Source organism: Micromonospora sp. NPDC050695 (assembly GCF_040654415.1).
GTDB lineage: Bacteria > Actinomycetota > Actinomycetes > Mycobacteriales > Micromonosporaceae > Micromonospora.
This window is the reverse complement of the sequence record NZ_JBFAHZ010000013.1, coordinates 57672-113187: the sequence shown is the minus strand read 5'-3', so window position 1 is coordinate 113187 and position 55516 is coordinate 57672. Positions and strand designations below refer to the sequence as shown.

The following is a 55516-nucleotide window of genomic DNA, read 5'->3' as shown; positions in this document are numbered from 1 at the left end:
CTCGACCACATCGCGCGGGGCACCCTGCGTCTCGGTGGCCTGGCCACGGTGGTGCTCGACGAGGCCGACGAGATGCTCGACATGGGCTTCGCCGAGGACATCGAGGCGATCCTGGAGCACGCCCCGGCGCAGCGCCAGACGGTGCTCTTCTCGGCCACCATGCCGTCGCGGATCGACGGGATGGCCCGCCAGCACCTGCGCGAGCCGGTCCGGATCGAGATCGGCCGGGAGCAGACGGTCGCCGGTGAGGCGCCCCGGGTGCGGCAGAGCGCGTACATCGTGACGCGGGCGCACAAACCGGCCGCGCTGGGCCGGGTTCTGGACGTCGAGTCGCCGACCGCCGCGATCATCTTCTGCCGCAGCCGGGAGGAGGTGGACCGGCTGACCGAGACGATGAACGGCCGGGGCTACCGTTCCGAGGCGCTGCACGGCGGGATGAGCCAGGAGCAGCGCGACCGGGTGATGGGCCGGCTGCGCGCCGGCACCGCCGACCTGCTGGTGGCCACCGACGTTGCGGCCCGTGGGCTGGACGTCGAGCAGCTCACCCACGTGGTCAACTACGACGTGCCGTCGGCCCCGGAGTCGTACGTGCACCGCATCGGCCGGGTGGGCCGGGCCGGGCGGGAGGGTGTGGCGATCACCCTCGCCGAGCCGCGCGAACACCGGATGCTCAAGACCATCGAGCGGGTGACCGGCCAGCGGATCACCATCGACAAGATTCCCACCGTGGCGGACATGCGTACCCGTCGGCTGGAGCTGACCCAGGCGGCGCTGCGGGAGAGCCTGCTGGAGGACGACCTGGACCCGTTCCGGGTGATCGTGGAGACGCTGACCGACGAGTTCGACCTGATGGAGGTCGCGCTCGCCGCCGTGAAGCTGGCACACGAGGTGACGTCGCCGGGCTCCGACGACGAGGAGGAGATCCCGCAGGCGCCGGTGCGCGGGCCGCGCGAGGGTCGACCGGAGACCGGCGGCCGGGGCGGCGACCGGCGCGGCGCAGGGCGGCCGCGGTCGGCCGGCGGCAACACCGTCCAGGTCTTCGTCGGCCTGGGCCGACGTGCCGGCGTACGCCCGCAGGACCTGGTCGGCGCCATCACCGGGGAGACCGGGATCCGCGGCCGGGACATCGGCTCGATCGAGATCGCCGACCGGTTCTCGCTGGTGGAGGTGCCGCAGGGGGTGGCCGACGAGGTGATCTCCGGGTTGCGCTCCAGCACGATCAAGGGCCGCAAGGCCACGGTGCGTCGCGACCGCGGTGGCGACCAGCGCTGAGCACGCCGCCGGCGACCGCCGGGGTACGACGGTCGCCGGCGCTGTCGATCAGAAGGAGTACGGGCCGAAGCGGCCCCACGCCACCACCGCGGCGAGGACGAGCAGGACCGCGCAGGTGATCGCGCCCTGGATCTCCATCCGACGCTCCGCCGCCGTGTCGCGCTTCTTCCGGTCGCGCAGGTGCACCAGGATGCCCCCGACCATGACGATGACCAGCCCGACGGCGGCGAAGATGACGGCGAGCAGGATCTGGATGACCCAGAGCACGACGTTCACGGGGGTTTCCTCCAGGGGGACCGCCTCGCGGCGGAGGCAGCTGAGCGTTCACGCGAGACAGTAGCCCCCATGCGCGTACATCGATGACCCCCGCCGTCGGAAGACGGCGGGGGTCATCGGGTTCGGAGCGTCAGACCGTGAAGAGCGCCGGACCGTCCAGTGCCTGGACGTCGGCCGGGTGCAGCGCCAGGGCGAGCACGTCGGCCACGTCGGCCAGGGTGTGCACGGTCAGCGCCTCGCGCACCTCGGCCGGCAGGTCGTCCAGGTCCGGCTCGTTGCGCGCCGGGATGATGACCTCGGTGAGGCCGGCCCGGTGCGCGGCGAGCAGCTTCTGCTTCACCCCACCGATCGGCAGCACCCGACCGGAGAGCGTCACCTCACCGGTCATCCCGAACTCGGGGCGGACCGGGCGGCCGGTGACCAGCGACGCCAGTGCCGTCACCATGGTGATGCCGGCGCTCGGGCCGTCCTTGGGCACCGCGCCCGCCGGGACGTGCAGGTGGATCCGGCGTCCCGCCAGGGCGTTCGGGTCGATGCCGAGCCGGCGCCCGTTGGAGCGCAGGTACGACAGGGCGATGTGCGCCGACTCCTTCATCACGTCGCCGAGCTGGCCGGTCAGGGTCAGCCCCGGCTCGCCCTCCATGCTCGTCGCCTCGATGAAGAGCACGTCCCCGCCGGCGCCGGTGACGGCGAGGCCGGTGGCCACGCCGGGCACCGCGGTCCGCTCGGCCGACTCCGGGGTGAACTTCGGTCGACCCAGGTAGCCGGTGAGGTTGTCGGTGTCGACGCGTACCGGCGTCGGGTCGGTCGCCAACGTCACCGTCACCTTGCGCAGGATCTTCGCGAGGGCACGTTCGAGCTGCCGGACACCGGCCTCGCGGGTGTACTCCCCCGCGATCAGCGCCAACGCCTCGTCGGCGACGGTCACCTCGTCGGCGGTCAGCCCGGCCCGCTCCCGCTGCCGGGGCAGCAGGTGGTCCCGGGCGATGGCGACCTTCTCGTCCTCCGTGTACCCGTCCAGCATGACCAGCTCCATCCGGTCCAGCAGCGGGCCGGGGATCGACTCCACCACGTTCGCGGTGGCCAGGAAGAGCACGTCGGACAGGTCCAGGTCGACCTCCAGGTAGTGGTCCCGGAAGGTGTGGTTCTGGGCCGGGTCGAGCACCTCCAGCAGGGCGGCGGCCGGGTCACCGGCGTAGCCCGCGGACACCTTGTCCACCTCGTCGAGGAGCACGACCGGGTTCATCGAGCCGGCCTCGCGCAGCGCGCGGACGATCCGGCCGGGCAGCGCGCCGACGTAGGTGCGCCGGTGACCGCGGATCTCCGCCTCGTCGCGGACACCGCCCAGGGAGACCCGGACGAAGTTGCGCCCGAGCGCCCGGGCGACGGACTCGCCGAGGCTCGTCTTGCCCACTCCGGGAGGACCGGCGAGGGCGAGCACCGCACCGGAGCCGCGACCGCCGACCACGCCGAGGTTGCGCTCGGCGCGACGGTTGCGCACCGCCAGGTACTCCAGGATGCGGTCCTTCACGTCGGCCAGGCCGGCGTGGTCGGCGTCGAGCACCGCCCGGGCCGCGGCCAGGTCGGTGTTGTCCTCGGTACGCGTGCCCCACGGCATCTCGAGGACGGTGTCCAGCCAGGTGCGGATCCAGCCCGCCTCCGGGGAGGCGTCACTGGCCCGCTCCAGCTTGCCGACCTCACGCATGGCCGCCTCGCGGACCTTGTCCGGCAGCTCGGCGCTCTCCACCCGGCTGCGGTAGTCCGCCGAGCCGTCCGGCTCGTCCTCGCCCAGCTCCTTACGGATCGCGGCGAGCTGCTGGCGCAGCAGGAACTCCCGCTGGGACTTCTCCAGCCCCTCGCGGACGTCACTGTTGATCTGCTCGGTGACCTCCTGCTCGGCCAGGTAGTCCTTGACCCAGCCGACCAGCAGCTCCAGCCGGGCGGTGACGTCCGGCGCGGCGAGCAGCTCGGTCTTCTGGTCCAGGGTCAGCCAGGGCGCGTAGCCGGCCGAGTCGGCCAGCTCGGACAGGTCGGTCATCCGCTCCACCGCGTCGATGACCTGCCAGGCGCCCCGCTGCTGGAGCACGGAGGTCACCAGGGCGCGGTACTCGCGGGCGAGTTCGCGGGCCTTGCCGGCGGGGGCGGGTTCGTCGAGTTCGGTCGCCTCGACCCAGAGTGCGGCGCCGGGGCCGGGCACGCCGGAGCCGATCCGGGCCCGGGACAGGCCACGGATGACGGCGGCGGGCTCACCCTCGGGCAGCCGGCCGACCTTCTCGATGGTGGCGACCACGCCGACCGGGCCGTACTCGCCGTCGATACGCGGCACGGCCAGCAGCTTGCGGTCGCCGGTCGCCCGTGCCGCGTCGATGGCGGCCTGGGTGGTCGGGTCGAGGGTCACCGGGATGACCATGCCGGGCAGCAGCACGGCGTCGGTCAGGGGAAGTACCGGAAGAGTTGCCATCGAACACCTGCTATCGCGTTGAGTTGAGCGTGTCTCACTCAAGTAACAAAGCGTTCCCCTTGTTCCGGGCTGTGACCCAGACCACTCTCCAGCCCGTCGGATCGGCACACCGGGCAGGCGTCGCAACCGGCCCCGTTCCACCCATCGGGGCGTCGCGGCATGATCGGCACCCGTCGGGGAACGGCGCAGACATGCCGGACGGCACCACCATTCGACTCGCGGTCGTGGACGACCAACCCCTCTTCGTCCGCGGCCTGGAACTGCTGCTCCCGGTGACCACCGACGGCCGCGTCGAGGTGGTCGGCTCGACCCGCGACGCCACCGCCGCGGCGGGCCTGGTCAGCCGCTGCCACCCGGACCTCGTCCTGGTCGACCTGCACCTGCCACCACCCGGTGGCGTCGGGGCGGTGGCGGCGATCCGGCGCACCACCCCACGGGTACGGGTGGTCGCGATGTCCCGATCCGCCGATTCGGCACCGACACTCGACGCGCTGCGGGCCGGCGCCGAGGGATATCTGCCCAAGACCAGCGAGCCGGAGGAACTGCTGCCTCCGCTGCTGGCCATCCTCGACGGGTGGGCGGTGCTGCCGGCGGAACTGCTGCGCGTCCTGCTGGGCCCCTCGCGCGCCACACCGGTCGACCTGGACGGCGGGGAGCGCCGGCTGCTGCGCGCGATAGCCGCCGGCCGCAACACCGTCGATATCGGCGAGGAACTGCACGTCTCGGAGCGGACGGTGAAACGGATGACCGCCGCGCTACTGCGCAAGCTGCGGGTGTCCAACCGGGCGGAGGCGGCCGCCGTGGCCGGTCGGGCCGGCCTGCTCGGCGAATGAGCCACCGCCACCCCGCGATTCGGCGCCGATTCCGGTTTTCCCCCGACGTGCCGAATCACGACTCGCCGAAATGAAAGCGACGCATATTGTTGCGGTTTCCCCGGGTAGTAGGTCAGACTTTGGACACATCCCGCCACACACAGGGAGTAATCGGCAATGGCGAGAAAAGTAATCACGGTCCTGACCGACGACCTCGACGGCGGGAAGGCCGACCGGACGGTCGAGTTCAGTCTCGACGGCGTGGCCTACACGATCGACGTCTCGGACGAGAATGCCGGCGTCCTACGCAAGGCGCTGGATCCGTACATCAATGCGGGACGGCGCATCGGGCGAGGTGCCGTGGAGAACACCCGGACCGTTCGGCGGCCGGGCCGGCCCAGCGGCGCGGGAATGGATCGGGAGCAGAACCGGGCCATCCGGGAGTGGGCCGTCAAGAACGGCTACAAGATTTCCGAACGGGGCCGGATCCCGGTTGAGGTCGTTGAGGCGTACAAGAACCGCTGACTGGACGACACGCGGACGGGGTCCCGCCGGAAACGGCGTGGCCCCGTCAGATTGTCGGAGCACCGATACGACGGGCGGCGGCCGGTCACCCCGGGCTGTCGCCCCGGGTGACCGGCCGCCGCCCGTCGTCCTGCGACTCAGTTGACCGCGATACGCACCGAGTCGAACGCCGGCGTCTGGTTGGCCCGCTCCATCATCGGCAGGCGGTGCGAACCGTCACCGGCCCAGACCGAACACTGCGCGGTGCCCGACTCCGGCAGACCCGGGATCTGGATGGTCACCTCGTCCGGCTGGGCGCCACCACGACCGTCCTCGGTGGCCACGAAGAACGCGGGCACCTCCTGCGGCTCCGGCGGGGTGGTCAGGCTGTCCAGCATCCGGCACGCGGTGTGGAAGTGGCCCCGGACCAGGCCCTGGTCGTTGAGCAGCGAGCTCTCCACGTAGTACCCGCCCTGGCCGGCGGCCAGGAAGCGGTCCCGGACCAGGTTGCGGGTGCTGACCCGGAGGGTGAACGCCTGGTTGCGGCCCACCTGCTGGGGGAACTGGGTGATCAGCAGGGAGGGGTTGTTGGCGGCCGCGCCGACCTCACCGAACTCGGTGCTCACGCAGCGGTTGCCGTTCTGGAAGCCGTCGTGCGGCTGAAGCTGGCTCTCGTCACAGTCGTTGGCCAGCACACCGAGCCCGGCACCGGGGGCGTTGCCACCGGTGTTCCCGCCGCCGTTGTTGTTCCCACCGCCGTTGTTGCCACCGTTGTTGTTGCCGCCGTTGTTGTTGCCGCCGCCGGTGTTCCCGCCGCCGGTGTTCCCGCCGTTGCTGCCGGTCGGCTGCACCTGACACTCGGCGAGCTGCGACAGACCCTGCGGGCGGGGCCCGACCCGGTCGATGGCGGTCGTGATGCGGTCCAGCACCGCGCGGCGCTTGCCGGCCAGCGGTTGGAGGATCGCACTGCGGATGAACGCCTCACCCTTGCTGCCCTCGGCGGCGAGCCGGCGGTCGGCCTCGGCGATCTGGGTCGTCAACTGGGCGAGGTTGCGGTCCACCTCGCCCCGCGCCCGCTCCGGCACCTGCGGCAGCTTCGACGCCACGTCCGGGCAGGCGACGGCGGAACCGGTGCCGACCGTGCCGTCCTTGCCGTCCTCGCACTCGGGGACCGACTGCTGCCCGTCACCCCAGTGATTGCGCACCCACCGGCCGTTCTGCCAGGTCCGGCTGGTCGAACCGTTTCCACTCGGCGCGGTCGCGCCCGGACTCGGTTCCACGCACTGCCCGGCAGCCGGGCGGGGCTTGTTAGTCCGCCGATCCTGGGCCGAGGAAATCTGGGTCACGGCGACAACTCCGCCGAAGACCACCAGCGTGCCGACAACGGCCAGCAGACGCTTGCTCCGCGCGTTGCCGGAAGACCGGCGCGCCCGTGTGGACCTGCGCATCGAATTGCTCTCCTTCTCGATCCGGTACTGGATTCCTGCCCTCGGCGGACCGACGGATTTGAGATGGCACGCGTCAACGGCGGCCACCACGACCTACCCGGTGATGTGTCGACGGCCGACGATGCCCTTTCCGCACCGTCCTCCGCGTCAGGTCGACGCGGATGGGGAGATCCTCTTCATTCGCGCAGGAGTACGGGACCGCGACGGGGATGGTTCAACCACCGCACAGGAAAATTGTCGCGAGCCAGCGCGGAGCCGGATCAGCTGGGAAAACGGACGCCGGTCAGTCGGCGCACAGGTGGTCGAAGGCGAACCCGCCGACCAGTTCGTCGCGGCGCCGGCTCAGGTCGGCGATCCGCGCCGTGAGTTCGGCGCGCGGCACCAGCTCCGCGCCGTCGGCCCCGGCGGTGCGCAGCCGCTCACCGACAGCGACCGTGGCGAGGTCCTCGGCCAGCCGGGCCGCGCCGATACCGCAGGAGAACCGGTGCTCGATCACCGAGACCCGCTCGACGAGGCACACGTCCGGGCGCACCTGCACCCAGCTCCACCCCTGCGCCGGCCCGTCCGCCCAGCGCACGTGCAGCCCACGCACGATCGGGTCGGCCAGCCGCCCGGCCACGTACGCCTCGACCGCGGCCGCCCGGGTCAGCGCGCCGAGGTCGTTCACCGGCCCGGTACGGCCGTCCGGCAGCCGGCCGAGGATGTCCCGGAAGCCCACCGGGGCTGGCTCGTCCGCGCCGGCGCTCGACCCGGTGGCGCCCGCCGCGTAGTCCCGCGCGTCGATCACGTACTCCACCAGGCGTCGGCCGTGCTCGCCGGCCCGCAACGTCGGCGACCCGATCCGCAGCACCGGCAGCCCCACCGCCGCGCTCACCGCATCCTTCAGCCGCTCGGCGCGCTGCTCCGCCGAACCCGCGGGCGGCACCGGGCCGATCTCCACGGCGACGACCGGGCACCCGGTGTCGGCGGCGCAGACCACGAAGTCGAACGCGGCCCGGCTCGCCGAACTCCACTGGCTGCCGGTGACACCCGGCGGGCGTCCCTGGACGAGGTCGCTGAGTCGACGCGCCGGATACACCCGGTGGCCGGCACGGCTGAGCAGCGTCCCCCCGCCGTCGGCGGGCGCCGCCCGCAGCCAGCCGCGGTCGTCGCTGCCGGTGCTCGTCATCTGCCTGATCCATCCGCCGGTCGGTCGGGCCGGGCCGAGTCTAGGTGGTCGATCATGGCGCTTCGCGCCGCGCTGTGACCGGGATCACAGTCGCGCGACGTTCCGGGGGTGGCCGTCGGGTATCCAGCGGCATCGCCGGTACCGCACCGGCCGGGAGGTGACGCCATGTCGCGACAACAGTTCGGCTTCCTCGCCGGGTTCCTCGTGGTGTCGGTCTGGGCGCTCGCCGGCCCGGGCACCGCCGGCCTCGCCGTGCTCGCCGGCCTGCTCGGCTGGCTGGTCGTCCGGGTGCTCGACGGCGACGTCGCGGTCACCGGGCTGGGCGACCGCGTCGGCCCTCGGCGGCACCGATGACCGCCCGCCCGACGACCGGGACCGCGAGCGGCCTCGTCCCGACCGACTCGGCGAAGGTCACCCGCATCGCGGTCGAGGCCGCCGGCCGGGTGCCCGGGGTGTGCGGCGTCCGCCCGGCCATGGTCCGCCTGGACGACCGGTCCGTGGGCCTCGACCTGCACCTCATCACCTGGTACGGCCACAGCGTCCCGGCGGTCGCCGAGGCGGTCCGGGCGGCGGTCGCCGACCGCGTGCACGCCGACACCGGCCTCACCGTGGCGGCGGTGACGGTCACGGTCGACGACCTGCTCGTCCCCGGGGTCGACGGCGCCGGATCGACCGGCCAGAGAGCCGGCGGCTGAGATGCGCGCCGCCAACCGCGTCGCCTCCCTGCTGCTGGCCGTCGTCCTGCTGGCCGGCGGGGTCCTGCTCGCCGCGCAGGCGCTGCTGACCACCCTGGACCGCCCGCTGCTCGACCACGACGCCTGGTACGCCACGCTGTCCGGCACCCGATGGCGTGACCCGTCGGTGCGGGCGGTGGCCGGCGCGGCGCTGCTGCTCGGCCTGTTCATCCTCGTCGCCCAGGTGCGCCGGTGGACGCCGGTACGACTGAGCGCCGACGAGCCCGACGGCTGGCACCTGCACCGCCGCTGCCTGGAACGACGGCTGGCCGACGCGGCGGCCGCCGTCGCCGGCGTCCACCGGGCCCGGGTCCGGATTCGCCGCCACGGCGGCCAGTGGCGGCCCCGGGTGCGGGCCAGCGGCGACCCGGCCGCCCGCGGCGAGGTCGAGTACGCGGTCCGTCAGGAACTGCGCCGACTCGCCGCGCCGAGGACCGGCCGGATCGACGTGCGGCTGCTCCAGCGCGGACGACCGGCGTGAGCAACGCCGCACACCGACTCCTGTGGACGGTCATCGCGCTGCTGCTGGTGGCCGGCGGCGCGGTGGCACTGGCGGCCAGCTTCGGCGACCTGCCCGGCGGTGACCCTGGCGCGCCGCTGCTCCCCGCCGGTCTGCGGGACCGGTGGCACCTGGCCGCGCCGTTCAGCACCCTGGCCGTGGTGGTCGCGGGCACACTGCTCGCCCTCGCCGGACAGCGCCTGTTGGCCCGGGAACTGCGCGGGCAGGCGCTGCGCGGCACCCTGAGCCGCCCCGGCCGCCGCCCCGGCCGCACCCGGCTGGCCGCCGACCTCCTCACCCAGGCGCTGGAACGCGACCTGACCGGCGACCCCGCCGTACGAGCGGCCCGCGTGGTGCTCACCGGCGCGCCACCCCACCCCGACGTGTGGATCCGGGTGGACCTGACCGCCGACGCCAGGGCGGCCGGCGTACGCGAGCACGTCCACGCCGCGGTCCGCCGGTTCGCCGCGACCGCCGGCTGCCAACCCGCGCACCTCGACGTGACCGCCCGGATCGAGACCGGACGACCCTGACCGGCGCCACGCCGACCCGCCGGGCATGATCGGTGCACGGGCGGCGGACGGAGGTACGCGGGGTGCGGGTGGTGTCGCTGGTGCCGTCACTGACCGAGGCCGTCGCGCTGACCCTCCCCGGGACACTGGTCGGCGCCACGGACTGGTGCAGCCACCCGGCCGATCTGGACGTCGCCCGCGTCGGCGGCAGCAAATACCCCGACCTGGACCGGGTCCGCGCCCTACGACCCGACCTGGTGCTGCTCAACGTGGAGGAGAACCGGCGGGCCGACGCCGACGCCCTGCGCGCGGCCGGCGTGCCGGTACGCGTCACCTATCCGCGCACCGTCCCCGGGGCGTTGACCGAGCTGGGCGAGCTGCTGACCGAACTCGGCGCGCCGGCCGAACCGGCCTGGCTGACGGCCGCGAGACAGGCCTGGGCCGACCCGCCCCGGCTCGCACCTGCCCGCCGGGCGGTGGTGCCGGTCTGGCGGCGGCCGTGGGTGGTGCTCGGCGGCGACACGTTCGCCGGCGACGTGCTGCGCCGGCTCGGCGTGATCAACGCCTACGACGAGCATCCCGAACGCTATCCCCGCCCCAGCCTCGACGATCTGCGCGACCGATCACCGGAGCTGGTGGTGCTGCCCGACGAGCCGTACCTCTTCACCGCCGACGACGGGCCGGAGGCGTTCCCCGACGTACCCTGCGCTCTGGTCTCCGGCCGGCACCTCACCTGGTACGGCCCGTCCCTGGCCGAGGCGCCCGCGCTGCTGGCCGACCAGCTGTCCCGGCCGGTCCGCGCCCACTGACCCGGCGCTCCTCGGCCGGCGGCGCGGGCACTGACCCGGCGTTCCTCAGCCGGCGGCGCGGGCGCGTCTGGCGGCCACGACGCTGGCGCCGATGGACGCGGCCAGGCTCAGCACCACCACCGCGAGGGTCAGCCAGATCGGCAGCTTGCCCACCGGCGTCTCGGCCAGGATCAGCTTCGCCCCCGCGAACGCGAGCACCAGGGCCAGCCCGTAACGCAGGTAGGCGAAGTGCCGCAACAGACCGGCCAGGCAGAAGTACAGGCTGCGCAGCCCCAGCACGGCGAACGCGGTGGCCGTCCAGAGCAGGAACGTGTTGGTGGTGATGGCCAGGATCGCCGCCACCGAGTCGATCGCGAAGACGATGTCGGTGGCCTCGATCGCGACCAGCGTCACCAGCAGCAGCGTCGCCACCCGTCGCCCGTCGACCCGGGCGGTGAAACGGTCGCCGTGGTATCGGGCGTCGGTGGGCACCACCCGCCGGAACAGCCGCACGACCGGGTTGCGGTCCGGGGCGACGTCCGGCTCCCCGCGTACGGCCAGCCGCCAACCGGTCCAGATCAGAAACGCCCCCAGCACGACCCCCGCCCAGGTGAGCCGCTCCAACAACTCGGCACCGGCGAAGATGAACAGCAGTCGGAAGCCGAGCGCCCCCACGACGCCCCAGAACAACACCTTGTGCTGATAGCCGTCGGGCACCCGGAAGTAGCCGAACAGCAGCGCGAAGACGAAGACGTTGTCCACCGACAGCGCCTTCTCCAGCAGGTAGCCGGAGTAATACGCGATGGCCGGGTCGCCACCCAGGCCGAACCAGACGACCAGCCCGAACAGCAGGCCCGCCCCCACCCAGACGGCGCTCCACAGCAGCGCCTCACGCAGCCCGATGACGTGGTTGTCCCGATGCGACAGCACGTCGACCGCGAGCATCACCGCGATCACCGCGCCGACGGCCGCCCACGCCCACAGGGGCACCGCGACCGTCGCCTCACCCACCCGGCGCCCCCCGGCATCGACCACCGCGCGCCGCCCCGCGACCATGCCGGCCGGCCGCTCCCGAGCCTAGGCGAGCGACCCGCCCGACGTCGGCGCTCCGAGCAACTCGACCTGTGCATCCCCGCCCCCGGCCCCGGGCGGGCGGGTCGCCGGGCCGGCGGGCGCTCACGCGACCGGCATCACCTGGCCGGGGTCCGTGACCGTGTCGTCGGTGTCGTACGCGATCGCGTTGGTCACCCGGACGACGCCACTGACCTGGGCCGCGAGCCGGCCGGCGAGGTCGACGGCGGAGCGGTGGTCCACCCGACCGGCGAGGGTGACCTCACCATGGCTAACCTCCACGGTGACCAGGCCGTCCCGCACCGCGAGCACCCGACGCAGCACCTCCTGCACCACGTCCTCCCGGATCTCGGCGTCCGAGCGCAGATGCACCCGCAGCAGGTCGGCGCGGCTCACGATGCCGACCAGCCGGCCGAGGTCGTCGAGCACCGGCAACCTCTTGACCTGCTCGCGGTCCATCAGCCGGGCGGCCGCCGACAGCGTCGCCTCCGGGTACGTGGTGACCGCCGGCGCCGTCATCAGGTCACCGGCCAGCAGCGCCGCACCCTTGCCCCGGGCACCCCGCCGGCGGCGGCTCTCGAAGACGCGCCGCTGCGCTGGCTCCCCGGCATGTTCGATGCGATGCAGAAGGTCAGCCTCGGACACCAGACCCAGCACCCTGCGGAACCCGTCGATCACCGGCGCCGCGCTGACGCCACGGCGCAGCAACACGTCGACGATCTCCCGGTACGGAGTGTCGGCCACCACGGTCGTGACCTCCCGCGTCATCACGTCACCCACCTGCCAGGTCCTCATCACGACCTCCCTCTCGTCATCCACCTCGGACGCTACGGCCGTACGACGGTCGCGGTCAGAGGCACCGGACCAGGCCGGACCGGGTCCAAGGTCCCGGATCGACGCGGTCCGGTCGGCCCTGCCGCGCACGGCGCGGCGGGAGTGCGCTGAAGGTGCCACCGGGAAGCGCGGTGCGAGGCAGAGAAGGGACGTGGACACCATGACCGCGACGATCGAGCGGGTCACCGCCAACACTCCGGCAGCCGGCACCCGGGAGAGGGCCGTCCGGTACGTCCTGGCCGGCACCCGGCTGGCGCTCGGCTGGATCTTCCTCTGGGCGTTCATCGACAAGCTGTTCGGCCTCGGACTGGCCACCGAGTCGAAGAACGCCTGGATCAACGGCGGCAGCCCCACCAAGGGCTTCCTCACCTTCGGCGTCGCTGGTCCGTTCCAGGACCTCTACGCCGGGATCGCCGGGGCCGCCTGGGCGGACTGGCTGTTCATGATCGGTCTGGCCGGGATCGGCGTCGCCCTCCTGCTGGGCATCGGCATGCGGGTCGCCGCGGTGGCCGGTGGGCTGCTGCTGGTCCTCATGTGGACCGCCGTGCTGCCCCCGGAGAACAACCCCTTCATGGACGACCACCTGATCTACGCCGCGGTGCTCGCGGTGCTGGCACTGGTCAACGCCGGCGACACGTGGGGCCTCGGGCGACTCTGGGCGAAGCTGCCGATCGTGCACCGCCTCCCCTGGCTTCGCTGACCCACCACTACACGGCGGGCGTCCCCATCCGGGCGACGCCCGCCAAACCGCGCACCGCGCACCGCGCACCGCGCACCGCGCACCGCGCCCCGCGCCCCGCGCCCCGCGCCCCGCGCCCCGCGCCCCGCGCCCCGCGCCCCGCGCCAAGATCGTGCTCGATCCTGGATGTAGTGGCATCGTCGACGCGCGGACGCCACTACATCCAGGATGTTGCGCGATCTTGGCGGGCCGACCGGGCTTCATCAGGGCGGGAGCGGCGGGGTGGTGGGTCCGCTGCACATTGGCGGGGTGTGATCCGGCAGGATCGACGGTGACCGGACACATCACCCAACACGGCAGGAGATCCCCGCATGAACCAGGCAGCAGGCGCCCGTTCGGGCAAGCCCGAGGTGGGTCCGATCGAGGGTGCGCCGCCGGCCGACCTCGTGATCGAGGACATCGCCGTGGGCGAGGGCCCGCAGGCGCAGCCGGGTCAGCTCGCCAGCGTGCACTACGTCGGCGTGTCGCACTCCAGCGGCAACGAGTTTGACTCGTCGTGGAACCGTGGCGAGGCGTTCGAGTTTCCGCTCGGCGGCGGCCAGGTCATCGCCGGCTGGGACCAGGGCGTGGTGGGCATGCGTGTCGGCGGCCGGCGTCGCCTCACCATTCCGCCGCACCTCGGGTACGGCGACCGCGGCGCGGGCGGCGTCATCAAGCCGGGCGAGACCCTGGTCTTCGTCGTCGACCTGCTCGACGTGCGCTGACCGACTCTCCAGAGGGGGTCGCCGGCCGACGCCGGCGGCCCCCGCACCGCCTCACGGACAGACGTGCGAGGAGCCGCGGTCAGGCGGCCAGCATCAGGTCTGCGGTCGGGGTGGCCGGAAGACGGGCGGCCTCGACGACGCGGGTCGGCTCCAGCACCGTCATGACCCGGTGCAGGCCGGTGGCGCGCAGCACCCGGGCGACCACCGGCGTCGGGTCGACGAGGATCAGCTCCCCGCCACAGGCCCGGACGCGCAGGTGCGCGGCGAGCAGCGTGCGCACACCGGCGGCGGAGAGCAGCCGAAGGCCGGACATGTCGAGCTGAAGCACCGAGCCCGCCGGAGCGGACCACAGCGCGGATCGGAACGCGGCCACGGTGGCGATGTCGACCTCGCCGGCCACTCGCACCTGGACCACCCGGTCACCCACGTTGACCTGCACGTCCAACCGGTCGCTGCGCTCTCCCATGCCCAGAAACCTATCCCCCACCACCGACACTTTCGCCCCTCGCCGGAGTGATTCCGGGTACGTCCAGGGTCATCCCCGGAGGCACCCCGGGTCCCTCTCGGGGTGGAGGCCCGGGGTGCGGTGCGCTGGGTCACCCGCCCTGGCCGATCGCCCCGGCGGGCGCCCCGACTCCCTCGGAGTCGACCATGGCGGCGGCGCGCGGCGGGTGCGGAGATGCGGGAACGGCTGACATCGGCGGGTGACAATGGACCGATGGTGATCCCCCGGCCCCGGCCGCCCCGGCTGATCCGGCCCGTACGCGAGCCCGCCACCGTGCCTCCCCCGCTCACCGGGGCGTGGGCCGCCACCGACAGCCGCCTCGACCGGGCCGACCTGCTGCCGCTGCCCGACGGCGCGGTCGGCCCGGAGGACGTGCTGGTCGACCCGGCTGGGCGGGTGATCAGCGGTGACGAGGACGGCCGGCTCTGGTGGTGGCCGGCCGACGCGCCCGCCGGCACCGAGCCCCGGCTGCTGGCCGAGACCGGCGGCCGGCCGCTCGGCATCGAGTCGGACCCGTCCGGGGAGGCGCTGATCGTCTGCGACGCGTACCGGGGGGTGCTGCGGGTCACGCCGGACGGGGCGGTACGCGAGCTGACCGGGACGGCGCCGCCGGTGCACCTGGCCAACAACGCGGCGGTGGCCCGCGACGGCACCATCTACTTCACCGACTCCTCGGACCGGTTCCCGGTCTCGCACTGGAAGCGGGACCTGCTGGAGCACCGCCCCAACGGCCGGGTGCTGGCGTACCACCCGGGCAGCGGACGCACCGACGTGGTGGCCGACGGGTTGTACTTCCCGAACGGGATCGCGCTGACTCCCGACGAGTCGGCGTTGATGCTGGTGGAGACCACCACCCACCGGCTGCTGCGCGTCGAGTTGGGCGGTGGGGTGCGGGTGCTGGCCGACCTGCCCGCATACCCGGACAATCTCTCCGCGGTGGGCGACGGGACGTACTGGATCGCGTTGCCCAGCCCCCGGGTGCCGATCGCCGAGCGGTTGCTGCCGCATCCGCGACTGCGTCAGATCGCCGCGCTGCTGCCCGACGCGATGCAGCCGCAACCGCGCCGCTACGGGCTGGTCGCGCTGGTCGACGGAGACGGAACGGTCCGCCGGACGCTGCACGGTCCGGCCGGGCACTACTGGATGATCACCGGGGTACGCCAGCACGGCGCCCACCTCTGGTTGGGCAGCCTGATCGGGCCGGGTGTGGCCCGCGTACCCCTGAACTGATGACGCGGGGTCGGCCCGCCGCGTTGGCGGGCCGACCCCGACGGCCGTCGGCGGTGTCTCAGCGACCGCTGACCGAGGGTGCCGGGGCGGGTGATCCCCCGGCCACCGCGCCCGGGTGCGCCGGTGCGGGCGGCGCGGGCTTCAGCCCGGACGGCACGGGCAGGGCGCTGCCCCGGACGAACTCGTCCCAGCTCACGTTCCACGCGGTCCAGCCGTTGCCCGGCTGCAACTCCACCTCGGTGCCCTTGACGGTGATCAGGTCACCGACCTGGGTCATACCCATCAGCCAGTCGGCCGCGGTGGCGGAGACGTTGGCGCAGCCGTGGGAGACGTTGGTGTTGCCCTGGTCCCCCTCCGACCACGGGGCCGAGTGGATGAACTCGCCACCCCAGGTGTAGCGCTGGGCGTCGTCGACGTCGACCACGTAGCCGCCGTTGGGTTCACCTCGGGTGTCGAAGGTGGTCCGCTCGTGCTTCTCCATGATCACCATCTTGCCGCTGGAGCTGGGTGTGCTCGGCTTGCCGAGGCTGACCGGGATCTGCCGGAGTTGCTTGCCGTCGCGCAGCACGGTCATCTGCTTGGTCGCGTTGTCGATCTCCAGCGCGAGTTGCCGGCCGATCTTCGAGGTCGCGGTGCGCTCGGCGTCGCCGACCCGGTCCTTGCCGATGGGCAGGCCCTCCAGGCCGGCCCGCACGCTGATGGTCGTCCCCGGCTTCCAGAAATCGGGGGCTCGGTAATAGACCTGCGATCCGTCGTCGAGCCACGACCACGTACCCGGTTGCGGCGGATTCGTCTTTACGAACAACCGCCGTTGGACATCTGCTCTGGCCTCTTTCGGAATTCCCGGGTCGAACGCCACGGTTACCGGCATCGCCGTGCCGTACGTCCGGTTGCCGACGAAATAGAGGGTGCTGGTGATCTGCGGCTTGGTGGACTTGGCCATCGTGGTGAACGTGGTGGTGCGCGTGGTGGTGGCGCCCGAGTCGCCGGTCGCGGTCACCTCGGCGGTGTACGTCCGCTTGGGCGCCAGCGGCACGCTCGGCACCCAGCCCGAGCCGTCCTCGCGCGGTTCGGCCTTGACCTGCGCGCCCTTGTCATCGGTGAGCCGCACGCCGGTGACCCGGCCACCCTTGACCGTGGTGCCCACCTCCGCGCTGACCGGGACCTCCCGGGCCTTGTCCCCCGGCGTCACGGTGAGTTCCGGTGGGGCGGCGTGCCCCTTGGCCGACCCGGTCGCCGCGTCCCGGTCGGCGGTACACCCACCCAGGACGAGTGGTGCGGCTGCGATGGTTACCGCCAACAGCGTCAGTCGCCGCCTCGACGTCATGTTCTGTCCCCCCGTTTTTGGCTTCCCTCTGTCACATTCTTGCCGCCTCGCCGGGAGCGTCCACGCCATTCACGAATAATCGGCGGCGCATTTATCGGCGCATTTTCCGGCGCTGCGCCAGTTGGCGGAGCAAAGGCCCGCCCGACCGTCGTGGCGTCCTTTGCTCCGCTTCAGCGGGCGCGGCACCGGGTGTCCGGATAGCCGGCGGGCCGTCCCGGCCGGGGCGGGGCGGGGCGGGGCGGGGCGGGGCGGGGCGGGGCGGGGCGGGGCGGGGCGGGGCGGGGCGGGGCGACCGGATGATCGCCCGGACGCGTACCGGCGGGAGGTCGGGGCCGGTGGCGCACCCCGGGCGCGGACTTTTGTCAGTTGGAGCGAAACTTCTGCCGAACGCGACGAAGCTTTGCCTTCGTCCGGAGGCAAGGGTAGGGTCCGGATCTAGATAGAGGGTTGCCCATTCGTCGATCAGCCTGCCGCCACCCTGCCGGGTCGCCGCGTCCCGCCCGATGGGTCCGGGTCGTGCCCCGCGCGCCGTCCCTCACCGTTCCGCCGGAGCCCGTCTCCGGCCGGTTCGGCGCGCCCGGGCGGCGGCAGCCGGTCGACCGCCGTCGACGGCGTGCCCCGCCGTCAGGAAGGGACCACCACCATGGATCAACAGACCAACCCTACGGAGCCGACACCGGCGTTCGAGGCGGTCAGCCGACGCGGCCTGCTTCGCGCGGCGACGGTATCCGCCGCCGCCGTCGGCACCGCCGGCCTGCTCGCGGGCCCGGCCGCCGCGGCACCCAGCGGGCAGAGCGGGCAGAGCGGGCAGTCCGGCGGACGTCGCCGGGTGCCGGTGGACCGGATCAGCATCCAGCTGTACACCCTGCGCGACCAACTGGCCGCCGACCTGCCCGGCACCCTGGACGCGCTGCGGCGGATCGGCTACCGGCGGGTGGAGCACGCCGGCTTCGTCGGACGCACCGCCGCGCAGTTCCGCGCCGCGCTCGACGCGGCGGGGCTGCGCGCCACCTCCGGGCACACCGGCATCCCGCAACCGTTCGACGACGCCACCTGGCAGCGTTCCCTTGAGGACGCGAACGTCGTCGGCAGCAAGAAGATCGTGCACCCGTACTTCGGTCGGGACGCCAACGGCCAGGCGATCCGGGATCCCGCCATCTACCGCGCCCTGGCACGGGACCTGAACCGCGCCGGCCGGCTCGCCGAGCGCGCAGGGCTCGACTTCGGCTACCACAACCACCAACTGGAGTTCGTGCCGCTGACCGACGGCTCGACCGGCTTCGAGATCCTCACCGGGCAGACCGACCCACGGCTGGTCCACTTCGAACTCGACCTCTACTGGACCTGGCGGGGCGCGCACGACCCGGTCGACGTGATCCGGGCCAACCGTGGCCGGATCCGCCAGGTGCACGTCAAGGACCTCGACGTCGAGGGCGGTTTCGCCGACCTCGGTGACGGTGTCATCGACTTCGGTCGGATCTTCGCCCACGAGCGGGAAGCGGGCATCGAGGAGTACATCGTGGAGCGCGACGACGCGGGCACCACGCCGCGCGCCCCCGCCGACGCCCTGGACACCGCCCGGGTCGGCTTCGACTATCTCGCCTCACTCCGGTACTGAAAACCACTTCGGGGGACGACCTGATGAACAGGACCGCATTCGCGTCCGCGCTGCTGCTGGTGACGGCCGGCCTGGCCGTGCCGCCGGCGGCCGCGGCCGCCGCCCCGGCCGCCGCGCCGCCGGACAGCAGCTTCCAGAAAGTGACACTGAACGACTTCCCCGGCGAGCCGATGAGCCTCGCCGTCCTGCCCGACCTTCGGGTGCTGCACACCTCCCGCACCGGTGAGGTCCGCATCCACGACCCGCGCACCGGGCTGAACACCCTCGCCGCCGACATCCCGGTGTACGAGCACGACGAGGAGGGGTTGCAGGGGGTCGCCATCGACCCGAACTTCGCCCAGAACAAGTGGGTCTACCTCTACTACTCGCCGCCGCTGAACACGCCCGTGGACGACCCCGCCACCCCCGGCGTCAACGAGGGGGACGCGCCGGAGACCGGCACCGAGGCGGACTGGCAGCGGTTCAAGGGCGCGCTGCGGCTGTCCCGGTTCAAGCTGGACGGGATGAAGCTGAACCTCGCCAGCGAGCAGCAGATCATCGACGTGCCCACCGACCGGGGCATCTGCTGCCACGTCGGCGGGCAGATCGACTTCGACAGCAAGGGCAACCTGTACCTGTCGACCGGTGACGACACCAACCCGTTCGCCTCCGACGGCTACGTCCCGATCGACGAGCGGGCCGACCGGAACCCGGCGTACGACGCCCAACGCACCTCGGCCAACACCAACGACCTGCGCGGCAAGCTGCTGCGCATCAAGGTGAAGGCCGGCGGTGGTTACACGGTTCCCGCCGGCAACCTGTTCAAACCGGGGACGGCGCAGACCCGTCCGGAGATCTACGCGATGGGGCTGCGCAACGCGTTCCGGTTCGCCGTGGACCGGCGGACCGACAACGTGTACCTGGCCGACTACTCCCCGGATGCCTCGGCGGCGAACCCCGAGCGCGGGCCCGCCGGTCACGGCCGGTGGATGCTGATCGACAAGCCGGCGAACTACGGCTGGCCGTACTGCGTGACGCCGACGATCGCCTACCGCGACTACGACTTCGCCACCGGTGCGTCCGGCGCCAGGTTCAACTGCAAACGCCCGGTGAACGAGTCACCGCACAACACTGGTAAGCGGCAGCTGCCGGCGGTCGAGCAGCCGCAGGTCTGGTATCCCGCCGCCGCGTCGGGTGAGTTCCCGCAGTTGGGCACCGGCGGCATCGGCCCGATGGGCGGCCCGGCGTACGACTACGACGGGACCAGCACGTCGCGGACCCGGTGGCCGGCCTACTACGACGGGGTGCCGCTGTTCTACGAGTGGACCCGGGACTACATCAAGGAGTTCCGCCTCGACTCCGACGGCGACGTGACCGACATCCGGCCGGTGGTGCCGTCACTGGTGGTGGACAACCCGATGGACCTGGAGTTCGGCCCGGACGGCGCGCTCTATGTCCTGGAGTACGGCGACGGCTACTTCGCCGAGAACCCGGACGCCCAGCTGTCCCGGATCGACTTCGTCCGGGGCAACCGGACGCCGATCCCGAAGATCAGCGGCACTCCGACCGTCGGGCAGGCGCCGTTGACCGTCGCGTTCTCCAGCGCCGGCACCACCGACCCGGACGGTGACAAGCTGAGCTACGCGTGGGACTTCAACGCGGACGGCTCGGTGGACAGCACCGACGCCAACCCGAGCTGGACGTTCCAGGAGAACGGCTCGTACACCCCGACGGTGAAGGTGACCGACCGCACCGGACGGTCGGCGTCGGCGACCCTGCCGCTGGTGGTCGGGCCGACCGCGCCGATCGTCGAGTTCGTCGCCCCGGTGGCCGGGCAGCCCTTCCAGTTCGGGCAGACGGTCGCGTACGAGGTGAAGGTCACCGACGATCTGCCGGTGGACTGCTCCCGGGTGAAGGTCACCTACGTGCTCGGGCACGACGAGCACGGGCACCCGCTCTCCACCGCGACGGGTTGCTCCGGGACCATCCCCACCTTCGTCGACAGTGGGCACAGCGGCGCGGACAATCTGACCGCGGTCTTCGTGGCGGAGTACACCGACGCGGGCGTTCCGCCGCAGTCCGGCTCGGCCACGGTGGTGCTGGACCCGACCCCGGTGGCCGGCCTGGCCGGCTGACCAGCGCACGCTGAGGGCGGCGGTGGCCGGATCACCCCGGCCACCGCCGCACGTCGTTCAGCCCTGGCCGTTCAGCCCGCGGCCGCTCAACTCCAACCGCTCAGCCGCTCAGCTGCTCAACTCCAGTCGCTGTCGACGTGGTTGTCACGCCAGCGTCCGCCGACCGGCGGGGTGTCCAGCCGCAGCCCGTCCTCGGCGTTGCCGGCGAGGTCGTTGTCCTCGACCCGGCAGTCCACGCAACTGCCGCGCTCGGTGATCCACAGCCCGTGGGTCTGGGTCCGGGTGTCGTGGTTGTCCCAGATCCGGTTGCCCCGGATGGTGGCCGAATCGAACGGCGCGTCGATGGTGATACCGGCCCGCCGCGCTGGTGCGGCGGACAGCTCGTAGGCACATCCCGGTGGCGGCACGTCCCCGCTCCAGGCGCTGATCCCGTCCGGGCGGACCGGGGCGAGGGTGAGTTCGTCGCCGGTGTTGGACGCCACCATGGCGACGGCGCGGCCGACCCGCAGGACCTTGCCCCGGTGGCCGTCGTGCGGCCAGTTCGCCGACCGGTCGACCAGGCACCGCTCGCCGTAGCGGACGGCTTCGCCCGTACCGCCGGCGCCCTGGGCGTACTGTCGCCCGTTGTTGCGGATCCGGTTGTTGAGCAGCACGGTGTCGGTCATCTGATGGTCGATCCGGACCGCGTCCAGCCCGTTGCCCCAGAACTCGTTGCTCTCGACGACCACGTCGCGGATCGAGCCCTGGTAACCGCGCCCGAGGTCGTGCGCGTGATAGCCGTGCCGACCGTTGCCGCTGATCCGGTTGCCCCGGACGGTGTACGGGCCGGGGCTGTTGCCGATGCTGACCCCGTCGCGCATGTTGCCGTCGATGACGCAGTCGGTGAGCAGCCCACCCCGGCCGGCCACGGACGAGGTGCCCTGCGCCGACACGTCGAAGCCGGTTTCCAGGTTGCCGGTCATCGTGCAGGCGGAGACGATCAGTCCGTCGGCCCCCCAGTCGGAGATGCCGAACCGGTTGCCCTGACTGTGGCAGCCGATGATGCGGATGCCGCGCGGTGGTGGCCAGTAGTCCTTCTGCAGCTCCAGGAAGATGCCGTTGGTGCCGTTGGCCAGGGCGGTGCAGTTGGCGATGGTCAGCCGCTCCACCGTTCCCCAGCCGCCGATGCCGACCCCGATGCCGGCGCCACCCAACTGTTCGCCGTTGTCGAGGCGGCCGCAGCCGACGACCACCACGCCGTCGATGAGGGAGTCCTGCAGGAAGTCGCAGCCGAGCCCGGTGGCGGCGGTGTGGTGGATGTAGAGGTTGCGGAACACCCCGCGCACCACGTACTGCAGGCCGAGGCCCTTGGCCAGGTAGTTGTACTCGGCCATCGCCACACCCGAGCCGTCGATCTGGAAGTCGGCGAACGTGCAGTCGGCGATGTGCCGGTCCCGGTCGGCGCCGTGCTGCACGGTGGTCCAGAAGGCCAGCGGGGTCGGGTCGGCGCGGTTGCCCTCGTTGCTGAGCATGAACCGGGTCGCCGCCGGACCAGCCCCGATCAGTGAGACCCCGCTGCGCCACACCGTGCCGGCGTCGCGGATCGAGTAGATGCCCGGCGGACAGTAGATGACCCGGGCCCGTCCGTCCGAGGCGTACCCGGCGCCGAGGCGGTCGACGAGGGCGGCCAGCGCCGGCTGGTCGTTGGTCGCGCCGTCGCCGGTCAGCCCGTACTCCAGCGCGTCGCAGTACAGCGGCGCGCCGGCCGCGGCGGGTCGTCGTACCCGGACGGAGTTGAGTAGCAGCTCGTTCGCCACGGGCCGGCTCCCTTCGACGCGTCTGGTGCGCTCCGGCGGGGCCGACTTCCCGATGACACCGCCGGGAAACCCCGGCCCGATGACGCGCCGGCCCCGGCGCCGCACGGGCGACGCCAGGGCCGGGGGGTACGCGCCTCAGACGGCGGCGATCAGCAGCGCCGGGCGTTCCACGCAGTCGGCGACGTGCCGCAGGAAGCCACCGGCCACCCCGCCGTCGCAGACCCGGTGGTCGAACGTGAGGCTGAGCTGCGTCACCTTGCGGACCGCGAGCTGCCCGTCAACCACCCACGGCTTGTCCACGATCCGCCCGACCCCGAGCAGCGCCGCCTCCGGGTGGTTGATGATCGGCGTGGAGCCGTCGACGCCGAACACGCCGTAGTTGTTCAGCGTGAACGTGCCGCCGGTCAGCCGGGCCGGCGGCAGGGCGCCCGCCCGCGCCGCGGTGGTGGTCGCCGCCAGTTCGGCGGCCAGCTCGGCGGTGGTGAGCCGCTGGGCGTCGCGCAGCACCGGCACCAGCAGGCCCCGGTCGGTCTGCGCGGCGATGCCCAGGTGCACCCCGGCGGACTGGACGATCCGCTGCGCCTCGGTGTCGACGCGGGAGTTGAGCTGGGGGAACCTGCGCAGGCCGCTGAGGCAGATCCGGGCCAGCAGGGCCAGGATGCTGACCGGCGCGTCGGGGGTGGCCGCGTTGATCGCCGCGCGGGTCTCCAGCAGCCCGGTGGCGTCCACGTCCACCCAGATGGTCACCTCGGGGATCTCCCGCCGGCTGCGGGAGAGCTTGTCGGCGATCACCTTGCGCACACCGGTGAGCGGGATGATCACGTCGCCGTCCCCGGCCGGGGCCGGGGTGACGTGCGGGTCCGGCACGGCGGCGAGCCGGGCGACGGGCACGGCCAGCACGGCCTCCACGTCCGCGCGGCGGATCACGCCGCCGGGCCCGGTGCCCCGGACCGTGCCCAGGTCGACGCCGCGCTCGCGGGCCAGCCGGCGCACGATCGGCGAGATGACCAGGGCCGCCGGCCCAGGGGTCGTCGCGCTCCCGACCAGGCCAACGGCGGCGGTCGCACCAGCCCCGCTGGGCCGGCCGGCATCCGACGGTGCGGGGTCGGTCGGTTCGGGGTCCACCGCCAGGCGGCTCCGGCGCCGTCGGCGGGTGGCGCCGCCGTGGCCGGTGCCGTAGCCGATCAGCACGTTGCCGGAGCCGGCCCGCTCCTCCTCGCGGTAGGTGGCGTGCCCGGCGGGCTCGTCGCCGCCGTCCAGCGGCGCGATGGTGATCAACGGCTGGCCGACCGGGCGGACCTCACCCGCCGCGCCGTGCAGGGTGACGACCCGTCCGGCGTACGGGCAGGGCACGTCGACGACCGCCTTGGCGGTCTCCACCTCGACGACACTCTGGTCGACCGTGACGATGTCGCCCACGGCGACCCGCCACTCGACGATCTCGGCCTCGCTCAGCCCTTCGCCCAGGTCGGGCAGGAGGAAGACCTGGGTCCGCTCGACGGTGGTCATGCCGCCGCCCAACGCGCGTCCGGCTGGTCGTCCCACTGCAGGCGGGCCACCGCGTCGAGGACCCGGTCCACCCCGGGCAGGTGGGTGTGCTCCAGCATCGGCGCCGGGTACGGGATGTCCAGCCCGGCGACCCGCAGCACCGGCGCGTGCAGCGCGTGGAAGCAGCGCTCCTGCACGCGGGCGGCGATCTCCGCGCCGACGCCGGCGAAGCCGGGTGCCTCCTGGATCACCACGCACCGGCCGGTGCGCCGCACCGAGGCGGTGATGGTGGCGTCGTCGAACGGCACGATGGTGCGCACGTCCACCACCTCCAGGTCCCAGCCCTCCTCGCGGGCGGCCTCGGCGGCCTCCAGTGCCACCGGCACCGCCGGCCCGTACGCCACCAGGGTGGCGTCGCGCCCCGGCCGGCGCACGACGGCCCGGCCGAACGGTTCGGCACGCGCCGGCAGCGACGCGTCGGCGCTGGCGAAGTAGAGCTTCTTGGGCTCCATGAAGACCACCGGGTCGGGGTCGTCGATCGCCTCGCGCAGCAGCGAGTACGCGTCCTCGACGGTCGCCGGGGTGACCACCTTCAGGCCCGGGGTGTGTGCGTAGTACGCCTCGGACGAGTCGCAGTGGTGCTCCACCCCGCCGATCCCACCGGCGTACGGCACGCGGATGACGATGGGCACGCTCAGCGCGCCCCGGGTGCGGTTGCGCAGCTTGGCGACGTGCGAGGCGATCTGCTCGAACGCCGGGTACGCGAACGCGTCGAACTGCATCTCGACCACCGGCCGCAGCCCGGACATGGCGAGACCGACGGCGAAGCCGACGATGCCGGCCTCGGCGAGGGGGGTGTCGAAGCAGCGCTTCTCGCCGAAGCGGGCCTGCAGGCCGTCGGTGATCCGGAAGACGCCGCCGAGCGCACCGACGTCCTCGCCGAAGACGACGACCCGCTCGTCGGCGGCGAGGGCGTCGGCCAGCGCGGTGTTGAGCGCCTTCGCCATGGTGGTGGCCATCAGGCGGCACCGTCCTCGTCACTCGCCGCGGCCAGCTCGGCGCGGACCTGTTCCCGCTGCTCGATCAGCTGCGGGGTGGGTTCGGCGTACACGTGGTCGAAGAGGCTCAGCGGGTCGACCGTGGGCTGCTCGTTCATCCGGGTCCGCAGGTCCGCCGCGTACGCCTCGGCCTGCTCGGCGATCTCGGCGACCGCCGCGTCGTCGAGGACGCCGCGCGCCCGCAGGTAGGTCTCCAGGCGGGCGAGGGGGTCGCGGTCGCGCCAGGCGTCGACCTCGGCGCCGTCGCGGTAGCGGCTGGCGTCGTCGGCGTTGGTGTGCGGCTCCATCCGGTAGGTGTGCGCCTCGACGAGGAACGGCCCGTTGCCGGCGCGGGCGTGCGCGACCGCGCGGGTGAGCACGGCGAGCACCGCGACGGGGTCGTTGCCGTCGACCTGCTCGCTGGGTACGCCGTAGCCGACGCCCTTGTACGCGAGCGACGGCGCGGCGGTCTGCCGGGACAGCGGGACGCTGATGGCGTACCTGTTGTTCTGCACGAAGTAGACGACCGGCGCCTTGAACACGGCGGCGAAGTTGATCCCCTCGTGGAAGTCGCCCTCGCTGGTCGCGCCGTCGCCGATGAAGGCCAGCGCCACCGTGTCACGGCCCTGGTACGCCTCGCCGTGGGCGAGGCCGGCGGCGTGCACGCACTGGGTGGCCAGGGGCGTGCACTGCGGCGCGGTGTGCACGGCGGTCGGGTCGTAGCCGCAGTGCCAGTCGCCGCGCAGCAGGGTGAGCACCTCGACCGGGTCGATGCCCCGGGCGACCAGCGCCATCGACTCGCGGTAGGTGGGGAACACCCAGTCGGTGTCGCGGACCGCGAGCACCGCGGCGACCTGGCACGCCTCCTGACCCCGCGAGGACGGGTAGACGGCGAGCCGACCCTGTTTGGTCAGCGCGGTCGCCTGGGTGTCGAAGCGGCGGCCGAGCACCATCCGGCGGTACAGCTCGCGCAGGGCCTCGACGGGCGGCTCCGGGTAGTCGGTGCGGGCGGGCAGCGGCGTGCCGGTCGGGTCGAGCAGGCGGACCGGTTCGGCGTCCGGGAGCAGCGGGCGCGCCGGGTCGGGCGGGGTGACCGCCCGACGGGGACGCGGGGATGCCCTGCGGACCGCCTGGGGAGTGGTCGTCACGGCGGAACCTCCTGGGACGTGTGGTGAGCCTATGCTTCCGCCTGTCGGATGATTGACTCAAGATCCATCAGAAAGGCGGGACGATTGGCATGCTGAGGGAGCTTCGGTGAGCCAGGAGGCCGCGGACGAGGTGAGCCGGGCGAGCGGATCGGGACGATCGGTTCGGCACCTCGACGAGGTGGACCGGCGGATCCTCGACGAGCTGGTCCGCGACGGTCGGACCTCGGTGCGCACCCTGGCCGAGCGGATCCACATCTCCCGCACCAACGCGTACGCCCGGGTGGAGCGGCTGCTGCGCGACGGCGTGATCACCGGCTTCCACGCCCAGGTGGCACCCGAGGCGGCCGGGCTGGGCACCTCGGCGTACATCGCGTTGACGATCGAGCAGAACACCTGGCGGGAGGTCTCCGCGGAGCTGGCCCGGGTGCGCTACATCGAGCACGCCGCGCTGCTCGGCGGCGACCACGACGTCCTCGCGTTGGTCCGCGCGCCGGACAACGCCGCGCTGCGGGACGTGGTGCTGGGTCGGGTGCAGAGCATCCCGGGGGTGCTGTCCACCCGCACCTGGCTGGTCTTCGAGGAGTTCGACGGGGCGGGCAGCCCCTGGGTGTGACCGGCTCAGCGCTCCGGTGGAGCCTCCAGCCCCTCGGAGTCGGCCAGCTCCAGCAGCGGCTCCAGCAAGTGCCGGTCGCCGTCGAGGCCGGCGTGCGGGTCGCCGCGTTCGGCGAAGCGGGCCGGCATGGACAGCACGTCGAAGTCCTCCGGCCGGGCGTCGTCCAGCTCCGCCCAGTCCAGCGGCGCCGACACCAGCGCCCGCGGCGTCGGCCGGATGGAGTACGCCGAGGCCATCGTGTGGTCCCGCGACATCTGGTTGTAGTCGACGAAGACCGGCCGGTCCCGTTGGTCACGCCACCAGGTCGTGGTGACCAGCTCCGGCAGCCGCCGCTGCATCTCCCGACCCAACGCGAGCACCGCCCGGCGGCACTCGCCGAAGCTCCACCGGGGCTCGATCGACAGGTAGACGTGCAGGCCACGGCCGCCGGTGGTCTTCGGGTAGCCGGTCAGACCCAGCTCGGCGAGGAACGCCCGCACCTCCCGGGCCACCGGCACCACCTGCTCGAACCCGACACCGGGCATCGGATCCAGGTCGATGCGCAGTTGGTCCGGGCGTTCCACGTCGGCGGCGCTGACCGGCCACGGGTGGAAACGCAGGGTGCCCAGGTTGGCCGCCCAGATCACCACGGCCAGCTCGCTCGGCGCGACCTCGTCGGCCGTACGGCCACTGGGGAAGGTGATGTGCGCGGTCCGCACCCACTCGGGCGCGCCCGCCGGCAGCCGCTTCTGGTAGAAGGCGTCGCCCCGGTTGGTCTGCCGGGTGGCGATCGTCGCACCCTCGAACACGCCGCGCGGCCAACGTTCCAGCATCGTGGGCCGGTCCCGCAACGCGCGCAGGATGCCGTCGCCCACCGACAGGAAGTAGCGCACCACGTCCAGCTTGGTCAGCCCGCGCTCCGGGAAGTACGGCTTGTCGGGGCTGGAGACGCGGACCAGCCGCTCCCCCACCCGGATCTCCTCCGCTGCCGTGGCCACGCCCCTGAGGGTACGACGCGTGGAAGCGACGACGCGGCAGGCTCGGTCAGCTGATCAGCAGGACGCCGGCGAGGATCAGGGGCAGTCCGACGAAGAGGAAGATGCCGACCCCGGTCAGCACCCGCCCGCCGCCGGCCTCCTCGCGCTCCGGCGCGACACCGAAGGTCGCGCGCGGGCCGAGCATGCCCATCCGGCTCAGCGTCAGGTCGCCGGTCACACCGAACAGCGCGCCGACCACCATCAACGCGATGCCCAGCCGGGCGGTGTAGTCGCCGCCGGCCACCGCCACCCACACCGCCGCCGCGACCGCGACCAGCACCGCGGCGACCACGAACAACACCAGCGCTTCCCGTAGACCGCGCACGACCGTCATCGACGACCACCTCCCACCGGCGGACATTGTTCCCCATCGACCCGTGGCGGCGCTGCCCCGAACCCGACGACGGCGCCCGGCGTCGCTCCCGCCGGTCGGCGGGCCCGCACGGCGGCCGGGGTGGGCGGTTACCGCCGGCGGCGCCCGGGTAGGGGGTCGGCATGGCGGAACTGGCAACGCTGTGGATCATCCGACACGGGGAGAGCACCGCGAACGTGGCGGCGAGCCGGGCCGAGGCGTCCGGGGAAGAGCTGATCGGGCTCAGCCACCGTGACGCGGACGTGCCGCTCTCCCCCACCGGCGAGGACCAGGCCCGGGCCACCGGACGGTGGCTGGCCGGGCTGCCACCGGACCGCCGACCGGACGTGGCGGTGGTGTCGCCGTACCTGCGGGCGGTCTCCACGGCCGAGCTGGCGCTGCACGGCACCGGGGTGCCGGTGAGCCGTGACGAGCGGCTACGCGACCGGGAGCTGGGCATCCTCGACGGTCTGACCGGGCACGGGGTGCGACGGCGGTTCCCGGACGAGGCCGAACGCCGGACCCGGCTCGGCAAGTTCTACTACCGGCCGCCGGGCGGCGAGTCCTGGACCGACGTGGCGCTGCGGCTGCGGACGCTGCTGGGTGACCTGCGCCGTGACCACGAGGGCCAGCGGGTGCTGCTCTTCGGCCACGACGCGCTGGTCTTCCTGCTGCGGTACCTGGTGGAGGGGCTGACCGAGGCGCAGCTGATGGCGTTGACCCGGGAACACGTGATCGCCAACTGCTCGATCACCGACTGGTCCGCAGACGCGCGGGACCGGCTGACGCTGGGCGGATTCAACGAGGTCGGCCACCTGCACCGGCAGGGCGCCGAGGCGACCAGGGAGGACGAGATCCATGCCGAGCCGGTCTGAGGTGAAGGTGATCACGGCGGGACTGCTGCGGGACTGGGCGCTGCCGGTACCGGTCGGCGGCAAGGAGAGCCGGGGCACCGTGCTGGTGGTCGGCGGTTCCCGCTTCACCCCCGGCGCGGTGCTGCTCGCCGGGGTGGCCGCGCTGCGCGCCGGCGCCGGGGTGCTCCAGCTCGCCGCCGCCGAGTCGACCGCCGCCACGCTGAGCATCCAGGTGCCCGAGGCGCTGGTGGTCGGGCTGCCGGAGACACCCGACGGCGCGGTCGCCGCCGACCCCGACGGCCAACTCTGCGAGCTGGTCGGGCAGGCCGACGTGGTGGCCCTCGGCCCCGGACTGAAGGCGATCGACGAGACGAACCGCCTGCTGGGCCTCGTCCTCGACGCGGCCCGACCGCAGACCGCGCTGGTGCTCGACGCGTACGCCCTCGGCGCCCTGAGCCACGACCCCGGCCTGCTGGTCGGCTCGGGCCGGCCCGTGGTGCTCACCCCCAACGTCACCGAGGCGGGTCACCTGCTCGGCCGCGATCCGGGCGACGACCTGGACGCCGAGGCGGCGGAGCTGGCCGCCCGCTACGAGGCGGTCGTGTCGCTGTACGGGCACGTGGCCGCACCGGACGGGCGGGGATGGCGGGAGGAGAGCGGCGACGCCGGTCTGGGCACCTCCGGCAGCGGTGACGTGCTCGCCGGGCTGCTGGCGGGGCTGCTCTCCCGGGGTGCGGACCCGGCGCAGGCGGCCTGCTGGGGTTCGTTCGCGCACGCGGTGAGCGGCCAGCGGTTGATTCCCCGCTACGGCCGGATCGGCTTCCTGGCCCGGGAACTGCTCGACGAGATCCCCCGGACGCTGGCCATGGTCTGAGGCGATTTCACCTTGTTTCCGCTGTCGGCGTGGGGGTACCGGAACCACACCAGACGAGATTTCAGGGAGGTCATGCCGGTGTCGACCGATGCCATCGTCCTGCTCAAAGAGGACCACAAGGAGATGCGCCGCCTGTTCAAGGCCTTCCAGGACGCCGAGGAGGGGCCGGCGAGCCAGCGGCAGAAGCTGGTGGACCAGATCCTGGAGGCCCTCACGGTGCACACCTATCTGGAGAACGAGGTGATGTACCCGGAGGTCCGTCGGCTGCTGCCGGACCTGGAGGACGACATCCTCGAGTCGTACGAGGAACACCACGTCGCCGATGTGCTCTGCGCCGAGCTGGCCAGCATGGACGCCGGCGACGAGCGCTTCAACGCCAAGACGACCGTGCTGATCGAGAACGTTCTGCACCACGTCGAGGAGGAAGAGGAGGAGTGGTTCCCCAAGGTGCGCGACGCGCTGGGTCGTAAGCAGCTCCAGGAGATCGGCGAGAAGATGATCGCGCTGCGCGCGGACGCGCCGCGTACCCCCACCGCCCCGAAGGCGATCAAGAAGGCGCTCGATGCGGTGACCGCCTGAGTCACCCCGCGCACACCGAGGGCCCGGCGACCCGCCGGGCCCTTCGGCGTCCCCCGGCGGGTCGCGTCCGGAGGTCGGCCGGGACCGCCGTGGCCGGCCCGGTAGGATCGGCACGGGCCGTTACTGGCGCGTGGGGATGGACAACCATCGGGGAGCGGCCCCGTCACGAGGACGTTTGCCGAGCGCCTGGGCCTTCCCGCACGTCTGTTGGAGGTCGCATGTCGCGCAACGCCGAGTCCACCGCATTCCGGAGCGCCCTCGAGGTGATCCGTGCTGTCGAACCGCGGGTGGCCGATGCCATCGGCGCCGAGCTGACCGACCAGCGGGAGTCGCTCAAGCTCATCGCGAGCGAGAACTACGCGTCCCCGGCGACGCTGCTGGCGATGGGCAACTGGTTCAGCGACAAGTACGCCGAGGGCACCGTCGGGCGTCGCTTCTACGCCGGCTGCCAGAACGTGGACACCGTCGAGGCGCTCGCCGCCGAGCACGCCCGCGAGCTGTTCGGCGCCGCGCACGCGTACGTGCAGCCGCACTCGGGCATCGACGCCAACCTGGTCGCGTTCTGGGCGATCCTCGCCGACCGGGTGGAGTCTCCCGCGCTGAAGAAGGCGCAGGTGCGCCAGGTCAACGACCTCACCGAGGCGGACTGGTTCGCGCTGCGCCGTGAGCTGGGCAACCAGCGGATGCTCGGCATGTCGCTGGACGCCGGCGGTCACCTCACCCACGGCTTCCGGCCGAACATCTCCGGCAAGATGTTCGACCAGCGCAGCTACGGCACCGACCCCGCGACCGGCCTGATCGACTATGACCGGGTGGCCGAGGCGGCCCGCGAGTTCAAGCCGCTGATCCTGGTCGGCGGTTACTCGGCGTACCCGCGGAAGGTGAACTTCCGGATCCTGCGGGAGATCGCCGACTCGGTCGGCGCCACCTTCATGGTCGACATGGCGCACTTCGCCGGCCTGGTCGCGGGCAAGGTGTTCACCGGCGACTTCGACCCGGTGCCGCACGCGCACATCGTCACCACCACCACCCACAAGTCGCTGCGCGGCCCGCGTGGTGGCATGGTGCTCTGCCAGCCGGAGCTGGCCGACCAGGTGGACCGGGGCTGCCCGATGGTGCTCGGTGGTCCGCTGCCGCACGTGATGGCCGCGAAGGCGGTCGCGCTCGCGGAGGCCCGCCGCCCCGACTTCGCCGACTACGCCCAGCGGATCGTGGACAACGCGCAGGCCCTCGCCGAGGGGCTGCTGCGCCGGGGCGCGACGCTGGTCACCGGCGGCACCGACAACCACCTGGTGCTCATCGACGTGTCCGGCTACGGGCTCACCGGACGGCAGGCCGAGCAGGCGCTCCTGGACTCGGGCATCGTCACCAACCGCAACTCGGTACCGCAGGACCCGAACGGGGCCTGGTACACCTCCGGCATCCGGATCGGCACGCCGGCGCTGACCACCCGGGGGCTGGGCACCACCGAGATGGACCAGACCGCGGAGCTGATCCACACCGTGCTCACCCAGACCACCGCCGCCGCCAACACCGACGGCACCCCGTCCAAGGCCAAGTACGCGCTGGACCCGGCCCTGGCCGACAAGATCGCCCGCCAGGCCACCGACCTGCTGGCCCCCCACCCGCTCTACCCCGGCATCGACCTGGCCTGACCCCGACCACTCCCGTCGATCATGGAGTTGTGGTGCCCGGTACGGGCGGGTAGGCGGCTTTCGTCCACCACTACAACTCCATGATCGACGCGGTCAGGCCGGTCGGGGTCAGGCCGGTCGGGGCGGTCGGGGCGGGGCGGGGCGGGTCAGGTCAGGGGGCGCTTGAGGTGGTAGCGGTGGACCTCGGTGCTGCCCTGGACGTTGTTCACGTCCTCGGCGGCGGAGACCAGCTCCCAGCCCTCCCGGCCGGCGCGGTTGAGGTGCGCGATGGCGGTGTCGCCGAAGGCGGTGATGTCCTTGCGAGAGCCGTCTGGGGCGTACCAGACGAACGAGACGTGGAAATTGCGGCCCTGTCCCTGATAGCGGCGGACGAGCAAGGCGTACTCCCAGGCAACCATGCGGCCCATTATGACCGTCCACAAGTGAGATCAGGCGGTTGGCGGGCCAGCTCGTCGATGATCAGGGCGGACAGCCGGTCCAGCCCGACGTCGATCTGCTCCGGCGTCACCGCGCTCACCGACAGCCGCAGCGCGCACACCGGCGCCGCGTCGTCGTAGAAGTGCGCCATCGGCGTCCACAGCACCCCGTAGTCGCGCGCCGAGCGGTCCAGCAACGCGTCGTCGACCGGGAAGGGCACGGCCACCACCACGAAGAACCCGCCGGCGGGCACCGTCCACCGGACCGGCGCCGGCCCGTCGCCGCGATCCGGGAACCGCCGGGCCAGCCCGGCCACCAGGTGGCGCAGATTCCGGGAGTACGCCGCCCGCTCGCGGGTGTTCGCCGGGACGAGGCTGCACCCGTGCTCCAGCAGCCGGCCGCCGATCACCGCCTGCGCGATCGGTGACGTGTTCACCGTGACCATGCTCTTGATCATGGCGAGCTGGTCGGCGAGCGGGCCGATCCGGCCGTCCGCGTCGGCCACCCGCTGGTCGGCGACCACGTAGCCGACCCGCGCGCCGGGCAGCACGGTCTTGGCGAACGAGCCCAGGTAGATCACCCGCCGCTCGGTGTCCAACGCCTTGAGGGTGGGCGGGCGGGCGCCGTCGTCGAGGTGGAACAGCCCGTACGGGTTGTCCTCCAGCAGCAGCAGGTCCTCCTCGGCCGCCAGTGCCAGCAGACGTCGCCGCTCGGTGGTGTCGATGCTGACGCCGGACGGGTTGGCGAAGTCCGGCATCACGTAGCAGGCGCGCGGCCGGAGCCCCGCGGCCCGGGCCCGACCCACCTGCGCCCGCAGGTCCGCCAGGTCCACCCCGGACGGCCCACCGGCGACCGGCCACACCGGCAGATCCACCAGCCGGGCCGCCCCGGTCAGCCCCACGTAGGTCGGTGCGACCGCGAGCAGCACATCCGTCGGTCCGGCCCGCAGTGCCCGCAGCACCAGGAACATCGCCTCCTGGCAACCGACGGTGACGACGACGGCCTCCGGGTCGACCGTGATCCCCTCGTCGACCGCGAGGTGACGGGCGATCAGGTGGTGCACGACGCCCTTGGTCCGGCCGTACTGCAACAGCAGCCGCCGGGCCTGCTCGGGTGAATACGCCAGCTCGTCGACGAGATGCCGGTGGAACGTGTCCAGGTGCCGGTGCACCGACGCGACGTCGAAGAACTCCTCGTACGGGCGGCCGGCGGCCAGGGACACCGCCGCCGGATAGCGCTCGGACACCTCGTTGAGAAAGTTCATCGAGGTCAGCGCCGGATCACCGAGCGCGGGGTGCAGGTCGACGAGGCGCAGATCGACCGGGTCGGTGACGGTCACCGCTCAGCCCGCCCCGAGCGTCCGCAGCTCGGCCGCCGCCGTCGGGTCGGCACAACCGGCCAGGGTGAGCGCGTCGGTCAGCTCGGCGGCGAGCAGCGCCAACGCGTCCCGGGCCGCCGACCGACCACCGACGGCCAGCGCCCACAGCAGCGGCCGGCCCACGAGCACACCGGCCGCGCCCAGCGCCAGCGCCCGCAGCACGTCCGTTCCGCCGCGGATGCCGCTGTCCAGCAGCACCTGACAGCCGTCGCCGACCGCGTCGACGACCTCCGGCAGCATGGTGACGCTGGCCGGCGCGCCGTCGAGCTGCCGGCCGCCGTGGTTGGACACGACCACCGCGTCCGCGCCGACCCGTACCGCCTCGACCGCGTCACGCGGATCCAGCACCCCCTTGACCACCAGCGGCAGGTCGACCTGCGCCCGCAGCCAGGCCAGGTCCGCCCAGCGCAGCGCCGGGGCGAACGACGCGGCGGTGTGCGCGGCGATCGCGGACCCGCCGGGGGCGCCGGTGTGCGCCAGGGTGTCCCGGCCGTCGGGCAGGTTCGCGACCGGGATGTCGGCGGAGCGTACCGGCACCACCCGACGCAGCGTCGCGCCGACGTCCGGGCCGAGCGCGGCACGGACCCGTTCGGTGCGGTCCTCGCCCTCGTCGGCGCCGGCGGTCAGCTCCAGCAACACGTCGGTGACCACCCGGCCGGCCTCGGCGACGATCACCACCGTGCAGTCGGTGACGTCCGGGCAGGCCGCGAGGATCCGCTCCTCGGACAGCGCCGTGTAGTACCGCCGCCCGTCGCCGGCGTCGACCGAGTCCACCGCCCGGTCCAGGTGGTAGTAGCGGCCGTCGGCGTCGGCGCGGACCAGATCGCCGGTGAGATACCAGCCGCGCTGACGGAACCGGTAGGTGGTGGCCAAGTCGTTCCAGTAGCCGCGGAACAACGACGGCGAGTCGATGCCCAGGAAACCCACCTCGCCGACCGGCACCGGCTCACCGTCGGCGTCGAGCACCGCGACCCGGGTGAACTCGTACGGCCGGCCGATGCAGCGGCCGTACCGGTCGGTGTCGGCGCGGTGGGTGATGTGGAACATCGAGTGCCCCATCTCGCTGGAACCCAGCCCGTCGATGAAGACCGAACCGGGCACCCGCACCACCCCGTCGCGGGTGACGGTGTCCCGGGAGCCGACCGCGACCAGGCGACGGATGTGCGGTTCGTGCGAGGCGTCGCCGGTGTTGAACCACAGCCGCACCGAGTCCAGGTCGTACCCGGACAGGTCGAAGCGGGCCAGCTCGGCCCAGGTGACCGAGAAGCCGAACACCCCGTCCGGGCGCCACCGCTGGATCGCGTCGAGCACCCGCTCGCCGCCCTGCTCGGACAGCAGGTACATCTGCGCCCGGTTGCCCAGCGCCTGGTTGACCATCAGCACGGTGGCGGTGTGCGGGGCGGGCAGCGCGTTGAGGATGCGGCTGGTGCCCTGCGCCTGCGGCATGGTGAGCAGGTGCCGGGTGGCGGCGAAGAGACTGGCGTGCGAGTGCAGCACCGCCTTGGGCACGCCGGTGGTCCCGGAGGTGTGGGTGATGACGATCGGGTCGTCGGGGTGGTGCCGGTAGTGCGCCGGCGCGGCGGCCGGGTCGCCCGCGCCGGCCTGGGCCGGGGTGCCGAGCAGCGGTACGCCGAGGTCGTGCCCGGCCAGCAGCGCGGTGTGCGCGTCGTCGGCGAGCACACCCACGCCCCGCAGCCGGCGGATGTACTCGGCGGCGATCTCCGGGCGCAGCCTGCCGTTCATCAGCGCCGGGATCGCGCCGAGCCGGGCCAGCGCCAGGAAGCTGAGCACCATGTCGGCGGCGGCGGTGGCCCACACGGCGACCGGGTCGCGCGGGCGTACCCCGCGTTCGTGCAGCCAGGCAGCACGGGCGGCGACCCGCTCGTCGAGCCCGCCCAGCGTGAGCGGCGCCTCGGCCGGGTGCCCGTCGACGGCGGTGTCGAAGGTCAACCCGGGTCCGTCCGGGTCGGCGCCGTGCGCCAGCACCCGGGCCAGCATGTTGCCCGCCCCCAGCTCGGTGTCGGCGGCCAACGCGCCGCGCAGTCCCCTTGTCCTCATGGTTGTGCTCCTCCACCCAGCAGCACCGCGACCGCCTCGGTGGGCGTGTCGGGCGCCTGTTCGATCAGGATCAGCAACACCTCGTCGGCGTCGCCGTCGTACCGCAGCAGGTCCGCCTCGGCGACGCCGTCGGCGTACGGGTCGCCGGTCGGGCTCAGGCAGACCACCGGACCGCGCAGCCCCCAGCGGGCCGCGATGTGCCCGGCGACGCTGTTGGGCACGGACTGGAAGAAGAACAGCGGCCCGACCCGCCCACCGGACTCGACGGTCTCCCGCACGTGCTCGGCGCTGACGAGATCGCCGCTGGCACTGACCAGCACGACCCCGGTCCGGGTCTGCGACGGCACCGGCCCCGTCCCGTACCGCCGCCGCAGACACCGCTCCGCGACAGCCACCACGACCGGAGCGAACCCCGAGAGAACGAACCCGGGAACCCCCGGCACGTCCCCGTCCCCACCCTCCGGCCACCTAGCTCGAGCAAGCTCCTCCGCTCCCTCGCGCACTCCCTCCCGCGCCGATCTTGCGGTTTCTGCCGATGGTTCACGTGTTTCGCCGGATTCGTCGGGACAGAAAGTGCAAGATCGCGGGCTGTCGGTGGCGGTCACGGGGTGCCGACCAGCAAGGCCGTGTTGGCGCCGCCGAAGGCGGCGTTCAGCGTCAGGGCGTGCGTCGCCGTCGCGCGTCGCGGGTGTTCGAGGATGACGTTGAGGGGGCACGCCTCGTCGGGGCCCGCCCAGCCGGCGTTGACCGGCAGCTCCCCGTGTCGCAGCGCCAGGGCCGTGACCACCAGTTCGAGCAGCCCGGACGCCTCCAACGCGTGCCCGTGCAGCGCCTTCGTGGAGCTGATCGGCACCTGCCCGGCGTACCCGTCGAGGGCCTGCCGCAACGCCGCCGCCTCGGCGGCGTCGCTCTGCGCGGTGCCGGTGGCGTTGGCGTTGACGTACCCGACGGCTTGCGGTGGCAGACCGGCCCGGCGCAACGCCGCGCCGATCGCGCGGGCCAGCCCGGCGCCGGTCGGGTCCGGTTGGCACGGGTGGAACGCGTCCCCGGCGCGCCCCCAGCCCGCCACGGTCGCCACCGGCTCGACGCCGCGCCGAGTCTCCGCGCGGGATTCGAGGACCACGGCGGCCACCCCGTCGCCGAGCAGCAGACCACGGCGGCGGGTGCTGAACGGGCGGACCACCCCGTCGTCGGCGAGCGCCCTCCCGGCGTCGAAGAGCGCGAACTGGTCCGGCTCCACCAGGTAGCCGGCGGCCACCACCACCCGGTCGACGTCACCCCTGGTGATCAGGGTGGCGGCGTCGGCGACCGCCGTGCTCGCCGACACGCAGGCGCTGGTGTAGACCCGGATACGACCACTCAGTCCACACCGGACGGCCAGCTGGTCGGCGAGCGCCGAGGCGGCGGGGCCGCCGTGCACCGCGAGCAGCAGCGCGCACCCGGTCCGCCGGGCGGCATCCAGGCCGGCCACCCGGCAGGCCGCGTCGATCGCGGCGGCCAGCTCGTCGGCGAGCGTACCGGCGTCGGGCAGCGTGGCCGCCACGGTGACCCGGCGGGCGGTCGTGTCGAAGCGGCGGACCGGTCCGAAGGCCGGCGTGCCGGCCAGCTGCGCCTGCGCGCCACGGCCGAGGGCGCTGACCGCGTGTACGCCGGTGAGCTGGACGACGCGCGGCTCAGCCATCAGCGGGAGCGGTCAACGACGCCCGGAACACCGCCAGGGCGTCGTCGACGGTACGGATGCCGGCCAGGTCGTCGTCGGTGAGGTCGAGGCGCCGCTCGTAGCGCTGCTCGACGAGGTGTACCAGCCAGGCGAGTTCCATCGAGCCGATCCGGTCGGGCACCTCGGCGGCCGGTTTCGCGGTGAGTTCGGCGAGCATCGTCAGCAGGTCAGCTCGCCCCAGATCGGGCTGACCGGTCATCAGGCGTGGTCGCTCGTCGCCTCGGCGACGCGGCCGGCGACCATGGTGGTGAACTCACCGACCGTCATCAGCGCCAGCTTCTCCGACTCGTCGTCGGCGAAGGTCACGCCGTAGCGGTCCTCGACGCGGACGGACAGGTCGGCCAGGGCGAGCGACTCCAGGTCGACGCCGGACGGGCCGAGTGTGGTGTCGTCGTCGATCCCCTCGACGTCGTAGTTCATGTCGGCGAGCTGCTCGACGACGAAGGCACGGACCTCGGCTCTCATGGTTACCCTCTCTGGGTGGTCCAGCTGACGGTGCCCGGTCGGGACGCCGTGTACGTGTGGGTCGGCCGGGACGCCGGCGGTCCGCCGGATCCGGCCGTCTCGCTGCTGCGGCCGGCGGGCAGCGCGCTGCTCGGTCGCGCCGGGAACGAGCTGGTGCTGACGCACGACGCCGGTGGGAGGCCGGTCGTCCGGGTCGACGAGCGGGTGAACCTGCCGGTCAGCGTCAGCCGCTGCCCCGGAATCGTGGTGGTCGCCGTCCGCCTCGCCGGCCCGGTCGGGGTGGACGTGGAGCGGATCCGCCCGGTGCCCGCTCTCGCGCTGGCCGGCCGCTGGTTTGCCGCGGCCGAGCTGACCTGGCTGGCCGGGCGGCCCGAGGCCGAACGAGGGGTTGACTTCCTGCGGCTGTGGACGGCGAAGGAGGCGGTCGGCAAGGCGCTCGGGCTCGGGTTGCGAGACGGCGGGCTGCGCCGGCTGATGCCCCCGCCCGGGCTGCCGCTGCGGCCCGTGCCGGGCGACGAGACACTGTGGGTCGGGCATCCGGAGCTGGGTGGGGATCTCGTCGCAGCGGTCGCGGTGCGCGCGGGGACGCAGGTCGACGTCGAGGTGGTGCAGGGGGCCGGTCACGGCGTGGCCGCCGACCGCAGCGCGTCGGTCGAGCGGACCAGCTTGCCGGTGGTGGTGCGGGGCAACTGGTCGAGCAGCCGCAGCACGCGGGGCCGTTTGTAGCCGGCCAACCGTTCGGCGAGAAGCTTGTCCAGAACCTCCTCGGACAGCGGGCCGTCGGGTTGCACGTACGCGGTGATGCCGTCGTCCCAGACCACCACCGCGGCGGCCACCCCGGGCAGCTCGGCGACGGTGCTCTCCACCTCGGTCAGGTCGACCTTCAGGCCGCCGACGGACACCTGCGAGTCGAGTCGGCCGCGCACGGTGACCAGGCCGGTGACCTCATCGACCGTGCCGGCGTCGCGGGTGTGCAACCAGCCGTCCGCCCAGCGCGTCGGGTCGCTCGACCCCACGTACGGCGACGCCGGGCAGGAGACCCACAACTCACCACCGGACTCGCGGACCTCGATGCCGGGGGCCGGAGCGATCGACGGTCGGTGCGATCCGTGCAGGTCGGTGCCGATCACCCCGACCTCGGTCATCCCGTACATGTTGCCCAGCGGCACCCCGTACCGGTCGGTGAAGGCGTTGGTCACCGCGGCCGGCACCAGCTCGCCGCCGGTGGTCATCCGCCGAAGCTGGGGCAGCGGGCCGGCAGGCCGGGTGGAGGCGAGCAGTCCGATGTGGAACGGTACGCCCAGCACGGTGGCCGGCGTCGGTTCGGCGTCGATCGCGGCCAGCACGGCGTCCCCGCTGAGCCGCTGCGGCGGCACCAGCTCGACGCTGGCGTGCAGGCCGTAGAGCAGCCCGCCGACCAGGCCGAGTACGTGCACCATCGACGGCAGCAGGATGATCCGCTCGCCGGGCAGCGCCACCCCGTCGATGCGGGTGTAGCGGCGCACCTCGGCGACCAGGTCGGCGGCGGTGCGACCGATCACCTTGGACGGTCCGGTGGAGCCGGAGCTGAGCTGGATCACGGCGTGGCGGCTGACCGCCGGGCGGTCGGCGTACCGGGTGATGCTCTCGGTGACGTCGACGAAGACCTTCAACGCGCCGGCGCCGGTCCGCAACGGCGCGACCACCACCTGCGGGGTGAGCCGGACCAGCGCCCGGTCCACCTCGTGGTCGGTGAGCCGGTGGTCGAGCAGGATCGCCTGCGCCCCTGCGCGCCACGTCGCGAGGAGATTCACCACGTACGCCAGGGAGGGCGGCAACCGCAGCGCGGCGGCGCCGCCGGGGCGCAGTCCGGCAGCGGCGAGCCGGTCCTGCGCGGCGGTGACGAGCCGGTGCAGGGCGGCCCGGTCGATGGGTTCGGGTAGGCGCAGACAAATGTCGGTCGGGCGGCCGGCGAACAGGACTTCGTCCACCCATCCGGGGTGGACCACCGGAGGATCTTCTGCCGCCATCGCCCGTTCACCGCCCAGCCTGAAAGAGGGCAAATATGCCCAATGTGTACGCCTGTCGGGGTGCTGCGGGGAACCATACGACGCCCACAGGACCATTGCCAGATGCAAATGGCTGGATCAGAAGAGGCGGCCAGCCGGATTGCCGACGGCCCGTTCGGCGGGCAGGATCGGGCGGGTGACTTGGCGCAGCGTCACCGAGGCATGACGCCTCGTACAACCGTCGTGCGGCCCCAGCCGGACGGCCGATGGCGTCGCGGTCACCGGGTGAGGCCGACGAGGGCGGCCAGTCGCGCCACGCTGGCGGCCGCGTGGCCGCTGTGGGCGATCTCGGCGATGAGGGTACGGGCGGCAGGCCGGTAGCGGACCTCGGCGGGCGCGATGGTGTCCGCCTCGGCCAGAGCACGCCCGGCGGCGGTGAGGTCGCCGGCCTGACGGTAGGCGCGGGCGGCGTCGATGAGATGGGCGGCCCGATGTTCGGCGGGTAGCCGACGCCAGTCGTCGCGGCGGACGGCCTCCTCGTGCAGGCACACGGCCTGGGCGGCGTCGCCGACGTACAGGGCGCTGACAAAGCGGCCCAGTCGCACGGTGGCAGGGCCGAACGCGGTGTGGTGGGAGTCATCGGTGCCCGCACGCCGGTCGGCCAGCGCGGCGGCGTGGTCGATCAGGTCGCCGGCGCGGCGGCCGTCGCCGCAGCCGGCGGCGGCCATGGCGGCCTGGAGCAGCAGCGTTCCACGTACCCCGTCGTCTGCGGCGGTGCCCGCGGCGGCGACGGCCGCGGTGAGGGCGAGGCGGTCGCGGCCCAGAGCGCGCAGCGCCTGCGCCACAGCGATCGTGGCGGCGCCGGTGCGGATGGGGTCACCGGTGGCGGCGGCGACGGCCCGGTCCGCCGCCAGCCAGGCGAGGTCCGCCTCACCGAGCTTGACGAGCACCGAAGCGGTGATCCGGTACGCGGGCGCCAGCAGACTCGCCGTGGCGTGGGCGGCGTCGAGCAGGGCGGGCAGCGCTCGCAGCAGGTGGGCATAGTGGGCGTGCTGGTAGGTGAGCCAGGCGTGCGTGACATGCCGCCCCACCTCGTCGGCGGGCACGGCGCGGGCGGGTCGTTGGTGATAGTGGGCCAGGGCGGCGCGGACCGCGTCGACGCCGTCCAGGGTGGTCGCCGCCGACGACGGTGGTGGTGGTCTGCGGGGGTCGAGCAGTTCGGCCGGGTCGAGGCGCAGCACCCGGGCGATCTCCTGGACGACGGAGTAGCGGTCCAGATTGCGCACGCCGCGCTCGACCTTGTCGACCCAGCTCTTCGACTTGCCGAGCCGGTCGGCGAGCATCTGCTGGGTCATCCGGCGACGCACCCGCCAACGGGCCACCCGCCGCCCGACCGGCTCGTCCCGCTCCCGACCGGGCCGGGTCACCGACCCTGCCCCTGCGGCAGCGCCTGGGTGGCCCGCCCACAGTGGGGACACCACCTCGATTTCACCCGGAACGCCAACAACCCGAGCAGAAACCCGGGCACCAGCCCACCACACACCAACGCCACCACTTCGGAAGCCACGAGCACCTTCACCCCTCAAGCTCGCCATCGTGTCGACCTGCTCGTCTTGACGTGTCCAGTGGACTTCGCGCAGGAGGCCGCGAGGGCAGGTGCGCTCGGTGCCTATGAGTGCCCACGTGTGCCGCAGCCACCCGATGTCCGACCGAATCGCTACTGTTCGTGTGGCGGTCGCTACATACGAAGGAGGCGGGAGGGTGGCACCCAGCGGAGAGGCGTTGACGCGGTTGTTGGCCGAGGCGGGCTGGCAGCCGGAGCAATTCGCTCGACGTCTCAACGAGTGCGCCGAGCGGCACGGGCGGGCAGAGCGGCTGCACCTCAAGACGCCGTACAAGTGGAAAAAGGGCGACGTTCCGAGAGCGCCATGGCCGTCGTTGACCTCGGCGCTGCTGTCCGAACAGTTACAGCGGACGGTTGGTCTCGACGAGCTGGGTTGGCCGAGCGACGGTTTCGAGGCCGTTGCCGCTTCGGCCGGTCTTGACCTCCCTTGGTCCGCGAGCGGGGCCTTGCGGGCGGGCGAGGTGGTGAACGAACCTGAAGGGATGACGCACCGACGGATGTTCCTCACTCTGCTCGGTTCCGCACTGACATCACCGGCGCATGAGTGGCTGATCGCCCAACCACCGCAGAACATCGCATCGACTACCGGCCGGCCCGTGTCCGGCGACGTCGTGGACCACCTGGACGCGGTGACCGCCAGCCTGCGACGAATGGACGACCACCTCGGCAGCGGCCAGACCCTGGGCCTGGTCCGGAAGCACCTCAGCACGGTGGTCGAGGTGCTGCGCGAACGCAGCTACACCGACACCGTCGGTCGACGGCTGCACGGCACCGCCGGTGAACTGCTGCGCCTCGCCGGTTGGCTCTCCTTCGACGGCGGCTACCACACGCAGGCGCAACGGTTCTGGATCGCCGGCCTCTATCAGGCCAACGCGGCTGGTGATCGCGGCCTCGGCGCGAACATCCTCGGCTTCATGTCCTGCCAGGCCAAAGATCTCGGTCAGCTCCGTCAGGCCGTGACCCTCGCGGAGACCGCGCGAGCCAGCTACCCGGCAACGAGTCCCATGGTGGGGACGATCCTCGACCTGCGGGCCGCCGAGGCGTATGCCAACAACCGGTTGGTAAGCGACACCCGGCGGGCGCTCGACACCGCGTTCGACAGGTTCAGCGACAGCCGACCGGAGCACGGCGACCCCGACTGGTCCTACTGGATCAACGAGGCGCAGGCGCACGCGCAGGCCGGCTACTGCTTCGTCAAGCTCGAAGACTGGCCGCGCGCTCGTGATCACCTGCGGGCAGCCCTGCGGCTACAGAGCGACGAGTACACCCGCGAGGGAGCACTACGAAACGCGTTGCTCGCAACCACGTACGTCCGGCAGGAGCATCCCGAACTGGACAAGGCGCTCGCCCTCGGCGACCAAGCCGTGCAGACCCTGACCGGGCAGGTCACGTCCACGAGGTGCATCAAGCATGTCCGCAACCTGGTTGGCGCGCTGACGCCCTATCGGCGCACCCCCACTGTTCGCCGGTTCTGTCAGGACGCTCGGGACCTTATAGCCTCCTGAGCGGTGCGGGACGAGTTCGGGGCGTTGAGCGGTTCGCGCTAGGTCGGCTTGATGCTGGCGAGTTGGACGCGCAACTGAACCAGCCGGTACGCCTCGGCGAAGTCAACGGCGCGGAACCCCGACCGTCCGGCCGCCGCCGACGCGGGCCACGCCCGGCACCAGGACTGCGAGGTCGACCATGGACGGGCCGTGCAGGTCGACCTCGACGTCCAACGGCAGTATCCTCATGACTCTCAGACCCTACGCGCGTGCGGAAGGATGTCGACCGCGCGTGAGCAGATCGTGCTCATAGCCGGGTGGCCCGCGTCAGGCCAGCACCGGGGTCTGGGCGTGGATGTGGAAGCGCAGCGAACGGGCGTCGGTGAAGCACTCCCGCATCGGACGCACCAGGTCCCGGTGCTCGGCAGTGCGCTCCCAGTTCTCGAAATCGGCCAGGCTCGCCCACTCACTGGTGATCAGCCACTGCTCCGGGTCGGTCGACGAGCGACACACCTGGTCCACCAGGTGCCCCGGCACACCGTCGGCGACCAGGTGGCGCACCTGCTCGTACGCGGCGAGGAACGCCTCGGTGCGCGGCACCGGCACCCGCACCAGGAACACCACCCGAGCCCGCTGTTCGGTCATCACGTCTCCCCCCTCATCGGCGCGGCCCCGCGCAGGACCAGCGCGCTGTTGAAACCGTCGAAGCCCCGCGCGCAGACCAGCGCGAGCCGGCTGCGTGGCCGTCGGTGCTCGCGCAGGAAGTCCAGCTCGCACCCGCCGGCCACCTCGTCCGGGGCGGCGGACGCGGGCAGCGTGTCGTGCGCGAAGGCGAGCAGGGCGGTGGCGACGTCCAACGCCGACCCGCCCTGGTGCGCCCGCCCGGTCAACGGCTTCTGCGTCGTCACCGGAGGCTGCCGGTCGGCGAACACGGCACGCAGCGCCTCGGCCTCGCTGCGGTCGTAGCGGGGCACGCCGAGCGCGTCGGGCAACACCACGTCGATCCCGGCCGCCGCGACGCCGGCCCGGTCCAGGGCCAGCCGCATCGCCCGCGCGTACTGCCCCACGTCGCCCGCGCTGTCCGCCGTGGTGTGCGCAGCGTCGTGGGTGGAGCCCCACCCGCTCACCTCACCGTAGATCCGCGCGCCCCGCGACAGCGCGTGCCCCAACTCCTCCACCACGAACACCGCGCCCCCCTCGGCCGGCAGGTAGCCGCTGGCCGAGGTGTCGAACGGCCGGTACGCCCGCTGCGGGTCGTCGACGTCGCTGAGCAGCCCGGAGCGCAACTGGCAGGCCAGCGCGTACGGGCTCAACGGGCACTCGGTGGCCCCGGCGATCACCACCGGCGTGCCCCGGCGTACCGCCCGGGCGGCGTGCGCCAGGCTGTCCAACCCGCCGGCGGTCTCCGCGACCAGCACCCCGCTCGGCCCCTTGAACTGGTGGTGGATGGAGAGCTGCCCGACGCTGGCGGCGTAGAACCAGGCGATCGACTGGTACGCCCCGACGGTGCGCGACGAGCCGCCCCACAGCCGTTGCAGCTCCCGCTGACCGAACAGGTTGCCGCCCGACGAGCTGGCCAGGGTCACCGCGTACCCGTACGGGTCGGGGGCCCGGTCAGGCAGACCGGCGTCGGCCAACGCGAGCCGGGTGGCGGCGAACCCGAGGTGCGTCCACCGGTCGGTCTGCACGAGTTGCCGACTGTCGGCGTACGAGTCGGCGGTGAAGTCCGGCACCTGCCCGCCGTGGCGGGTCGGGTAGCCGGCCGGGTCGAACAGGGTGATCGGACCGGTGCGGCGGGTACCGGCCAGCACGGTGCGCCAGTGCTCGTCGGCGCCGACGCCGCTGGGGGCGACCACGCCGATGCCGGTCACCACCGCCCGGGCGGTCACGCCAGCGACCCGGCCAGCCGGCGGAACACCATCGCCGACTGGAAACCGCCGAACCCGCTGCCCACCGACAACGCCACGTCCACCGGGACCTCCCGCGCCTCGTTCGGCACGTAGTCCAGGTCGCACTCCGGGTCCCGGGTGCTCCAGTTGGCCGTCGGCGGCACCAGCCCGAACTCGATGGCCAGGGCGCAGGCGGCCATCTCGATCGACCCGATCGCGCCGAGCGAGTGCCCCACCATCGACTTGATCGAGCTGATCGGCACCCGGTACGCGGACTGGCCCAGCGCCCGCTTGAACGCGGCCGTCTCGTGCCGGTCGTTCTGCCTCGTGCCCGAGCCGTGCGCGCTGATGTAGGAGACCTGCTCGGGTGCGATCCGGCCCTGTCGCAGCGCGTCGGTGACGGCGAGGCCCATCTCCAGCCCGTCCGGGCGCAGCCCGGTCATGTGGTAGCCGTTGCTGCGGCTGGCGTAGCCGGCGACCTCGCAGTAGATGTGCGCGCCGCGCCGCCGGGCGCGCCCGGCCTCCTCCAGCACCAGCACGGCCGCGCCCTCGGCCAGCACGAACCCGTGCCGGTCGGCGTCGAAGGGGCGGGAGGCGTGCGCCGGATCGTCGTTGTCCGGGCTGGTCGCCCTGATCGCGTCGAACGAGGCGACGGTGACCGGTGAGATGGGCGAGTCGGCCGCGCCGGCCAGCACCACGTCCGCCTCACCGTCCACGATCAACTGGTGGGCGTAGCCGATGGCGTCGATGCCCGAGGTGCAGCCGGTGGAGACGACCTGCGCGGGGCCGTGCAGCCCGTGCCGGCACGCCACGTCCGCGGCCAGGCTGCTGGGCACCAGTGCCTGATACAGGTACGGTCCGCCGCGCGACGCGTCGACCAGCCACCGCTGGCCGTGGTCGCTGACGGTGACGTACTCCTGTTCCAGGGCCATCGTGCCGCCCACGGCCGTGCCGAGCACCACCCCGGCCCGGTCCCGCTCGGCGTCGGTGAGCACCAGCTGCGCGTCGGCGACCGCCTCCGCGGAGCAGGCCAGCGCGAACTGCACGTACCGGTCGGCGCGGTGCCGCTCCGCATCGGTGAGTCCGGCGGCGACCGGGTCGAAGTCACACTCGGCGGCGATCTGGGAGCGGAACGGCGACGGGTCGAAGAAGCTGATCCGCCGGGTGGCCGTACGCCCCTCGGTGATGGTCTTCCAGAAGCGGTCCCGGCTGGAGCCGCCGGGGGCGACCACCCCGACGCCGGTCACCACCGTACGGCGCCCGGTCATGATCCGCCCCGCTGTTCGGCCAGTTCGGTGTCGACGTGCCCCAGCTCCGGGCGGGGTGCCAGCGGACCCAGGTGGAAGACCACCTCGGCCGGCTCGACGCCGGTGTTGCGCAGCCGGTGTCGCACGTTGACCGGTACGAACAGCGCCTCGCCGGCGGCCAGCAGGGTCGGCTGGTCGTCCAGGTCGACGGTGATCGCGCCGCGGGACACGTACAGGAACTCCTCGCTGTACGGGTGGTAGTGCTCGGCGATGCGCTCCCCCGGGGCGAGCGTCGCCACCCCGAGGAAACCGGAGGTGCTGCCGACGGTGCGGGGGCCGAGCAGCACCCGCAGCTCACCACCGCGCCGACGGTCGGCGGGTACGTCCTGCGCGGCGATCGGCCTGGTGCTCACGTCACTCATCGCCGGCCTCCGTCGACTCGTCGCCGGCCGTCGGGCCGTCCTGCTCGGCGCGCTCCCGGGCGATCCGCTCCACCCGGTCCTTGATCACCGCGAGTTGGATGACGCTGTTGGTGTTGATCCGTTCGGTCATGGCGGCGTTGTCCACCGGCGCGGTCGGCTTCATCGCGAAGTCCTGCGTCCACGTCATGCGGGTGCCGCCGGAGTCCTCCGTGTAGCGCCAGTGGATCCGCATGTACTCGAACGGCCCGGTCTCCACGCGGTGCGCCCGCACCTGGCGGCTCACCGGGTCGGCGGTGCGTTCGCTGACCCAGCTCCACGCCACCCCGTTCTCGTCGGGGTACATGGTCAGCCGGAACCGCACGGTGTGGCCGTCGCGGTGCAGGATCTCCACCACCGCGTACTCGGTGAACAGCTCGGTCCAGTTCGCCACGTCGTTGGTGACCTCCCACACCAGCGGCAGCGGCGCGTCGATGAACACGCCGTTCTCGGTGTGCCCGGGCGGGTCGGCGCGGCGGGCGACCAGGTCGGCGACCGCCGGGATGCTCAGCTGCCCGGCCTGCTCGGGGATCGCCACCTGCCACCGGTCGGCGACGACCGCGGACAACTCCAGCAGGGCCAGCGAGTCCATGCCCAGTTCCTCCAGCGACGCGGCGGGCGCCCGCGCCGCGACGTCGGCGTCGAGTCCGCAGTGCGCCACCAGGATGTCGGTGATCTCGGCGGTCAGCGGTCGACCATGGGTGACGGTCATCGGTTCCTCCGGTTGGGTACGTCGGGCTCCGCGGCGGGCGCGGGGCGGGGTGCGGGGGTGGGCGTCGAGCGCTGCGCGGGCACCGGTCCGGGCGCGGCGAGCAGGCGGTCGACCAGGCCGGTGGTGTAGCGGCCCTTGCGGAAGGCGGCGTCGTCGAGCACCCGCCGGACGAACGGGATGGTGGTGCGCACGCCCGGCCCGGCGATGTCGAACTCCTCCAGGGCGCGTTCGAGCCGGTTGAGCGCCAACTCCCGGTCGGGCGCCCAGACGATCACCTTGGCCAGCAGCGAGTCGTACCAGGGGCCGACCAGGTAGCCGGCACTGGCGTGGGTGTCGACCCGGGTGAACGGGCCGCCGGGCGGGGTGAACCGCTCCAACCGGCCGGGGGTCGGTGCGAAGCCGCGTTCGGGGTCCTCGGTGTTGACCCGGCATTCCACGGCGACGCCGTGCAGGCGGATCTCCTCCTGCCGCCAGCGCAGCGGCACCCCGGCGGCGATGTGCAGCTGCTCGTGCACCAGGTCGATGCCGGTGACCATCTCGGTGACCGGGTGCTCCACCTGGATCCGACAGTTGATCTCCAGGAAGTGGAACCGTTCCTCGGCGTCGACCAGGAACTCCAGCGTGCCCGCGCCGACGAAGCCGACCTCGAGCGCGCCGCGCAGCGCGGTGTCCGCGATGGCGTCGAGGACACCGGTGGGCAGCGCCGGCGCGGGCGCTTCCTCCACCAGCTTCTGGTGCCGGCGTTGCACCGAGCAGTCCCGGGTGCCCAGGTGCACGCCGTTGCCGTGCGAGTCGCAGAGCACCTGCACCTCGACGTGCCGGGCCTCGGTGAGGTACCGCTCGACGTACACCCGGTCGTCGCCGAACGCGGCCTGCGCGGCGGCGCGGGTGCGGGCGTACACCCGGGGTAGCTCGTCCGGGGTATGCGCGACGGCCATTCCCCGGCCGCCGCCCCCGGCGGCGGCCTTCACGATCACCGGGTAGCCGACGGCGTCGGCCACCTCGGTCGCCGCCGCGACGGTCGGCACCGGCGCGACGCTGCCCGCCGGTAGCGGCAGGCCGGCGCGGCTCATCAGGGCGCGCGCCGAGGATTTGTCGGCCAGCGCCGCCATCACCGCCGGTGGTGGGCCGATGAAGGTCAGCCCGTTGTCGGCGCAGATCTCGGCGAAGTCGGCGTCCTCGGAGAGGAACCCGTAGCCGGGGTGCACGGCCTGCGCGCCCACCTGCCGGGCCGCCTCGACGATGGCGGCGGCGTTGAGGTAGCTGCGCCGGCTCGACTCCGGTCCGATCCGGACGGCCTGGTCGGCGAGGCGGACCACCGCCGAATCGGCGTCGGCGGCGGAGTAGACCACCGCCGTGCGGACGCCCAGCTCCCGGCAGGCCCGCAGCACCCGCAGCGCGATCTCGCCCCGGTTGGCGATCAGCACGGTCTCGAACATGGTCACCCACCCGCCGTCAGGCCGGTTCGAGTTCGAGCAGCGGCTGGTCGTACTCGACCGGGTGGCCGTCCTCGACGAGGATCGCGGACACCCGGCCGGCGCGGTCGGCGACGACCTCGTTCATCAGCTTCATCGCCTCGACGATGGCGATCGGCTGGCCCGGCCGGACCAGGTCGCCCACCGCGACGAACGGCGCCGCGCCGGGCTCCGGCGCCCGGTAGAAGGTGCCGACGATCGGCGCCCGCACCGTCGCGCGGCCGGGTACCGGCGGCCGGATCAGCGCCGCCGGCGGGCCGGGCGCCGTCGCGACCGGCGGTGCCGGCGCCGCCCGCACCGGCGGCGGATCCGGGGGTACGTCGGGTCGCGTCGCCTCGGCGGGGTGCCACTCCACCTCCAGCACCGCCGACCCGCTGCGCAGCCGGATCCGGCGCACCGGCCCGGTCAGCTCGGCGACGAGCTGCCGTGCCTGCCGGCGCAGCCCGGCCAACACCTCCTCGTCGCCGATCGTCTCGTCGGGCCGCTGCGCGTCGAGCCGCGTCCCGCCGTGCCCGTTCGTCGACACCGCCTGGTCGCTGGCGGTCACCGGACACCCGCCCGGGAGAGGCCGCGCGCCGCGCCGAAGCGACGGAAGCGCTGCCGGCGGCGGCGGACCAGGGTCGCGGTCGGAACGTCCAGCAGGGGCAGCAGGTTCGCCAGCAGGGCGGCGCGCAGCAGGCGCGCCGTCTCCGCCGGGTCGTGGTGCGCGGCCGGTGCCGGCTCCGGCACGACCTCGTCGATCACCCCGAGCCGGTGCAGGTCGGGTGCGGTCAGCCGCAGCGCGCGGGCGGCCTGCGGCGCGGCGGACCGGTCCGGCCAGAGGATGGCGGCGCAGCCCTCCGGGCTGATCACCGAGTAGATGGCGTTGCGCAGCATCAGCACCCGGTCGGCGACGGCGAGGGCCAACGCGCCACCACTGCCACCCTCACCGGTGATCACCGCGAGCACCGGGGTGGGCAGCATGGTGAGGGTGAGGATGTTCTCCGCGATGGCCGCCGCCTGACCCTGTTCCTCGGCGCCCACGCCCGGGTCGGCGCCCGGGGTGTCGACGAGGGTGACCACCGGCAGGCCGAGCCGGGCGGCGAGGCGCATCAGCCGCAGCGCCTTGCGGTGCCCGGCCGGGCTGGCCATGCCGAAGTTGCGCGCCACGAGTTCGGCGGTGGTGTGCCCCTTCTGGTGGCCGATCACCATCAGGTGCCGCCCGTCCAGCCGGGCCACGCCTCCGACGACGGCCGGACAGTCCGCAGCGAGCCGGTCGCCGTGCAGTTCCACGAAGCCGTCGAAGACCGAGTCGAGGTAGTCCAGCGTGGTCGGTCGGCCCGGATGGCGGGCGACCCGCACGGTGTCCCACGCGTCACGATCCGCCGGGGCGTCCCCCGCCGGCGGCGGCACGACGACGGGGTCGTCGGCGGGGCGTTCGCGGCGCGCCGCCACGTCCTGGCGCGGTACGGCCGGGCGGGGCGGGCGGCCGGAGCCGGTCGCGGCGAGCAACGCGACGAGGCGTCCCCGCAGCGACCGGCGCTGCACCACCATGTCGACCTGGCCGTGGCGCAGCAGGAAGTCGGCGGTCTGGAAACCCTCCGGCAACGCCCGGCCGGTGACCTGGCGGATCACCCGGGGCCCGGCGAAGCCCATCCGGGCGCCGCTCTCGGCGAGCACCAGGTCGGTGTTGGTGGCGAACGACGCCGCCACCCCGCCGTAGGTCGGATCGGTGAGCACGCTGACGGTGAGCACACCCGCCTCGCGCAGGGCCGCGATGGCCTGGCTGACCGTGGCCATCTGCATCAGCGACAGGGCGCCCTCCTGCATCCGCGCCCCGCCGGAGGCGGTGACCAGGATGAGGGGAACGCCGTCGTCCAGGGCCCGTTCGGCGGCCTGGGTGATCAGCTCCCCCACGGCGCAGCCGAGGCTGCCGCCGAGGAAGCGGAAGTCCATCACCGCGAGCACGGCCGGGTGCCCGCCGATGGTGGCGGTGCCGCAGACGACCGCCTCGGACAGGCCGGTGCTGGCCCGCGCGGCGCTGAGCCGGTGCGGGTACGGCAGCACGTCGACGAAGTCGATCGGATCCGCCTCGGGCAGCCGGTCGGGCAGCGGACGCAGTGATCCCGGGTCGACGAGTTGGCGAAGACGTTCCGGGGCGCCGAGCCGGGTGTGCGCGCCGCACTCCGGGCAGACGTCGAGGTTGCGCCGCAGCCGCTTGCGGTAGAGCAGGCTGGAGCAGCCGGCGCAGCGCGACCAGAGCGCCTCTCGCGGCGCGGTCGCGGTCACGGCCGCCGCCCGGCGTCGGCGGCGTCGAACCGGTAGAAGCACCGCGCCATGGCGTCGCGCGGCGAGCGCCACGTCGGCAGGTACGGCGAGACGTAGGGTCGCAGCCGGTCACTGACCCGGATGAACTCGGGATGGCCACGGGCGGCCTCCACCGCGCCCTGCGCCGGCTGGTCGGTCTCGAGCAGGTGCACGTAGAGGTCGTGCAGCCGGTACAGCGAGCGGTGCCGGACGCCGACCAGGCGCGGCAGCTCCGTCGCGTCCGACTCGGCGAAGATCTCGGCGACCCGCTCCTCGGCGGTCGGGACCACCTTCGCGACGATCAGCGATCGGTCCATGGCTGGGCCTCCCCCCACGGCGTCCGGGCCGGCGGCGGGTGGCCCCGGACGCGCTGGACGACTGCCGACACGATGCGGGAGTCCTCGTCACAGCGGCGTCACCACGCCGGGTCGGTCGGCGACGCTGTTTGGTGACGCTGCGTTGACGCAACCTGTGCATCAGCTATGCGCCCGCTCCATCTGACACGAGAAACTGCGTGCGTTTGTGCAGTTCAGAAGCGATCTCATGGTTGACCGTCACGAATAGAAGGTCCACCGAGCCGTTGACTCACCGTGACCGCTATTGATAATCTTCACCGTGGTAAGCCCGGCCGCCCCGGCGGGCGGGGCCGCGCCCGTACGGCCGTGGTCGCACCCCGCCGGTGAGGTCGACAGTGGCGTCACGGGCAGCCGATCCGGGACACAGCAGACAGTCGGGACGAGCGTTCCGCAGGGGGTGCCGCCGTGACCGCTGATCCGTCCGTGCCGACCGCCGGAGACCCGCCGGAGAGCGACGTCGCACTGCACCTGCTCGGCGGTTTCCGACTGCTACGTGGCACCGCGCCCGTCGTGGTGCCACGCGGGCTGCAACGGGTGATCGCGCTGATCGGGCTGCGCCCCGGCGCCACCCGCAGCCAGCTCGCCGGACTGCTCTGGCCCGACGCCTCCGAGGAGCGCGCCCTGTCATCGCTGCGCACCGCCCTGTGGCGGCTGCGGCAGGACCCGTGCTGCCCGATGACCGTGGCCGGTGACACCGTACGCCTGGGCCCCGCCGTCCGCCTCGACGTGGACGAACTGGTCGGTACGGCCGCCCGGGTCCGCGACGGCGACGACCCGTGCACCGCCCGGGCCCTCGCCGCCGGCCGACACGATCTGCTGCCCGGCTGGTACGACGACTGGGTGTTGCTCGACCGGGAGCGGCTGCGCCAACTGCGCCTGCACATGCTGGAGCAGGTGGCCGGGCAGCACCTCGCCGCGGGCCGGCACGGCGAGGCCCTCGAAGCAGCGCTGGAGGCGATGGCCGCCGAGCCGCTACGCGAGACCCCGCACCGGCTGGTGGTGCGCATCCACCTCGCCGAAGGCAACGCGTTCGAGGCCGTGCACGCCTTCTACGTCTACCGCGACCTGCTGCGCCGGGAACTGCGCCTGGAGCCCAGCCCGGCGATGAGCGCCCTGCTCGACGACACACTCGCCCCGATCCGCCAGGCCACCCGAGGGTCCGTCGACCGTCCGTCACCGGCCGGTCGGCACACGTGACGGTGACGTGACAGGCGCTGCGGCACGGTGGGCGCACAGAGCACGTGGCCGCCGATCCCGAGGATCGGATCAGCCACCGGCGGAAGGGGTCCCATGAGTCGTCTACTGATCGTCAGCCGGATCATCCCGGGCGCGGAGGGGCGGGTCGCGCAGATCTTCGCCGAATCCGACGCCACCGAACTACCCGGCCTGACCGGTGTCACGCACCGGTCCCTGTACTGCCTACACGACCTGTACGTCCACCTGATGGAGACCTCCGACGTCGACCCGGACGCGCTCGCCGCCGCCCGCAACCACCCGCTCTTCCAACAGGTCAACGAACGACTCTCGGCGCACACCTCGCCGTACCTGCCGACCTGGCGCTCCCCCCGCGACGCGATCGCGGGCTGCTTCTACCGGTGGGACGCCGCCGACGCGCCCGCGGCGCACCCGGCCGGCTGACATGTCCAGCGCGCCGCACGTCCTGATCATCGGCGCCGGCACCGGCGGCCTGTGCCTGGCACACGGGCTGCGGCGCGCCGGGATCAGCGTTGCCGTCTACGAACGGCACCGCCACCGCGCCGAAGGGCTGCTCGGCTACCGGGTGGGCATCGGCCCCACCGGCAGCCGGGCGCTGCGCGAATGCCTTCCACCCGAGCTGTTCGCCACCTTCCTGGCCACCTGCGCCCGACCGCCGCGCTACTTCAACGTCGTCACGCAGGGGCTGCGCCAGACCGCCTCATTCGAACTGCGGCCGGACGCCGAACCGGAGCACACCGAGCACTCGGTGGCCCGGATGGTGCTGCGCCAGGTCCTGCTGACCGGCCTGACCGACGTGGTGCACTTCGACAAGACCTTCATCCGGTACGAGCAACGCGACGACGGCACGGTCACCGCCCACTTCGCCGACGGCAGCAGCGCCACCGGCAACCTGCTGGTGGCGGCGGACGGCACCCACTCCGCCGTACGACACCAGTACCTGCCGCACGCCGTCACCCGCGACGCGGGCACCATCAACATCGCCACCCGGATCCCGCTGACCGCGCACACCCGCGACCTCGTCCCGGAGCGGGTCCGCCAGGGCATCTCGCTGATCTTCGGCGCCGGCGGGACGATGGGTGTGCTGCACGTGATGGAGTTCCGGTGGGACACCGAGCGGGCGATCAAGCCGGGCGTCAGCGACGCCGACGCCGACCTGCTGCGGGACTGGCCCGGCCTCGCCCACGACACCACCACCGACAACATCAACCTGATCATCTGGAGCGCCGCCCGCCGGTTCCCGGCCGACGTCATGCAGCGCCGCGGCGAGGACCTGAAGCGCGTCGCCCTGGACCTCACACCGAACTGGCATCCGCACCTGCGCGAGCTGTTCACCCTGAGCGACCCGGACAGCGCCCTGCCGATCAGGGTGACCACGTCCGAACCGGTGCCACCGTGGAAGAGCAGCACCGTCACCCTGCTCGGCGACGCCATCCACACCATGACACCGGGACGTGGCGTGGGCGCGAACACCGCGCTGCGCGACGCCCGCCTGCTCTGTCAGCAGCTCGTCCACGCCGCCGCCGGAGACAAGACGCTGGTGCAGGCGGTGGCCGACTACGAGGCGGTGATGGTGCCGTACGGCTTCGCGCGGGTCACCGAATCGCTGAACCGCAGCGGCACCAGCGGCGAGGACCGGATGTACCGACCGGTGGTGGGCCGGCTCGCGCTGCTCGGCGCACGCGGTTACTTCGGGGTGACCAGCCGGGTGCCCCGGCTACGTCGCCGCTTCGTCGACGACTTCCACACCTACGAGGGCGACCAGGACTGACCCGGCGTCACCGACCCGGGCCCGCATCCACTGCCGGGCCCGGGTTTCCTCGTGTCCGGCGCGACGCTGCGTCACCCGTCGGGCACCCGGCGCGGTGACCGTCCCACCCGTGCCGCTGCCAGGCAGTCCTCTCTGTCGTCGTCATGACGCATGTGCGAAGCTGCGGCGAGTTTTTCTCGTGACTTTTCCGACGATGTGAGAGGGAGGTTCGCCGTGGCGTGGTCTATCGGACACTCGCTGATAGTGGTCCTGGCACTGTTGCTCGGCGTGGCGGCCGGGTGGTTGCTGCGCAGCCGGCGGGACAGCGGGCACAGTCCGTCGATCGTGGACGGTGATCCCGTCGTCGGCCTGGCCGACATCGCCACGCCGGCACCGCCGGCCACCACCGACGAGGCCCGCCCGGCGGCGACCATCGACCCGACGCCGACCGCCATCACCGACGAGCCGACGCCGGTCGACACCGTCAGCGCGCCGGCCGCGGTGACCACGCCGGACCGTCCCGCACCGGCGGACGCCGACACCACCGTCGACCCGGCCGACATGGCGCTGACCGAAGCGCCGCCGCCCGTACCCGCCGTCGACCCGGCCGACGCCACCGAGACCGCCGCGGCACCGGCACCCGAGCCGCTCGCGGCCGAGGAGCAGGCCGCCCCGGCCAGGGTCATCGCCCCCCGCCCGCCGGCGGACGACATCCCGTCCACCGACGCCCCGCACGCCGAGGCCACGCCCGTCGACACCACGCCCGTCGACACCACCCCGGCCGACACCACGCCGGCCGACACCATGCCGGCCGACACCATGCCGGTCGACACCACGCCGGCCGACACCACCCCGGGCGAGGTTGCTCCGGCCGACACCACGCCGGCCGAGGACGCTCCGGCCGACACCACGCCGGCCGAGGACGCTCCGGCCCACGCCATCGACGCCGAGCCCACGCCGGCCGAG

At 73.0% G+C, this 55516-nt stretch carries 56 protein-coding genes, 2 pseudogenes and 1 riboswitch (2 of these 59 only partly in view); of the genes and pseudogenes, 24 read left to right on the top strand and 34 right to left on the bottom strand.

All coding sequences use genetic code 11. The features are described from left to right. Nucleotides 1–1272, top strand: the 3' portion of a protein-coding gene (locus AB0H52_RS13090) for a DEAD/DEAH box helicase (protein ID WP_357947125.1). It extends 462 nt beyond the left edge of the window; 1272 of the gene's 1734 nt are visible here — the last part of the coding sequence; its start codon lies beyond the left edge, outside the window; it ends in the stop codon at nucleotides 1270–1272. 48 nt (nucleotides 1273–1320) lie between these two features. On the opposite strand, the gene AB0H52_RS13085 is transcribed toward AB0H52_RS13090, so the two are convergent. Both AB0H52_RS13085 and lon read right to left on the bottom strand, forming a co-directional pair. Further along, nucleotides 1321–1548: a hypothetical protein gene (locus AB0H52_RS13085; protein WP_151490857.1), complete on the bottom strand. Its 228-nt coding sequence runs from the start codon at nucleotides 1546–1548 to the stop codon at nucleotides 1321–1323. Nucleotides 1549–1678: 130 nt separating this feature from the next. Then, nucleotides 1679–4009, bottom strand: coding sequence for an endopeptidase La (gene lon, locus AB0H52_RS13080; RefSeq protein WP_357947122.1), 2331 nt, complete (start codon nucleotides 4007–4009; stop codon nucleotides 1679–1681). 224 nt (nucleotides 4010–4233) lie between these two features. Here lon and AB0H52_RS13075 point away from each other — a divergent pair, with 224 nt between their 5' ends. Both AB0H52_RS13075 and AB0H52_RS13070 read left to right on the top strand, forming a co-directional pair. After that, nucleotides 4234–4842: a response regulator transcription factor gene (locus AB0H52_RS13075; protein ID WP_255473706.1), complete on the top strand. Its 609-nt coding sequence runs from the start codon at nucleotides 4234–4236 to the stop codon at nucleotides 4840–4842. Between the two features lie 156 nt (nucleotides 4843–4998). Beyond that, a complete protein-coding gene (locus AB0H52_RS13070) occupies nucleotides 4999–5346 on the top strand; it encodes an Lsr2 family protein (protein WP_139586539.1) in 348 nt (115 codons plus the stop codon). A gap of 137 nt (nucleotides 5347–5483) precedes the next feature. On the opposite strand, the gene AB0H52_RS13065 is transcribed toward AB0H52_RS13070, so the two are convergent. Both AB0H52_RS13065 and AB0H52_RS13060 read right to left on the bottom strand, forming a co-directional pair. Then, on the bottom strand, nucleotides 5484–6773 hold the full coding sequence (locus AB0H52_RS13065) for a hypothetical protein (protein ID WP_151490860.1): 1290 nt from the start codon (nucleotides 6771–6773) through the stop codon (nucleotides 5484–5486). Nucleotides 6774–7056: 283 nt separating this feature from the next. Then, on the bottom strand, nucleotides 7057–7941 hold the full coding sequence (locus tag AB0H52_RS13060) for a DUF2726 domain-containing protein (RefSeq protein WP_151490861.1): 885 nt from the start codon (nucleotides 7939–7941) through the stop codon (nucleotides 7057–7059). 165 nt (nucleotides 7942–8106) lie between these two features. Between AB0H52_RS13060 and AB0H52_RS13055 the strand changes: the two genes are divergently transcribed. From AB0H52_RS13055 to AB0H52_RS13035, 5 genes are all read left to right on the top strand, one after another. Then, nucleotides 8107–8295, top strand: coding sequence for a hypothetical protein (locus AB0H52_RS13055; RefSeq protein ID WP_151490862.1), 189 nt, complete (start codon nucleotides 8107–8109; stop codon nucleotides 8293–8295). Next, on the top strand, nucleotides 8292–8636 hold the full coding sequence (locus tag AB0H52_RS13050; RefSeq protein ID WP_151490863.1) for an Asp23/Gls24 family envelope stress response protein: 345 nt from the start codon (nucleotides 8292–8294) through the stop codon (nucleotides 8634–8636). Before AB0H52_RS13055 ends, AB0H52_RS13050 begins: the two co-directional genes overlap by 4 nt. 1 nt (nucleotide 8637) lies before the next feature. After that, on the top strand, nucleotides 8638–9156 hold the full coding sequence (locus tag AB0H52_RS13045; RefSeq protein WP_151490864.1) for a DUF6286 domain-containing protein: 519 nt from the start codon (nucleotides 8638–8640) through the stop codon (nucleotides 9154–9156). Next, nucleotides 9153–9707 carry a hypothetical protein gene (locus AB0H52_RS13040; RefSeq protein ID WP_357947115.1) on the top strand — a complete coding sequence of 185 codons (555 nt, stop codon included), beginning with the start codon at nucleotides 9153–9155 and terminating at the stop codon, nucleotides 9705–9707. Before AB0H52_RS13045 ends, AB0H52_RS13040 begins: the two co-directional genes overlap by 4 nt. A 62-nt stretch (nucleotides 9708–9769) precedes the next feature. Then, nucleotides 9770–10495 carry a helical backbone metal receptor gene (locus AB0H52_RS13035; protein WP_151490867.1) on the top strand — a complete coding sequence of 242 codons (726 nt, stop codon included), beginning with the start codon at nucleotides 9770–9772 and terminating at the stop codon, nucleotides 10493–10495. A gap of 45 nt (nucleotides 10496–10540) precedes the next feature. Here the strand turns inward: AB0H52_RS13035 and AB0H52_RS13030 are convergent, their stop codons facing one another. Next, the gene (locus AB0H52_RS13030; RefSeq protein WP_357947112.1) at nucleotides 10541–11485 is read right to left on the bottom strand and encodes a TerC family protein; all 945 of its coding nucleotides are present in this window, start codon (nucleotides 11483–11485) and stop codon (nucleotides 10541–10543) included. Between the two features lie 165 nt (nucleotides 11486–11650). Beyond that, the gene (locus AB0H52_RS13025; RefSeq protein ID WP_357947109.1) at nucleotides 11651–12340 is read right to left on the bottom strand and encodes a CBS domain-containing protein; all 690 of its coding nucleotides are present in this window, start codon (nucleotides 12338–12340) and stop codon (nucleotides 11651–11653) included. A 190-nt stretch (nucleotides 12341–12530) separates the two neighbouring features. On the opposite strand from AB0H52_RS13025, the gene AB0H52_RS13020 reads away from it, so the two are divergent. Both AB0H52_RS13020 and AB0H52_RS13015 read left to right on the top strand, forming a co-directional pair. After that, complete coding sequence (locus tag AB0H52_RS13020; RefSeq protein WP_192580550.1) at nucleotides 12531–13079, top strand: DoxX family membrane protein; 549 nt, start codon at nucleotides 12531–12533, stop codon at nucleotides 13077–13079. Between the two features lie 350 nt (nucleotides 13080–13429). Then, nucleotides 13430–13822 carry an FKBP-type peptidyl-prolyl cis-trans isomerase gene (locus tag AB0H52_RS13015; RefSeq protein ID WP_151493237.1) on the top strand — a complete coding sequence of 131 codons (393 nt, stop codon included), beginning with the start codon at nucleotides 13430–13432 and terminating at the stop codon, nucleotides 13820–13822. A 79-nt stretch (nucleotides 13823–13901) separates the two neighbouring features. Here the strand turns inward: AB0H52_RS13015 and AB0H52_RS13010 are convergent, their stop codons facing one another. After that, complete coding sequence (locus AB0H52_RS13010) at nucleotides 13902–14288, bottom strand: STAS domain-containing protein (protein WP_151493238.1); 387 nt, start codon at nucleotides 14286–14288, stop codon at nucleotides 13902–13904. A gap of 252 nt (nucleotides 14289–14540) precedes the next feature. Here AB0H52_RS13010 and AB0H52_RS13005 point away from each other — a divergent pair, with 252 nt between their 5' ends. Beyond that, the gene (locus AB0H52_RS13005) at nucleotides 14541–15557 is read left to right on the top strand and encodes an SMP-30/gluconolactonase/LRE family protein (protein ID WP_151493239.1); all 1017 of its coding nucleotides are present in this window, start codon (nucleotides 14541–14543) and stop codon (nucleotides 15555–15557) included. Between the two features lie 58 nt (nucleotides 15558–15615). Here the strand turns inward: AB0H52_RS13005 and AB0H52_RS13000 are convergent, their stop codons facing one another. Next, complete coding sequence (locus AB0H52_RS13000) at nucleotides 15616–16884, bottom strand: Ig-like domain-containing protein (RefSeq protein ID WP_357947104.1); 1269 nt, start codon at nucleotides 16882–16884, stop codon at nucleotides 15616–15618. Between the two features lie 643 nt (nucleotides 16885–17527). Here AB0H52_RS13000 and AB0H52_RS12995 point away from each other — a divergent pair. Together AB0H52_RS12995 and AB0H52_RS12990 are read left to right on the top strand one after the other, a co-directional pair. Beyond that, entirely contained in the window at nucleotides 17528–18502 is a 975-nt protein-coding gene (locus tag AB0H52_RS12995) for a sugar phosphate isomerase/epimerase (protein ID WP_357947101.1), read from the top strand. 23 nt (nucleotides 18503–18525) lie between these two features. Next, a complete protein-coding gene (locus AB0H52_RS12990; protein WP_357947098.1) occupies nucleotides 18526–20616 on the top strand; it encodes a PQQ-dependent sugar dehydrogenase in 2091 nt (696 codons plus the stop codon). A 116-nt stretch (nucleotides 20617–20732) separates the two neighbouring features. Here AB0H52_RS12990 and AB0H52_RS12985 read toward each other — a convergent pair whose 3' ends face one another. From AB0H52_RS12985 to pdhA, 4 genes are all read right to left on the bottom strand, one after another. Next, nucleotides 20733–22412, bottom strand: a complete 1680-nt coding sequence (locus tag AB0H52_RS12985) for a right-handed parallel beta-helix repeat-containing protein (RefSeq protein ID WP_357947095.1) — start codon at nucleotides 22410–22412, stop codon at nucleotides 20733–20735. Nucleotides 22413–22547: 135 nt separating this feature from the next. Then, entirely contained in the window at nucleotides 22548–23933 is a 1386-nt protein-coding gene (locus AB0H52_RS12980) for a dihydrolipoamide acetyltransferase family protein (protein WP_357947178.1), read from the bottom strand. Beyond that, nucleotides 23918–24922 carry an alpha-ketoacid dehydrogenase subunit beta gene (locus tag AB0H52_RS12975; protein ID WP_192580420.1) on the bottom strand — a complete coding sequence of 335 codons (1005 nt, stop codon included), beginning with the start codon at nucleotides 24920–24922 and terminating at the stop codon, nucleotides 23918–23920. The genes AB0H52_RS12980 and AB0H52_RS12975 overlap by 16 nt, the downstream gene beginning before the upstream one ends. Next, complete coding sequence (gene pdhA / locus AB0H52_RS12970; RefSeq protein ID WP_192580421.1) at nucleotides 24919–26118, bottom strand: pyruvate dehydrogenase (acetyl-transferring) E1 component subunit alpha; 1200 nt, start codon at nucleotides 26116–26118, stop codon at nucleotides 24919–24921. The genes AB0H52_RS12975 and pdhA overlap by 4 nt, the downstream gene beginning before the upstream one ends. Before the next feature lie 73 nt (nucleotides 26119–26191). Between pdhA and AB0H52_RS12965 the strand changes: the two genes are divergently transcribed. Beyond that, on the top strand, nucleotides 26192–26698 hold the full coding sequence (locus tag AB0H52_RS12965) for an Lrp/AsnC family transcriptional regulator (protein ID WP_151491967.1): 507 nt from the start codon (nucleotides 26192–26194) through the stop codon (nucleotides 26696–26698). A gap of 5 nt (nucleotides 26699–26703) precedes the next feature. Here the strand turns inward: AB0H52_RS12965 and AB0H52_RS12960 are convergent, their stop codons facing one another. After that, nucleotides 26704–27675, bottom strand: a complete 972-nt coding sequence (locus tag AB0H52_RS12960) for a DNA primase small subunit domain-containing protein (protein ID WP_151491968.1) — start codon at nucleotides 27673–27675, stop codon at nucleotides 26704–26706. A gap of 46 nt (nucleotides 27676–27721) precedes the next feature. Further along, nucleotides 27722–28048 (bottom strand): hypothetical protein, encoded by a 327-nt coding sequence (locus AB0H52_RS12955; protein ID WP_151491969.1) that lies wholly within the window; start codon nucleotides 28046–28048, stop codon nucleotides 27722–27724. Nucleotides 28049–28209: 161 nt separating this feature from the next. On the opposite strand from AB0H52_RS12955, the gene AB0H52_RS12950 reads away from it, so the two are divergent. The 4 genes from AB0H52_RS12950 to AB0H52_RS12935 all read left to right on the top strand — a co-directional run bounded on the left by AB0H52_RS12950 (nucleotide 28210) and on the right by AB0H52_RS12935 (nucleotide 32028). Beyond that, nucleotides 28210–28941, top strand: a complete 732-nt coding sequence (locus tag AB0H52_RS12950) for a histidine phosphatase family protein (RefSeq protein WP_357947091.1) — start codon at nucleotides 28210–28212, stop codon at nucleotides 28939–28941. Beyond that, nucleotides 28925–29794: an NAD(P)H-hydrate dehydratase gene (locus tag AB0H52_RS12945; protein ID WP_357947088.1), complete on the top strand. Its 870-nt coding sequence runs from the start codon at nucleotides 28925–28927 to the stop codon at nucleotides 29792–29794. The genes AB0H52_RS12950 and AB0H52_RS12945 overlap by 17 nt, the downstream gene beginning before the upstream one ends. Nucleotides 29795–29872: 78 nt before the next feature. Then, nucleotides 29873–30373: a hemerythrin domain-containing protein gene (locus tag AB0H52_RS12940; RefSeq protein ID WP_151491971.1), complete on the top strand. Its 501-nt coding sequence runs from the start codon at nucleotides 29873–29875 to the stop codon at nucleotides 30371–30373. A 109-nt stretch (nucleotides 30374–30482) separates the two neighbouring features. After that, a riboswitch (ZMP/ZTP riboswitch) is annotated at nucleotides 30483–30572 on the top strand. Between the two features lie 19 nt (nucleotides 30573–30591). After that, nucleotides 30592–32028, top strand: coding sequence for a glycine hydroxymethyltransferase (locus AB0H52_RS12935; RefSeq protein ID WP_151491972.1), 1437 nt, complete (start codon nucleotides 30592–30594; stop codon nucleotides 32026–32028). Between the two features lie 146 nt (nucleotides 32029–32174). On the opposite strand, the gene AB0H52_RS12930 is transcribed toward AB0H52_RS12935, so the two are convergent. The 8 genes and pseudogenes from AB0H52_RS12930 to AB0H52_RS12895 all read right to left on the bottom strand — a co-directional run bounded on the left by AB0H52_RS12930 (nucleotide 32175) and on the right by AB0H52_RS12895 (nucleotide 38066). Continuing rightward, entirely contained in the window at nucleotides 32175–32435 is a 261-nt protein-coding gene (locus tag AB0H52_RS12930; protein ID WP_151491973.1) for a hypothetical protein, read from the bottom strand. Continuing rightward, nucleotides 32435–33784, bottom strand: a complete 1350-nt coding sequence (locus AB0H52_RS12925) for a PLP-dependent aminotransferase family protein (protein ID WP_357947084.1) — start codon at nucleotides 33782–33784, stop codon at nucleotides 32435–32437. Before AB0H52_RS12925 ends, AB0H52_RS12930 begins: the two co-directional genes overlap by 1 nt. A 3-nt stretch (nucleotides 33785–33787) precedes the next feature. Further along, a pseudogene (locus AB0H52_RS12920) lies at nucleotides 33788–34345 on the bottom strand (alpha-hydroxy acid oxidase); the annotation flags it as partial. Further along, nucleotides 34331–35881: pseudogene (locus AB0H52_RS12915) on the bottom strand (class I adenylate-forming enzyme family protein); the annotation flags it as partial. The pseudogenes AB0H52_RS12915 and AB0H52_RS12920, both read right to left, overlap by 15 nt. Beyond that, nucleotides 35878–36384: a beta-ketoacyl synthase chain length factor gene (locus tag AB0H52_RS12910; protein WP_278122539.1), complete on the bottom strand. Its 507-nt coding sequence runs from the start codon at nucleotides 36382–36384 to the stop codon at nucleotides 35878–35880. The pseudogene AB0H52_RS12915 and the gene AB0H52_RS12910, both read right to left, overlap by 4 nt. Before the next feature lie 98 nt (nucleotides 36385–36482). Beyond that, nucleotides 36483–37562: a beta-ketoacyl synthase N-terminal-like domain-containing protein gene (locus AB0H52_RS12905; protein ID WP_151491230.1), complete on the bottom strand. Its 1080-nt coding sequence runs from the start codon at nucleotides 37560–37562 to the stop codon at nucleotides 36483–36485. Then, on the bottom strand, nucleotides 37555–37800 hold the full coding sequence (locus AB0H52_RS12900) for an acyl carrier protein (RefSeq protein ID WP_151491229.1): 246 nt from the start codon (nucleotides 37798–37800) through the stop codon (nucleotides 37555–37557). The genes AB0H52_RS12905 and AB0H52_RS12900 overlap by 8 nt, the downstream gene beginning before the upstream one ends. Then, a complete protein-coding gene (locus AB0H52_RS12895; RefSeq protein ID WP_151491228.1) occupies nucleotides 37800–38066 on the bottom strand; it encodes an acyl carrier protein in 267 nt (88 codons plus the stop codon). Before AB0H52_RS12895 ends, AB0H52_RS12900 begins: the two co-directional genes overlap by 1 nt. A gap of 30 nt (nucleotides 38067–38096) precedes the next feature. Here AB0H52_RS12895 and AB0H52_RS12890 point away from each other — a divergent pair, with 30 nt between their 5' ends. After that, the gene (locus tag AB0H52_RS12890; protein ID WP_357947174.1) at nucleotides 38097–38792 is read left to right on the top strand and encodes a 4'-phosphopantetheinyl transferase superfamily protein; all 696 of its coding nucleotides are present in this window, start codon (nucleotides 38097–38099) and stop codon (nucleotides 38790–38792) included. Here AB0H52_RS12890 and AB0H52_RS12885 read toward each other — a convergent pair. Both AB0H52_RS12885 and AB0H52_RS12880 read right to left on the bottom strand, forming a co-directional pair. Continuing rightward, the gene (locus AB0H52_RS12885) at nucleotides 38687–40075 is read right to left on the bottom strand and encodes a class I adenylate-forming enzyme family protein (RefSeq protein WP_357947079.1); all 1389 of its coding nucleotides are present in this window, start codon (nucleotides 40073–40075) and stop codon (nucleotides 38687–38689) included. The two genes, AB0H52_RS12890 and AB0H52_RS12885, sit on opposite strands and share 106 nt — an antisense overlap. A 257-nt stretch (nucleotides 40076–40332) precedes the next feature. Continuing rightward, complete coding sequence (locus tag AB0H52_RS12880) at nucleotides 40333–41481, bottom strand: helix-turn-helix transcriptional regulator (protein WP_225854636.1); 1149 nt, start codon at nucleotides 41479–41481, stop codon at nucleotides 40333–40335. 367 nt (nucleotides 41482–41848) lie between these two features. On the opposite strand from AB0H52_RS12880, the gene AB0H52_RS12875 reads away from it, so the two are divergent. After that, nucleotides 41849–43183 carry a hypothetical protein gene (locus AB0H52_RS12875; protein WP_225854635.1) on the top strand — a complete coding sequence of 445 codons (1335 nt, stop codon included), beginning with the start codon at nucleotides 41849–41851 and terminating at the stop codon, nucleotides 43181–43183. A gap of 102 nt (nucleotides 43184–43285) precedes the next feature. On the opposite strand, the gene AB0H52_RS12870 is transcribed toward AB0H52_RS12875, so the two are convergent. From AB0H52_RS12870 to AB0H52_RS12825, 10 genes are all read right to left on the bottom strand, one after another. Next, nucleotides 43286–43411 (bottom strand): hypothetical protein, encoded by a 126-nt coding sequence (locus AB0H52_RS12870; RefSeq protein WP_255473711.1) that lies wholly within the window; start codon nucleotides 43409–43411, stop codon nucleotides 43286–43288. Nucleotides 43412–43489: 78 nt separating this feature from the next. After that, nucleotides 43490–43807 (bottom strand): antibiotic biosynthesis monooxygenase family protein, encoded by a 318-nt coding sequence (locus AB0H52_RS12865; protein ID WP_357947076.1) that lies wholly within the window; start codon nucleotides 43805–43807, stop codon nucleotides 43490–43492. Beyond that, nucleotides 43807–45051: a beta-ketoacyl synthase N-terminal-like domain-containing protein gene (locus tag AB0H52_RS12860; protein ID WP_151491225.1), complete on the bottom strand. Its 1245-nt coding sequence runs from the start codon at nucleotides 45049–45051 to the stop codon at nucleotides 43807–43809. The genes AB0H52_RS12865 and AB0H52_RS12860 overlap by 1 nt, the downstream gene beginning before the upstream one ends. After that, complete coding sequence (locus AB0H52_RS12855) at nucleotides 45048–46319, bottom strand: beta-ketoacyl-[acyl-carrier-protein] synthase family protein (protein ID WP_357947073.1); 1272 nt, start codon at nucleotides 46317–46319, stop codon at nucleotides 45048–45050. The genes AB0H52_RS12860 and AB0H52_RS12855 overlap by 4 nt, the downstream gene beginning before the upstream one ends. Next, the gene (locus tag AB0H52_RS12850) at nucleotides 46316–46720 is read right to left on the bottom strand and encodes a cupin domain-containing protein (protein ID WP_151491223.1); all 405 of its coding nucleotides are present in this window, start codon (nucleotides 46718–46720) and stop codon (nucleotides 46316–46318) included. The genes AB0H52_RS12855 and AB0H52_RS12850 overlap by 4 nt, the downstream gene beginning before the upstream one ends. Beyond that, nucleotides 46713–47468, bottom strand: coding sequence for an SRPBCC family protein (locus tag AB0H52_RS12845; RefSeq protein ID WP_278122531.1), 756 nt, complete (start codon nucleotides 47466–47468; stop codon nucleotides 46713–46715). Before AB0H52_RS12845 ends, AB0H52_RS12850 begins: the two co-directional genes overlap by 8 nt. Beyond that, nucleotides 47465–48907: an acetyl-CoA carboxylase biotin carboxylase subunit gene (locus AB0H52_RS12840; protein WP_357947171.1), complete on the bottom strand. Its 1443-nt coding sequence runs from the start codon at nucleotides 48905–48907 to the stop codon at nucleotides 47465–47467. The genes AB0H52_RS12845 and AB0H52_RS12840 overlap by 4 nt, the downstream gene beginning before the upstream one ends. Before the next feature lie 16 nt (nucleotides 48908–48923). Then, complete coding sequence (locus AB0H52_RS12835) at nucleotides 48924–49412, bottom strand: biotin/lipoyl-containing protein (protein ID WP_225854834.1); 489 nt, start codon at nucleotides 49410–49412, stop codon at nucleotides 48924–48926. A 74-nt stretch (nucleotides 49413–49486) separates the two neighbouring features. Beyond that, nucleotides 49487–51211: an acetyl-CoA carboxylase carboxyltransferase subunit alpha gene (locus AB0H52_RS12830; RefSeq protein ID WP_357947069.1), complete on the bottom strand. Its 1725-nt coding sequence runs from the start codon at nucleotides 51209–51211 to the stop codon at nucleotides 49487–49489. Continuing rightward, a complete protein-coding gene (locus AB0H52_RS12825; protein ID WP_151492947.1) occupies nucleotides 51208–51546 on the bottom strand; it encodes a TcmI family type II polyketide cyclase in 339 nt (112 codons plus the stop codon). The genes AB0H52_RS12830 and AB0H52_RS12825 overlap by 4 nt, the downstream gene beginning before the upstream one ends. A gap of 444 nt (nucleotides 51547–51990) precedes the next feature. Between AB0H52_RS12825 and AB0H52_RS12820 the strand changes: the two genes are divergently transcribed. The 4 genes from AB0H52_RS12820 to AB0H52_RS12805 form a co-directional block, all read left to right on the top strand. Next, complete coding sequence (locus AB0H52_RS12820) at nucleotides 51991–52782, top strand: BTAD domain-containing putative transcriptional regulator (protein ID WP_151492946.1); 792 nt, start codon at nucleotides 51991–51993, stop codon at nucleotides 52780–52782. Between the two features lie 93 nt (nucleotides 52783–52875). After that, nucleotides 52876–53223: a TcmI family type II polyketide cyclase gene (locus AB0H52_RS12815; protein ID WP_151492945.1), complete on the top strand. Its 348-nt coding sequence runs from the start codon at nucleotides 52876–52878 to the stop codon at nucleotides 53221–53223. A gap of 1 nt (nucleotide 53224) precedes the next feature. Beyond that, on the top strand, nucleotides 53225–54571 hold the full coding sequence (locus AB0H52_RS12810) for an NAD(P)/FAD-dependent oxidoreductase (RefSeq protein WP_151492944.1): 1347 nt from the start codon (nucleotides 53225–53227) through the stop codon (nucleotides 54569–54571). Nucleotides 54572–54814: 243 nt separating this feature from the next. Beyond that, nucleotides 54815–55516, top strand: partial view of a hypothetical protein gene (locus AB0H52_RS12805; protein ID WP_357947064.1) — the 5' portion only. Its footprint extends 396 nt past the window's final position; 702 of the gene's 1098 nt are visible here — the first part of the coding sequence; its start codon is at nucleotides 54815–54817; the stop codon falls past the right edge of the window.

Bases quoted from the DNA above. Each gene is read 5' to 3' on its own strand.
- AB0H52_RS12815 (WP_151492945.1), top strand. From the start codon at position 52,876: ATGAGTCGTCTACTGATCGTCAGCCGGATCATCCCGGGCGCGGAGGGG.
- AB0H52_RS13025 (WP_357947109.1), bottom strand. From the start codon at position 12,340: ATGAGGACCTGGCAGGTGGGTGACGTGATGACGCGGGAGGTCACGACC.
- AB0H52_RS13015 (WP_151493237.1), top strand. From the start codon at position 13,430: ATGAACCAGGCAGCAGGCGCCCGTTCGGGCAAGCCCGAGGTGGGTCCG.
- AB0H52_RS12945 (WP_357947088.1), top strand. From the start codon at position 28,925: ATGCCGAGCCGGTCTGAGGTGAAGGTGATCACGGCGGGACTGCTGCGG.
- AB0H52_RS12895 (WP_151491228.1), bottom strand. From the start codon at position 38,066: ATGAGAGCCGAGGTCCGTGCCTTCGTCGTCGAGCAGCTCGCCGACATG.
- AB0H52_RS12840 (WP_357947171.1), bottom strand. From the start codon at position 48,907: ATGTTCGAGACCGTGCTGATCGCCAACCGGGGCGAGATCGCGCTGCGG.
- AB0H52_RS12825 (WP_151492947.1), bottom strand. From the start codon at position 51,546: ATGGACCGATCGCTGATCGTCGCGAAGGTGGTCCCGACCGCCGAGGAG.
- AB0H52_RS12990 (WP_357947098.1), top strand. From the start codon at position 18,526: ATGAACAGGACCGCATTCGCGTCCGCGCTGCTGCTGGTGACGGCCGGC.
- AB0H52_RS13060 (WP_151490861.1), bottom strand. From the start codon at position 7,941: ATGACGAGCACCGGCAGCGACGACCGCGGCTGGCTGCGGGCGGCGCCC.
- AB0H52_RS13065 (WP_151490860.1), bottom strand. From the start codon at position 6,773: ATGCGCAGGTCCACACGGGCGCGCCGGTCTTCCGGCAACGCGCGGAGC.
- AB0H52_RS12930 (WP_151491973.1), bottom strand. From the start codon at position 32,435: ATGGGCCGCATGGTTGCCTGGGAGTACGCCTTGCTCGTCCGCCGCTAT.
- AB0H52_RS12850 (WP_151491223.1), bottom strand. From the start codon at position 46,720: ATGAGTGACGTGAGCACCAGGCCGATCGCCGCGCAGGACGTACCCGCC.
- AB0H52_RS12855 (WP_357947073.1), bottom strand. From the start codon at position 46,319: ATGACCGGGCGCCGTACGGTGGTGACCGGCGTCGGGGTGGTCGCCCCC.
- AB0H52_RS12845 (WP_278122531.1), bottom strand. From the start codon at position 47,468: ATGACCGTCACCCATGGTCGACCGCTGACCGCCGAGATCACCGACATC.
- AB0H52_RS12935 (WP_151491972.1), top strand. From the start codon at position 30,592: ATGTCGCGCAACGCCGAGTCCACCGCATTCCGGAGCGCCCTCGAGGTG.
- AB0H52_RS13070 (WP_139586539.1), top strand. From the start codon at position 4,999: ATGGCGAGAAAAGTAATCACGGTCCTGACCGACGACCTCGACGGCGGG.
- lon (WP_357947122.1), bottom strand. From the start codon at position 4,009: ATGGCAACTCTTCCGGTACTTCCCCTGACCGACGCCGTGCTGCTGCCC.
- AB0H52_RS13005 (WP_151493239.1), top strand. From the start codon at position 14,541: ATGGTGATCCCCCGGCCCCGGCCGCCCCGGCTGATCCGGCCCGTACGC.
- AB0H52_RS13055 (WP_151490862.1), top strand. From the start codon at position 8,107: ATGTCGCGACAACAGTTCGGCTTCCTCGCCGGGTTCCTCGTGGTGTCG.
- AB0H52_RS12950 (WP_357947091.1), top strand. From the start codon at position 28,210: ATGGCGGAACTGGCAACGCTGTGGATCATCCGACACGGGGAGAGCACC.
- AB0H52_RS12905 (WP_151491230.1), bottom strand. From the start codon at position 37,562: ATGGCTGAGCCGCGCGTCGTCCAGCTCACCGGCGTACACGCGGTCAGC.
- AB0H52_RS12955 (WP_151491969.1), bottom strand. From the start codon at position 28,048: ATGACGGTCGTGCGCGGTCTACGGGAAGCGCTGGTGTTGTTCGTGGTC.
- AB0H52_RS12995 (WP_357947101.1), top strand. From the start codon at position 17,528: ATGGATCAACAGACCAACCCTACGGAGCCGACACCGGCGTTCGAGGCG.
- AB0H52_RS12865 (WP_357947076.1), bottom strand. From the start codon at position 43,807: ATGACCGAACAGCGGGCTCGGGTGGTGTTCCTGGTGCGGGTGCCGGTG.
- AB0H52_RS13050 (WP_151490863.1), top strand. From the start codon at position 8,292: ATGACCGCCCGCCCGACGACCGGGACCGCGAGCGGCCTCGTCCCGACC.
- AB0H52_RS12900 (WP_151491229.1), bottom strand. From the start codon at position 37,800: ATGACCGGTCAGCCCGATCTGGGGCGAGCTGACCTGCTGACGATGCTC.
- AB0H52_RS13000 (WP_357947104.1), bottom strand. From the start codon at position 16,884: ATGACGTCGAGGCGGCGACTGACGCTGTTGGCGGTAACCATCGCAGCC.
- AB0H52_RS12885 (WP_357947079.1), bottom strand. From the start codon at position 40,075: ATGGCGGCAGAAGATCCTCCGGTGGTCCACCCCGGATGGGTGGACGAA.
- AB0H52_RS13010 (WP_151493238.1), bottom strand. From the start codon at position 14,288: ATGGGAGAGCGCAGCGACCGGTTGGACGTGCAGGTCAACGTGGGTGAC.
- AB0H52_RS12810 (WP_151492944.1), top strand. From the start codon at position 53,225: ATGTCCAGCGCGCCGCACGTCCTGATCATCGGCGCCGGCACCGGCGGC.
- AB0H52_RS12870 (WP_255473711.1), bottom strand. From the start codon at position 43,411: ATGAGGATACTGCCGTTGGACGTCGAGGTCGACCTGCACGGCCCGTCC.
- AB0H52_RS13045 (WP_151490864.1), top strand. From the start codon at position 8,638: ATGCGCGCCGCCAACCGCGTCGCCTCCCTGCTGCTGGCCGTCGTCCTG.